Annotated in this window: 58 protein-coding genes (1 of these 58 cut by a window edge); 16 read left to right on the top strand and 42 right to left on the bottom strand. The window is 60.1% G+C overall.

Annotation, left to right across the window (positions count from 1 at the left end; genetic code table 11):
- Positions 1-1,441, top strand: the 3' portion of a protein-coding gene (locus SA339_11435; GenBank protein MDW5563830.1) for a cation:proton antiporter. The gene continues 359 nt to the left of window position 1, outside the view; the window shows 1,441 of its 1,800 coding nt (coding positions 360-1,800); its start codon lies beyond the left edge, outside the window; the stop codon is at positions 1,439-1,441.
- Between the two features lie 2 nt (positions 1,442-1,443).
- Here SA339_11435 and SA339_11430 read toward each other — a convergent pair whose 3' ends face one another.
- The 3 genes from SA339_11430 to smc are packed head-to-tail and all read right to left on the bottom strand — an operon-like array spanning position 1,444 to position 6,456.
- A complete protein-coding gene (locus SA339_11430; protein MDW5563829.1) occupies positions 1,444-1,950 on the bottom strand; it encodes an SMC-Scp complex subunit ScpB in 507 nt (168 codons plus the stop codon).
- Position 1,951: 1 nt separating this feature from the next.
- Entirely contained in the window at positions 1,952-2,857 is a 906-nt protein-coding gene (locus tag SA339_11425; protein MDW5563828.1) for a chromosome segregation protein ScpA, read from the bottom strand.
- Positions 2,854-6,456, bottom strand: a complete 3,603-nt coding sequence (gene smc, locus SA339_11420; protein MDW5563827.1) for a chromosome segregation protein SMC — start codon at positions 6,454-6,456, stop codon at positions 2,854-2,856. Before smc ends, SA339_11425 begins: the two co-directional genes overlap by 4 nt.
- Before the next feature lie 320 nt (positions 6,457-6,776).
- Between smc and SA339_11415 the strand changes: the two genes are divergently transcribed.
- Entirely contained in the window at positions 6,777-7,409 is a 633-nt protein-coding gene (locus SA339_11415) for a PIG-L family deacetylase (GenBank protein MDW5563826.1), read from the top strand.
- Between the two features lie 3 nt (positions 7,410-7,412).
- On the opposite strand, the gene SA339_11410 is transcribed toward SA339_11415, so the two are convergent.
- The 12 genes from SA339_11410 to SA339_11355 all read right to left on the bottom strand — a co-directional run bounded on the left by SA339_11410 (position 7,413) and on the right by SA339_11355 (position 18,762).
- A complete protein-coding gene (locus SA339_11410) occupies positions 7,413-8,153 on the bottom strand; it encodes a 3-oxoacyl-ACP reductase family protein (GenBank protein MDW5563825.1) in 741 nt (246 codons plus the stop codon).
- Positions 8,140-9,444: an acyl-CoA reductase gene (locus SA339_11405; GenBank protein MDW5563824.1), complete on the bottom strand. Its 1,305-nt coding sequence runs from the start codon at positions 9,442-9,444 to the stop codon at positions 8,140-8,142. The genes SA339_11410 and SA339_11405 overlap by 14 nt, the downstream gene beginning before the upstream one ends.
- Positions 9,445-9,448: 4 nt before the next feature.
- Entirely contained in the window at positions 9,449-10,543 is a 1,095-nt protein-coding gene (locus SA339_11400; protein MDW5563823.1) for a hypothetical protein, read from the bottom strand.
- Positions 10,533-12,014 carry an AMP-binding protein gene (locus tag SA339_11395; GenBank protein MDW5563822.1) on the bottom strand — a complete coding sequence of 494 codons (1,482 nt, stop codon included), beginning with the start codon at positions 12,012-12,014 and terminating at the stop codon, positions 10,533-10,535. The genes SA339_11400 and SA339_11395 overlap by 11 nt, the downstream gene beginning before the upstream one ends.
- A gap of 13 nt (positions 12,015-12,027) precedes the next feature.
- The gene (locus SA339_11390) at positions 12,028-12,273 is read right to left on the bottom strand and encodes an acyl carrier protein (protein ID MDW5563821.1); all 246 of its coding nucleotides are present in this window, start codon (positions 12,271-12,273) and stop codon (positions 12,028-12,030) included.
- The gene (locus SA339_11385; GenBank protein MDW5563820.1) at positions 12,266-12,670 is read right to left on the bottom strand and encodes a holo-ACP synthase; all 405 of its coding nucleotides are present in this window, start codon (positions 12,668-12,670) and stop codon (positions 12,266-12,268) included. The genes SA339_11390 and SA339_11385 overlap by 8 nt, the downstream gene beginning before the upstream one ends.
- A 2-nt stretch (positions 12,671-12,672) precedes the next feature.
- Complete coding sequence (locus tag SA339_11380) at positions 12,673-13,584, bottom strand: UDP-3-O-(3-hydroxymyristoyl)glucosamine N-acyltransferase (protein MDW5563819.1); 912 nt, start codon at positions 13,582-13,584, stop codon at positions 12,673-12,675.
- Positions 13,585-13,676: 92 nt separating this feature from the next.
- Entirely contained in the window at positions 13,677-14,792 is a 1,116-nt protein-coding gene (locus SA339_11375; protein ID MDW5563818.1) for a glycosyltransferase family 4 protein, read from the bottom strand.
- A 5-nt stretch (positions 14,793-14,797) separates the two neighbouring features.
- A complete protein-coding gene (locus tag SA339_11370; protein ID MDW5563817.1) occupies positions 14,798-15,751 on the bottom strand; it encodes a Gfo/Idh/MocA family oxidoreductase in 954 nt (317 codons plus the stop codon).
- The gene (locus SA339_11365; GenBank protein MDW5563816.1) at positions 15,748-16,842 is read right to left on the bottom strand and encodes a DegT/DnrJ/EryC1/StrS family aminotransferase; all 1,095 of its coding nucleotides are present in this window, start codon (positions 16,840-16,842) and stop codon (positions 15,748-15,750) included. The genes SA339_11370 and SA339_11365 overlap by 4 nt, the downstream gene beginning before the upstream one ends.
- Complete coding sequence (locus SA339_11360) at positions 16,839-17,300, bottom strand: acyltransferase (protein MDW5563815.1); 462 nt, start codon at positions 17,298-17,300, stop codon at positions 16,839-16,841. Before SA339_11360 ends, SA339_11365 begins: the two co-directional genes overlap by 4 nt.
- Before the next feature lie 160 nt (positions 17,301-17,460).
- On the bottom strand, positions 17,461-18,762 hold the full coding sequence (locus tag SA339_11355) for a nucleotide sugar dehydrogenase (GenBank protein MDW5563814.1): 1,302 nt from the start codon (positions 18,760-18,762) through the stop codon (positions 17,461-17,463).
- A 101-nt stretch (positions 18,763-18,863) separates the two neighbouring features.
- On the opposite strand from SA339_11355, the gene SA339_11350 reads away from it, so the two are divergent.
- Positions 18,864-19,838 (top strand): Gfo/Idh/MocA family oxidoreductase, encoded by a 975-nt coding sequence (locus tag SA339_11350; protein ID MDW5563813.1) that lies wholly within the window; start codon positions 18,864-18,866, stop codon positions 19,836-19,838.
- Here the strand turns inward: SA339_11350 and SA339_11345 are convergent, their stop codons facing one another.
- Positions 19,839-20,318, bottom strand: coding sequence for a pyrimidine dimer DNA glycosylase/endonuclease V (locus tag SA339_11345; protein ID MDW5563812.1), 480 nt, complete (start codon positions 20,316-20,318; stop codon positions 19,839-19,841).
- A gap of 77 nt (positions 20,319-20,395) precedes the next feature.
- Between SA339_11345 and SA339_11340 the strand changes: the two genes are divergently transcribed.
- Together SA339_11340 and SA339_11335 are read left to right on the top strand one after the other, a co-directional pair.
- Positions 20,396-21,208: a glycosyltransferase gene (locus SA339_11340; GenBank protein MDW5563811.1), complete on the top strand. Its 813-nt coding sequence runs from the start codon at positions 20,396-20,398 to the stop codon at positions 21,206-21,208.
- Between the two features lie 59 nt (positions 21,209-21,267).
- Positions 21,268-21,966 carry a glycosyltransferase family 2 protein gene (locus SA339_11335; protein MDW5563810.1) on the top strand — a complete coding sequence of 233 codons (699 nt, stop codon included), beginning with the start codon at positions 21,268-21,270 and terminating at the stop codon, positions 21,964-21,966.
- Here the strand turns inward: SA339_11335 and SA339_11330 are convergent.
- Genes SA339_11330 through SA339_11320 form a run of 3 tightly spaced genes read right to left on the bottom strand, consistent with a single transcriptional unit; the run spans position 21,932 to position 23,560 of the window.
- Complete coding sequence (locus SA339_11330; protein ID MDW5563809.1) at positions 21,932-22,468, bottom strand: uracil-DNA glycosylase; 537 nt, start codon at positions 22,466-22,468, stop codon at positions 21,932-21,934. The genes SA339_11335 and SA339_11330 overlap by 35 nt on opposite strands.
- Positions 22,465-22,995, bottom strand: a complete 531-nt coding sequence (pyrE, locus tag SA339_11325; protein ID MDW5563808.1) for an orotate phosphoribosyltransferase — start codon at positions 22,993-22,995, stop codon at positions 22,465-22,467. Before pyrE ends, SA339_11330 begins: the two co-directional genes overlap by 4 nt.
- 1 nt (position 22,996) lies before the next feature.
- The gene (locus SA339_11320) at positions 22,997-23,560 is read right to left on the bottom strand and encodes a CDP-2,3-bis-(O-geranylgeranyl)-sn-glycerol synthase (protein ID MDW5563807.1); all 564 of its coding nucleotides are present in this window, start codon (positions 23,558-23,560) and stop codon (positions 22,997-22,999) included.
- Between the two features lie 135 nt (positions 23,561-23,695).
- Between SA339_11320 and SA339_11315 the strand changes: the two genes are divergently transcribed.
- On the top strand, positions 23,696-24,034 hold the full coding sequence (locus SA339_11315) for a cupin domain-containing protein (protein ID MDW5563806.1): 339 nt from the start codon (positions 23,696-23,698) through the stop codon (positions 24,032-24,034).
- Here SA339_11315 and SA339_11310 read toward each other — a convergent pair.
- Entirely contained in the window at positions 24,029-24,808 is a 780-nt protein-coding gene (locus tag SA339_11310) for a helix-turn-helix domain-containing protein (GenBank protein MDW5563805.1), read from the bottom strand. The two genes, SA339_11315 and SA339_11310, sit on opposite strands and share 6 nt — an antisense overlap.
- Before the next feature lie 63 nt (positions 24,809-24,871).
- Here SA339_11310 and SA339_11305 point away from each other — a divergent pair, with 63 nt between their 5' ends.
- Positions 24,872-25,633 (top strand): 4Fe-4S binding protein, encoded by a 762-nt coding sequence (locus tag SA339_11305; protein ID MDW5563804.1) that lies wholly within the window; start codon positions 24,872-24,874, stop codon positions 25,631-25,633.
- 42 nt (positions 25,634-25,675) lie between these two features.
- Here SA339_11305 and SA339_11300 read toward each other — a convergent pair whose 3' ends face one another.
- From SA339_11300 to SA339_11290, 3 genes are all read right to left on the bottom strand, one after another.
- The gene (locus SA339_11300) at positions 25,676-26,305 is read right to left on the bottom strand and encodes an acetate uptake transporter (protein MDW5563803.1); all 630 of its coding nucleotides are present in this window, start codon (positions 26,303-26,305) and stop codon (positions 25,676-25,678) included.
- Positions 26,306-26,389: 84 nt separating this feature from the next.
- Positions 26,390-28,288 (bottom strand): ATP-dependent DNA helicase, encoded by a 1,899-nt coding sequence (locus SA339_11295; protein ID MDW5563802.1) that lies wholly within the window; start codon positions 28,286-28,288, stop codon positions 26,390-26,392.
- 71 nt (positions 28,289-28,359) lie between these two features.
- On the bottom strand, positions 28,360-28,767 hold the full coding sequence (locus tag SA339_11290) for a DUF6015 family protein (protein MDW5563801.1): 408 nt from the start codon (positions 28,765-28,767) through the stop codon (positions 28,360-28,362).
- 215 nt (positions 28,768-28,982) lie between these two features.
- Between SA339_11290 and SA339_11285 the strand changes: the two genes are divergently transcribed.
- The gene (locus SA339_11285) at positions 28,983-29,276 is read left to right on the top strand and encodes an MTH1187 family thiamine-binding protein (protein MDW5563800.1); all 294 of its coding nucleotides are present in this window, start codon (positions 28,983-28,985) and stop codon (positions 29,274-29,276) included.
- Between the two features lie 6 nt (positions 29,277-29,282).
- Here the strand turns inward: SA339_11285 and serA are convergent, their stop codons facing one another.
- From serA to SA339_11250, 7 genes are all read right to left on the bottom strand, one after another.
- Positions 29,283-30,893, bottom strand: coding sequence for a phosphoglycerate dehydrogenase (serA, locus tag SA339_11280; protein ID MDW5563799.1), 1,611 nt, complete (start codon positions 30,891-30,893; stop codon positions 29,283-29,285).
- On the bottom strand, positions 30,890-31,960 hold the full coding sequence (locus SA339_11275) for an alanine--glyoxylate aminotransferase family protein (GenBank protein ID MDW5563798.1): 1,071 nt from the start codon (positions 31,958-31,960) through the stop codon (positions 30,890-30,892). Before SA339_11275 ends, serA begins: the two co-directional genes overlap by 4 nt.
- Before the next feature lie 247 nt (positions 31,961-32,207).
- The gene (locus tag SA339_11270; GenBank protein MDW5563797.1) at positions 32,208-32,582 is read right to left on the bottom strand and encodes a hypothetical protein; all 375 of its coding nucleotides are present in this window, start codon (positions 32,580-32,582) and stop codon (positions 32,208-32,210) included.
- Between the two features lie 46 nt (positions 32,583-32,628).
- A complete protein-coding gene (locus SA339_11265; GenBank protein MDW5563796.1) occupies positions 32,629-32,970 on the bottom strand; it encodes a hypothetical protein in 342 nt (113 codons plus the stop codon).
- 457 nt (positions 32,971-33,427) lie between these two features.
- Positions 33,428-35,032 (bottom strand): sodium:solute symporter family protein, encoded by a 1,605-nt coding sequence (locus tag SA339_11260; GenBank protein ID MDW5563795.1) that lies wholly within the window; start codon positions 35,030-35,032, stop codon positions 33,428-33,430.
- A 262-nt stretch (positions 35,033-35,294) separates the two neighbouring features.
- The gene (locus SA339_11255; GenBank protein ID MDW5563794.1) at positions 35,295-35,726 is read right to left on the bottom strand and encodes an acetolactate synthase; all 432 of its coding nucleotides are present in this window, start codon (positions 35,724-35,726) and stop codon (positions 35,295-35,297) included.
- Complete coding sequence (locus SA339_11250; protein MDW5563793.1) at positions 35,726-36,997, bottom strand: phenylacetate--CoA ligase; 1,272 nt, start codon at positions 36,995-36,997, stop codon at positions 35,726-35,728. Before SA339_11250 ends, SA339_11255 begins: the two co-directional genes overlap by 1 nt.
- A 219-nt stretch (positions 36,998-37,216) precedes the next feature.
- On the opposite strand from SA339_11250, the gene SA339_11245 reads away from it, so the two are divergent.
- Positions 37,217-37,513 (top strand): hypothetical protein, encoded by a 297-nt coding sequence (locus SA339_11245; GenBank protein ID MDW5563792.1) that lies wholly within the window; start codon positions 37,217-37,219, stop codon positions 37,511-37,513.
- Positions 37,514-37,551: 38 nt separating this feature from the next.
- Here the strand turns inward: SA339_11245 and SA339_11240 are convergent, their stop codons facing one another.
- Positions 37,552-38,610, bottom strand: a complete 1,059-nt coding sequence (locus SA339_11240; protein ID MDW5563791.1) for a GntG family PLP-dependent aldolase — start codon at positions 38,608-38,610, stop codon at positions 37,552-37,554.
- A gap of 149 nt (positions 38,611-38,759) precedes the next feature.
- Here SA339_11240 and SA339_11235 point away from each other — a divergent pair, with 149 nt between their 5' ends.
- Positions 38,760-38,939, top strand: coding sequence for a methytransferase partner Trm112 (locus tag SA339_11235; GenBank protein MDW5563790.1), 180 nt, complete (start codon positions 38,760-38,762; stop codon positions 38,937-38,939).
- Positions 38,940-38,962: 23 nt separating this feature from the next.
- On the opposite strand, the gene SA339_11230 is transcribed toward SA339_11235, so the two are convergent.
- Positions 38,963-40,117 carry a pyridoxal phosphate-dependent aminotransferase gene (locus SA339_11230; protein ID MDW5563789.1) on the bottom strand — a complete coding sequence of 385 codons (1,155 nt, stop codon included), beginning with the start codon at positions 40,115-40,117 and terminating at the stop codon, positions 38,963-38,965.
- 433 nt (positions 40,118-40,550) lie between these two features.
- On the opposite strand from SA339_11230, the gene pdxS reads away from it, so the two are divergent.
- Positions 40,551-41,459: a pyridoxal 5'-phosphate synthase lyase subunit PdxS gene (gene pdxS, locus SA339_11225; GenBank protein MDW5563788.1), complete on the top strand. Its 909-nt coding sequence runs from the start codon at positions 40,551-40,553 to the stop codon at positions 41,457-41,459.
- A gap of 19 nt (positions 41,460-41,478) precedes the next feature.
- Here pdxS and SA339_11220 read toward each other — a convergent pair whose 3' ends face one another.
- From SA339_11220 to SA339_11205, 4 genes are all read right to left on the bottom strand, one after another.
- On the bottom strand, positions 41,479-42,096 hold the full coding sequence (locus SA339_11220; protein MDW5563787.1) for a hypothetical protein: 618 nt from the start codon (positions 42,094-42,096) through the stop codon (positions 41,479-41,481).
- Entirely contained in the window at positions 42,093-43,166 is a 1,074-nt protein-coding gene (locus SA339_11215; protein MDW5563786.1) for a formate--phosphoribosylaminoimidazolecarboxamide ligase, read from the bottom strand. The genes SA339_11220 and SA339_11215 overlap by 4 nt, the downstream gene beginning before the upstream one ends.
- A 104-nt stretch (positions 43,167-43,270) precedes the next feature.
- A complete protein-coding gene (locus SA339_11210; protein ID MDW5563785.1) occupies positions 43,271-43,780 on the bottom strand; it encodes a hypothetical protein in 510 nt (169 codons plus the stop codon).
- A gap of 79 nt (positions 43,781-43,859) precedes the next feature.
- Entirely contained in the window at positions 43,860-44,348 is a 489-nt protein-coding gene (locus tag SA339_11205) for a hypothetical protein (GenBank protein MDW5563784.1), read from the bottom strand.
- A gap of 164 nt (positions 44,349-44,512) precedes the next feature.
- On the opposite strand from SA339_11205, the gene SA339_11200 reads away from it, so the two are divergent.
- The 3 genes from SA339_11200 (at position 44,513) to SA339_11190 (ending at position 47,541) form a co-directional block, all read left to right on the top strand.
- On the top strand, positions 44,513-45,127 hold the full coding sequence (locus SA339_11200; GenBank protein MDW5563783.1) for a hypothetical protein: 615 nt from the start codon (positions 44,513-44,515) through the stop codon (positions 45,125-45,127).
- Positions 45,128-45,310: 183 nt separating this feature from the next.
- Positions 45,311-46,654 (top strand): hypothetical protein, encoded by a 1,344-nt coding sequence (locus SA339_11195; protein ID MDW5563782.1) that lies wholly within the window; start codon positions 45,311-45,313, stop codon positions 46,652-46,654.
- Positions 46,654-47,541 (top strand): glycerol dehydrogenase, encoded by an 888-nt coding sequence (locus SA339_11190; protein MDW5563781.1) that lies wholly within the window; start codon positions 46,654-46,656, stop codon positions 47,539-47,541. Before SA339_11195 ends, SA339_11190 begins: the two co-directional genes overlap by 1 nt.
- 21 nt (positions 47,542-47,562) lie before the next feature.
- On the opposite strand, the gene SA339_11185 is transcribed toward SA339_11190, so the two are convergent.
- From SA339_11185 to SA339_11170, 4 genes are all read right to left on the bottom strand, one after another.
- Positions 47,563-48,447: a zinc ribbon domain-containing protein gene (locus tag SA339_11185; protein ID MDW5563780.1), complete on the bottom strand. Its 885-nt coding sequence runs from the start codon at positions 48,445-48,447 to the stop codon at positions 47,563-47,565.
- A 163-nt stretch (positions 48,448-48,610) separates the two neighbouring features.
- A complete protein-coding gene (locus SA339_11180) occupies positions 48,611-49,426 on the bottom strand; it encodes an MEMO1 family protein (protein ID MDW5563779.1) in 816 nt (271 codons plus the stop codon).
- A 122-nt stretch (positions 49,427-49,548) separates the two neighbouring features.
- Entirely contained in the window at positions 49,549-50,160 is a 612-nt protein-coding gene (gene rpsB, locus SA339_11175) for a 30S ribosomal protein S2 (protein MDW5563778.1), read from the bottom strand.
- Between the two features lie 9 nt (positions 50,161-50,169).
- Positions 50,170-50,343, bottom strand: a complete 174-nt coding sequence (locus tag SA339_11170; protein MDW5563777.1) for a DNA-directed RNA polymerase subunit K — start codon at positions 50,341-50,343, stop codon at positions 50,170-50,172.
- Positions 50,344-50,688: 345 nt separating this feature from the next.
- Here SA339_11170 and SA339_11165 point away from each other — a divergent pair, with 345 nt between their 5' ends.
- Complete coding sequence (locus SA339_11165; protein MDW5563776.1) at positions 50,689-51,918, top strand: multidrug effflux MFS transporter; 1,230 nt, start codon at positions 50,689-50,691, stop codon at positions 51,916-51,918.
- Positions 51,919-51,945: 27 nt separating this feature from the next.
- Here SA339_11165 and SA339_11160 read toward each other — a convergent pair whose 3' ends face one another.
- The gene (locus SA339_11160) at positions 51,946-52,449 is read right to left on the bottom strand and encodes a 3-isopropylmalate dehydratase small subunit (GenBank protein ID MDW5563775.1); all 504 of its coding nucleotides are present in this window, start codon (positions 52,447-52,449) and stop codon (positions 51,946-51,948) included.
- Between the two features lies 1 nt (position 52,450).
- On the bottom strand, positions 52,451-53,695 hold the full coding sequence (locus SA339_11155) for a 3-isopropylmalate dehydratase large subunit (protein ID MDW5563774.1): 1,245 nt from the start codon (positions 53,693-53,695) through the stop codon (positions 52,451-52,453).
- A gap of 296 nt (positions 53,696-53,991) precedes the next feature.
- Here SA339_11155 and SA339_11150 point away from each other — a divergent pair.
- On the top strand, positions 53,992-55,408 hold a 1,417-nt coding region (locus tag SA339_11150; GenBank protein MDW5563773.1), incomplete at its 3' end, for an AMP-binding protein.

Genomic DNA, 55,408 nt, shown 5'->3' with positions numbered 1-55,408 from the left:
CCTGGGGGCCATCATCTCGGGCGCCAGCACTGCCGCCGTGCTCCTGGTGGCCAAGGAGAACGGCCACATCGACCGCGACCTGTCCCGCGCCCTGATGTCCATCATGGTGTTCGAGGACATAGGGCAGATCGTCATCCTAACCCTCGCCTCCCCCCTCGCCACCGGCACCGTGGCCGCCCCGGGCACGGAGTATTGGATCATCCTGGAAATCATCGCCTTCATGGGACTCAGCATCCTGGTGGGACTCATGGTCCTCCCCCGGGGCCTCGATTGGCTGCGAAGGAACTACTCCAAGGAGACAGTCCTCATCGTCTCCCTGGCCCTGTGCTTCGTCATGGCCTTCATCTCCGGCTACATCGGATTGTCGGTGGCGATAGGGGCCTTCCTCGCTGGGCTCATCGTCTCCGAGTCCACCTGCAACAACCTCATCCGTCGGAGGATCGAGCCGATGAAGGAGGTGTTCATCGCCATCTTCTTCATCGCCATCGGAATGCGCATCGACGTGGGCCTGGTGTTGGACAACATCCTGCTGTGCCTAGGTATCGCCACCGTATTCATCGTGGGGAAGTTCTCCACCATCCTGTTCGCCTCCTACCTGACGACCATGGACCTACGGTCCTCATTCTACCTCGCCACCAGCATGGTGGCGATGGGTGAGTTCGGGTTCATCATAGCCACCCTTGGACTCAGCGCCGGCATCCTGGATCTCGGCTTATACTCTACGGTCATCGGGGCAGCCCTCATCACCATGATCGTACTCCCCCTGCTCTCCCGGTCTGGGCCTCGGATTTACGACCGGACGTCCCGAGCCGCTCCCTCCTGGGCCCATGAGATCGTGCGCCGCATGGAACGGGTGCGGGCCGAGGTGCGCCGGAAGATGAGCATCTCCCCGGAGTTCCGTCTGGAGGTCCGCCAGCAGCTGCTGCTTGTCTTCGTGGACCTGATCTTCATCATCTCCATCCTCATCGGGCTCAACCTGATCTCTCCGGTGAACGACCTCATCGCCCCCCTGGCCGGGGAACTCCACCTGCTGCCCGCCCTCCTGCTGTTCATGATCACCGTGGTCCTCATCTCCCCGGTGGTGGTGAACATCGTGGCCCGCCTGCGGCTGATCGCCTTCATCATCATGATCAACGTCTCTGAGGGCGGGAGGCATTCCATCTCCGGCCGTATGCGCATCTACCGCATCTTCCGCAACGTCGGCCAACTGTTCATGATCGCGGTCCTGCTCCTCCTCTTGGTCCCCTTTCTCCCCCCGGTCGGGGCCCTGGACCTCTTCGCGGTCCTCGCCCTGTTAGGGGTGGTGGTGTCGCTATCGGCCCTGTCATGGGGAGTGCTTCGTCCGGCGTTCAACCGAGCGTCCTCGGCCTTCGTGGCTAAAATGGTCCTCCTCGATGATGATGAGGACTCGCCGGCGGAGAGCAAGTACTGCGAGGAATGAGACTACGGCCCGTGGGCCTTCTCCTCCATCCATCGTCTGACCGCGGTCTTGCTCGTGCCGTCGATTCCGAAGTACTCGCAGAACCGCTTAGTGGTCGTCAGGACGAGTGTCTGCCCCTTCTTCTTGGCGGTGACCAGTCCGAGCTGGTGCAGCGTCCGGACGTCGTCATAGACCCTTCCGCCGAGCGAACGGGCAAGATCGCTCTGCATGATCGGCTGATGATAGGCTATCATGGCCGCGGTGCGGAGGACCTCGTCCGGGACCTCCTTGGGAGAGAACTGCCTGCCGAACGGACGGTACTCCTCGCGGACGATGAACGAGTATCCCACTCCGGTCTTGGCCACCTGCATGGCCGACCCCCGGCTGTCGTACTCCTCCTCGAGCTTCTTCAGCGCCCGGCGAACGACCGCCCCGGTAAGCTGGGTCTGGACCTCGATCTCGGAGACCTTTACTGGTGTGGAGGAGGAGAAAAGGACCGCCTCCACGATGCGGACGGGATCGAGGTCCACCTCACATCACCGCTTCCTTGCTCCGAGGAAGCGCCTGGGGGGTGGGCACCGAAGGAGCGTCCTCCAGAGTGCCGATATCCCAGTCCAGCTTGACCTCCAGCTTAATCGTGCCGTAAGGGCTGTCGTCCTGCCACACCGAGATCCTCCCCGAGCGAGCCAGGAACAGCAGGGACATGAATACGGTCACCAGGTCCTCCCGGCCGCCGTTCCAGAGATCATCGATCTCCACCGGGCCAGAGCCGCATTTGGAGATGCGCTGCCACACATCCTCGACGTCCTTTTCCAGGTCATCGTTGTGGGCTTTGGTGTCGAAGAGGCCGTTGAGCTTGGCGCGATTAGCCTCCCTGATCCTTTCCCGGAGGGCGTTACGCTCCTCCTCTTCCTGGGCCTCCTGGAAGGCATTCAGGAGCTCAAGGAGAGTGACCGGGCGAGAGCCACGGTGGCGGACAACCTCGTCCAGCTCGATCTCGTCCGGCAGCACCAGCACCCGCCGGGGCTCCTCCGGGACGAAGAGGTCGAGGCATTCCATGTCGTCCATGAAGTCGTCTGCCCGAACCTCGGAGTTGGTGAGCACCCGTTCGCTCTGCATGCGCAGGATGGACCAAGCCATCAACATAAGCTTGCCGGCGAGGACGAAGTTAACCTCCTCCTCCTTGACCCGCTCGGCGTAGAGCGTGGTGAACTTCATGAGGTCGATGTCCCAGGGGTCCAGATCGTTGGAGAGCACCAGCTCGAAGACCGTCTCGATGGAACGGTCCAGGGGGTCCCGGGAGGTCGGCGCGGTGTTGGCGTCCCGGAGGATGGACAGATAGTGGTCGATCTTCTCCGAGCCCGAGTCATCGTCGATCATAGCCTTGTGGAACAGGAGGTGCCCGAGCACCCCTTCCGCGGCCTCGCAAGACATCATGATGTTCCCTCCATCCTCTCTTCTTGTATCTTAAGTTCTGCCGGCAGTTCGCTCACATCGGAGATGTTGGGTCGGATGATGACATGGGATATGCCGCCCTCCTGCTTGGTGACCCCGATAATGTGGTCGGCCTTGGTCAGAGTGATCTTACGCAGTGAGATCTGTACGAACTGGGCGGTCTTGGACGACTTCTGCACCCTCCGAGCGACCATGTCCGCGTTGATGCCATCGAGGAACATGTCCACCTCATCGAGCAGATAGAACGGCGAGGGTTGGTACTCCTGTATGGCGAAGATGAAGGCTAGGGCGGTGAGGGACTTCTCCCCTCCGCTGAGCGCCTCCAGTCTCAGGACCTTGCCCTGCTTCGGCTTGGCCTTGATGGCCAGCCCGCCCTGGAATGGCTCCTCCGGGTTCTCCAGAAGTAGTTCGGCCTCTCCTCCTTGAGACAGATCAGCGTAGGCCTGCCGGAAGTTCTGGTTGACCGCATCGTACACCTTCAGCAGGGCCACCTTCTTCTTCAGGTTGAGCTCTTCCTCCAGCCTGAGGAGGTCCTTGCGCTGGGCATCCAGACGACGGGTTTCGGCGCTGAGCTCGTCGTGCCTGGCTTTTTTCTCGGTATAATCGTCCACCGCCTTCAGGTTCACCGGGCCCATGGAGCTTATGGCGCTCTCACACTGGCGGATTATGTCCCTCAGCGCATCCATGGACGGTGCGGGCAGGACGACCGGGGTGTTCAGCTGCCGGAGCTCCTCCTCCAACTCGCCGATGCGGATCTGACCCTGGGCGATTCGGGTATTCAGGCCGATGATAATCTCGCCCTTGGTCTCCACCGTGCCGGTGATGCGATCCCTTTCCCCTTCCAGAGAGGTCTTCTCCCTGAACAGCTGCTCCTTGCGCTGGCGCAGGCCGTTCATCTCCTGGCCCATGGAATCCTCAATCTTGCGCAGGGCGGCCAGATCGGTCCGGGCGCGCACCGCCTGGGCGGTCGCCTCCTCGCCCTCCCTCTTCAACCGGACGAGCTTCTCGGCGAGCTGCCGCTGGGCCTCCACAAGTTCGTCCCTGCGCTTCTGGGTGAGCTTGATTCGGGCGTCCAGAGTGTCCCTGGCCGAGCGCAGCTCGGAGGTACGGATGGTCAAGTCGGCAACCTCGCCCTGGAAGGCCTTGAGCTTCTGGGCCATCTCCCGGGGAGCGAGCTTTTCCATCTTGGCCCGGGCCTCATCCCGGCCCATCCGCTTCGAGCCCAGCTCCTTCTCGGCCTGAGCGAGTTTGCCGACCAGCTCGGTCAGCGCGGTGGCCACCTGGCCCAGTTCGGTCGCCTTCTTGGTCTTCTCCCCGGCAACCTGGGTCAATTTGGCGCGCAGGTCGTCCCTCTGCCGCTCCAGGGCCTTGAGGGTCACCGATGACGCCCCTCCGACCCCAGTCAGCTCTCGGATACGTGCCTCCAGGGCGAGCATGTCCGAGCGGGCCTGGGTCAGATCGGTCTGAAGCTTGATGGATGATTGGATCGCAGTGTCGAGCTTGGCGGAGACCTCCTCCAGGCGGCCCTTGGCCGCGGCCCCGAACTTGAGCTGGGTCTGCTCGACGTTCCCTCCCACCATCGCCCCTGAGGCCTCCAGCAACTCTCCGCCTTGGGTGACCAGGCGAACACCCCCCATGAGCCTACGGGCCTTGTCCAGGGTGTCCACCACGACAGTGTCGCCGAGAACATACCAGAACGCGGCACGGTATTGCTCGTCGAACTTGACCAGGTCGATGGCGAAACCCACCGCGTCCTTGGCCGCCATGATGGCCTTTCCTCGCGGCCGGCCGTCCAACATCTTGGTCAGAGGCAGGAAGGTTGCTCTCCCCAGCCCATTACGCTTCAGGTGCTGGATGCATTGTGAGGCGACCTCATCGTCATCGACCACTATGGCTTGCATGCGGTTGCCGGAGGCGACGTTAAGCGCCGTCTGATAGTGCGGGTCTACCTCTGCCAGCTCGGCGATTGTGCCGTGGATGCCCCGTATCGTGCGCCCGTCCCTCGCCTCCATAATCCCCCGCACGGCGCGGTTGTACCCCCGGGCGATCTCCCCGGCGGCCTCCTCCTCAGCCTTCAAGCGGGACACCTCCCGCTGCAGGGACTTGATGGCCTGCTCCAGCTCGTTGCTCTCCTTGGTCAGGCGGGCCTCCGCCCCCTTCTTCTGGAGGAACTCCTCCTGGAGGACCTTCAGCTCCTTGCCCGAGCCCTTGTCATGGTCCTTGATCTCCTTGATCTTCCACTCCGCATCGGTGACCCCAAAATCGTGGGCCTTGATGTCCTCGTCAAAGGCGGCAGCCTCGGACTCCAGCCGCTCCTTGCGGCCCTCCAATCGGTCCCTGTCCATCGTCATGCGGTTAAGAGCTTCCTCGGCCTCCCGTACGCCCTTCTCCCGCCCCGCGATGTCCCTCTCCAGGTCCGCGAGCTCGGTGTCGCAGGCGCTGATCTTGCCCTGAACCTCGGCCAGTTTCTCCTTCCTATCGATGAGCTCGGCCATGCCCTTCTCCAGCAGCCGGGCCTTCTCATCATGCTCGGCGACCAGCGAGGTGACATCCGCGGCGGTTTCCTTTTCCTCCACCGCGCGCTCGCTCATCTCCGTCTGCACTTCGCCCGCCGCTTGGGAGGAGGTTGCGGCGCGGTCCTCTGACCGGGCCACCAGGATCTTCACCGCGTCGATCCTCTCCTTGAGCTCCCGGAACTCCTTCCCGCCCCTGGCCTCCAGCTCGCGATCTACCTGTACCATGCCCTCATCCAGCTTGGCGATCCACTGGGCGATGGCCGCCTTGCGCTCCCGTAGCGTGACGATCTCCGCCTGAATGTTGGCGATCTGCTTCTGGGTGCTGGCGATCTCGGCCTCGGCGTTCTCCTTCTGGCGATGGGCCAGCTGAGCCTTAGAGCGGGTGAGCGTCTCCTTGGTCCGGAGGTAGGTCATTGCCACCTCCTTCTCCTGCTCCAGCTGGTCGATCTGCCGCTGCAGCTCGTTAAGGATGATGGATATGCGGTCGATGTTGGCGTCGGCCTCGTTCCTCTCCTTCTGGGCCTTGAGGATCTCCTCGTCGAACTTGGAGATGCCCGAGATGTCGTCGAGGATCCTCCGACGCTCCAGGTTGGACATCGTGACCACCCTGGTGACGTCCCCCTGCTGCACGAAGTTGTAGCCCTCGGCGCTGATGCGGGCGTTGGAGAGGAGCATGTCGAACTCCGAGAGCGAGGACTTACGCTCGTTGACGTAGAAGTACGAGCTATACCCGTCGCCCTCCGAGGCCAGCTTCACCAGCCGGGTCAGACGGACAGTATCGTCATCGATGGGGATCAAACGGTCCTTGTTGTCGAAGACCAGAGAAACCTTGCAGTGGTCGGCTGGCTGCTTGCTGCTGCCACCATTGAATATCAGGTCGGTTAGCTTCCCGGCCCGGATGGCCCTGGAGCTCTTGGGACCGAGCACAAATAAGATGGCATCGGATATGTTGGACTTGCCGGACCCGTTGGGGCCGGTGACCGCGGTATAGCCCTCTAATAGTGGAACGGTCAGCTTCCTGCCGAAAGACTTGAAGTTCTCCAGCTCGATCTGTCTAAGGTACATTCGTCCTCCGCCATCGGAGGCGAAAGAGGGTTACCAAGTTCCTTGGTACCCTGTTCGCGCATCCCATCACTAGTCCGACGCGTGTCGGACGGTAGAAAGAAATGAAATCAGACTATATAACTCTTGTTGCCTGTTTGCCGGTTTATGTCCCGAAAAAGTGGTCAGAGCCAGTATACCAATGTAAAATTGTATTAAAATCATAGAAAATATTTTTTGAGGCGTGTTACAAGAGGACCGCTTCGGCGTCCGGGCCCGGGACGTTCCTGCGCCCGTCCCGCCAGGACGCCAACTATAATATCTGGCCGGCGGTTGCCTGGACGATGACGAAGATCCTGCTGCTGTCACCGCATACCGACGATGTCGAGCTGGGGTGCGGGGGCAGCGTGGCCAAGTTCATCGAGCAGGGGCATGAGATCCTATGGGTGGCATTCTCTGTGGCCGAGGATTCCCTGCCCGCGGGCATGCCCAAGGACACGCTGGCGAGGGAGTTCGAGAAGGTCATCCAGCGTTATGGCCTGGATGATGAGCACCGCGAGGTCCTGGACTTCCGGGTGCGCCACATGAGCGAGCATCGGCAGGACGTCCTGGAGCACCTTGTCCAGGTGCGGTCGAAGTTCGGACCGGACATAGTGATCGGCCCCTCCGTCCACGATTACCACCAGGACCACCAGGTAGTGGCCAACGAGATGGTCCGGGCATTCAAGTCCTCGGCCAGCATAATATGCTATGAGCTTCCGTGGAACAACGTACGGTTCGACAGCCAACTGTTCGTGGCCTTGGAGGAACGGCACATGGAGAGGAAGTGGGAGGCACTGCAGGAGTACCGCTCCCAGATGGTGAACCGTCGAAGCTACTTCGAGCGGGAGTTCATCTTCGGCATGGCCCGCATGCACGGAGTACAGTGCAACAACCGCTTCGCCGAGGCCTTCGAGGTCATCCGGTGGAGGATGTGAGGGTCACATCCTCTGACCGCCATCCACCCCGATGATCTGGCCATTGATGAAGGCGGCGCCCTCGGACATCAGGTACAGCGCTACCGAGGCGACGTCCTCCGGCTGCCCTGCCCGGCCCAGGGGAGTGTCGGCGATCAGCCTCTGACGCACCTCCTCCTTGAGCTGCCTGGTCATGTCGGTGTCGATGAAACCCGGGGCGAGGGCGTTGACGCATATGCCGCTCGGGCCCAGCTCCTTGGCCGCCGATAGGGTCATACCGATGACGTAGGCCTTGCTGGCCGCATAGGCGACCTGACCCCGGTTGCCGAGCCGGCCGACGATCGACGCCAGGTTGATGATCCGCCCCCCCTTCTGCCTCTGCATCATCTTGGCGGCAGCCCGGAGGCATAGGAACGATCCCCGGCAGTTGACCGCGATTATCCGGTCCAGCTCCTCGGTGGAGGTCATCAGAAGAAGGTTGTTGCCCACTATGCCAGCATTGTTGACCAGCACGTCGAGCCGACCGAAACGCTCTCTGACAAATTTGAACATCGACTGCACTTCAGCCTCGACGGAGACGTCTGCCTGGAAGGTCTCCGCATGGAGGCCTTTCGACCTCAGCTCCGCCTCCAGGTCCTTGGCCCCCGCCTCGCACTGGTTGTAGTTGATAATCACCGTTCCCCCGGCCTCGGCCGCGGCGCGGGCGATCGCCCGACCAATGCCCCTGCCGGCCCCGGTCACCAGGACCACATCACCCTCGGTCATTGTCGTTCCTCCTTATGGTCGTCCACCGCACCATCCTGCCCAGCGGCAGCATCCCGTCCCAGGGCAGGGCAAAGTCGTTCATGCTCCCCGGGAGCACGAAGCGGTCAACACCGATGTAGGACGCTTTATTGGCGAAAGCCATCCTCCTGTCGGGGTCCTCGATGCACAGCGCGACGGTCTGGACCCTCCGGGTCAGCCACTCCGCGGCCTCCAGCAGATCGCCTACCTCACGGACGAAGAGGCACTTGCCCTGGACCGGCTCCGGCAGACCGGCGTCCTGGTCGATGAGGATCGTCCACCCAAGGTCACCGGGCATGACGATGTCCTTATCCTCAGAAAGCAGGTAGGCTCCCCGGACGTTGATGATGTCCAGGCAGCGGGCCTCCGGCCTCCGGGTGCCGAGCATCCGGCGGGGCAGCGTTTCCAGGCAGCGGGCCATGTGCTCGGCGAACTCTCTAGCCGACATCGCTCCCCTTTCCACTATGGCCACCTGGGGGGAAGAACACGCGGTTTGGTCGAACAGCGCCACGTCCATCGCCAGCGGCTTAAGAGCGTTGTCGAGGTCTTCCCGGGCGAGGAAGGCTTGGTCGAACACCGCCAGGGAGTACTTGGGCCCGAACAGCAATATGTCGCAGGTGTCCTTCTGGGGAAGCGCGGCCACGCTCCTCACCGCCTCGCTGCCCCCCCACGCCAGCTTGATGTCGGCGGCTTGGGACATCATCTCGTTCGCTTCGAGATGGGAGGAATCGAAGGAGATCATGCATACCGTCTCCACGATGGTCGAACCGGAGATCATCCGGCCGTTCCTGTCCACCTCGATGCGGGCAAGGCGCTTGAGGACGGCGGTGAGCACTCCCCGGTTGACCTCGGAGACCTTGAGCACCGAGGCGTTCTTGGTCAGCACTGCGAGCATGAGTGAGAAGAAAGACAGCGTGGGCACGTTGTTGGGCAGCCAATGACAGGACACCCCCCGGGGCTGGGCCCGCATGAGCACTCCGGGCTGGACCTCGCAGAAGCGGTCCAGCGCCTCTCTGTTCACGAGATCGATCGACAGCAGGCGCTCGAGGTTGTCTCTCCTCAGCCACAGGCTCATGTAGCTCGCCCCTTCGATCGCGCTTACCACTGGATCTCGGACCATCTCCTTACCCAGCCTTGCCAGCAGTTCGATGATATCGTCGACCGAGAGCGCATGAAGAGCGGTACGGCGCTCCTCGAGCAGGGCGACGGCAGCCTCCAGGTCCGGGAGGTCCGTCTCCACGAACCTGCCATCCAACAGGTGACAGCGGACCATGGACTCACCGCTCCCGGAAGGTGTCGCCGCAGCCTCGGGCCTCGGCCTGCTCAGCTCTCCCTTCCACCACGAAGTACCGACCCTTGCGACCGCACGGACAGTCGTCGGTCCCCAGCATCCGACCGACATCCTCGGTCAGGACCGCCTGCCCATAGTAGCTGTGCCCCAGGACACTCATGACCTCGATGAGCCCACGCTTCCCCGGAGGGCACTCTTTGAGGGTCTGCACGTCGCGGATGATGACCTCCCCGAACACCGGCACATGCTTGTGCCCGAACTCACAGTCCACAAAGATGACCCCGGTCTGCTCGGCCATGCCGTAGAAGTCCCGCACCTCCCGGGGGTCGCAACCCAGCAGCCTCGACAGTCTGGAGGAAAAAACCTCCCGGTCGACCTTCTGGTCCTTGAGCTTCTTCCAACCTCCGCCATGGAAGACGACCGCCCGGGGAAGATCCATCCTCAACCCACGCTCCTCCATCTGGGCGCAGAAGACGGACCAAATGATATAGGTGAAACCGAAGACGTAGACCTCGTTGACGGAGGCCAGCTTTCGGGCGCGGTCCAGGGCCTCAAGGTCCAGCACCAGCCCCCCGTCCTCCTCCTTCAGCAGGTAGACGACTTCCCGGGCATAGATGGAAAGACCTCGGGCGCCCGCTCCCCGGGCGCTCAGCTCCCGGCCGGGAGCGTTGATCCCGGGGTGATCAACGACCAGCATGACCCTTCGCTTGTCCCCCAGGTACGCGCCCAGGATGCTCCTCAGTCCCTTGGTCTGATTGGTCGTGGTGATCTTATCCAGGGGGACGACACTGGGGCGGTGGGAGGTGGTGCCACTGGAACGCAACACACGAACTATGTCCTCGGGGTCACAGGTGGTGAGGTCGAAGTCCTTGAACATGCGCACCGGGACCGCCGGCACTGAGGCCAAATCCTCCATGCTTTCGGGCGAGACCCCGAGTTTGGAGTACATCGAACGGACATGCCGGTTGACCAGCGCCTTGCCTGCTCCCAGGCGGATGATGGGAAGCAGCCGAGCCTCCTTCTCCTTTTCGCTCAGCGAGTATGGAGGGATGCGAAGCAGTTCCTCCAGCTCACCGAACATGAAGCTCACCCCTTGCCAGCAGCTCACGGATGCGGATCTTGTCCACCTTGTTCGACGAGTTCAGGGGGATCTCTGTCAGGAACGCCAGGTGCTTGGGGACCTTGTACGACGGCAGACGCTCCCGGCAGATGTTCGTCACACGCGCTTGGACCTCGTCCTCGGTCGCCTCCCCGCCCCTCCTGACCACGGCCACTATGGCCTCACCCAGGATGTCGTCCGGCACACCGACCACAGCCACTCCGTCCACGCCCTCGGCGCTCTGCACGACCTGCTCCACCTCGTACGGCGAGACGCGGTAACCGGCGCATTTGATTATGTCCCTGGACCGACCTACGACGTAGATGTACCCGTCCTCGTCCACGGTGGCCAGGTCCCCGGTATGGTACCGGCCGTTCCGGAGCACACTCCTGGTGCCCTCCTCGTCCCCATAGTAGCCCCTCATGATATTGCGTCCGGAGGCCACGATTTCTCCAGTCTCTCCGGGCCGCACCGGCCGGCTATTATCATCCAGGACCTCCAGGACTACGCCAGGGATGCCCTTACCAATGGACGCGGTCTTCGACCGCAGTAGCGCCGGAGGCAGGTAGGACATGCGGGCGGTGGCCTCGGTGGCACCGTACATGACGAAGAAGCTGATATCGGGGAAGGCGTCGGCAATCATAGAGATGAACCGCGGCTCCAGGCGTCCCCCGGCCTGGGTCATGTACCGCAGGGTGGCAAAGCGATGCTTCAGAAAGGGAGTGCGATTGATGAGTATCTGGTAGGTGGAGGGCACCCCGGCCAGGCCGGTGCAGCCGAAACGGTCAATCTCATCCAGCGTCCCGCCCAGGAAGATGCTGTGGTTGATGACCACGCTGCCCCCCACTCTCAGGTGGGTGTGCAGCAGCGATGCTCCGTAGCAGTAGTAGAAAGGCAGGACGACCATCATGCGGTCCGACGCATCGAGCTCAAGATATTCCACGATGGACGAGGTGTTGGCGATCAGGTTGCCGTGGGTAATCATCACGCCCTTCTTCGCCCCGGTGCTGCCTGAGGTGAACACTACCGCCGCCAGGTCGTCCTCGGAGACCGTTGGGCGGAGGTCTTCCTTCACCTCAAGGCTCGGAAGGTCGTCCTCGGTGAGCAGCGGGACGCCGGGAACGGCCTTGGCCGCCAAGCGGGACTGCATGAACGCCAGCATCGGGCGGCAGGTCGACATCAGCGTGGAGAGGTCCTCCTTGCTGATCCTCGTCTCCACCAACAGGGCCACGTTACCGCTCCTCATCGTCGCCAGGTAGGTGAGGACGAAGAATACGCTGTTATCGGCGAGGATGAGGACCTCGTTCCCTGAGCCATGCTCTCTCGCCATCCACTTGGAGAGGGTGTCGACCCTTGAATGCAGGTCGCGGAAGGTAATGGTCTCCTTAACCCCGGCGATGAACTCACCGTCGCAGTCCCCGGACCGCTCGAACAGGAAGTCCACGAAGTTCATCATCCACCTGAATCTAGGACTGCCCTAAGTACCTGCTGACGATAGTCTTGGCCTTGGCGAAGTTCTCCATGGCTATGATGTCGTCCACTTCCATCTCGATGCCGAAGGCTTCCTCGATCCTCGACACGATCTTCAGGTGGGTCAGCGAATCCCACGCCTCCAGCGCGTTGTAGGCGGTCGAGTCCACGAGGTCCTTGTCCTCCAGGTTCAGCTCCTCGCAGAATATCGTCCTCAGGGTGGTTAGCTGGGCATCATCCATGTCGATCGTCCCTCTGGACCACCATCGCAAAGGCGATGGCAAGCTCCGCGGTGTGGGAGATACTTAGTAATATTTGGATATTGCCAGCATCGATCCCGGTGACACTGGCCTGCGGCGCGCCGGAGTCCAGATGGTCGATGACGATGTCGTGGTAGAACAAACGGCTTGCGGGGAAGGCGGTTCCCAGCGCCTTGATCACCGCCTCCTTGGCCGCGAACCGCCCGGCCAGGGTCGGGGCCGGCTCCTCTCGGGCGAAGACTTCCTCGATCTCCCGAGAGGTAAGAAAGTGCCCCACCGTACGGTGGTCCAGGCCGCGGAACCTCGGCACCTCGGCCAGGTCCACCCCGATGCCCAGCACGCCCTCCGCGCCACCATAGTCGGGCGACCCAATGTTCATGTTCACCTCTTGCGTATGGTCGGTCGCGCGGGATTCCCCGCCACATACTCGCCGGCCGCAACGTCCTTGATGACCGACGAACCCATCGCCACCATGACATCGTTCCCCAGGGCGATGCCGTTGAGGACAGATACCATTGGGGAGAGCCAGCACCGATCCCCGATCCTGGCGCTGCCCCCCAGCCAGACCATGGATGTGATAAGGCAGTCCTCTCCGATGCGGACGTTGTGGGCGACTTGCACGAGATTGTCGATCTTAGTCCCCCTTCCGATGACGGTGTCGCTCATGGTGCCCCTGGCGACGCACACATTGCTCCCGATCTCCACGTCGTCGCCAATGACTACACCGCCGATCTGGGGGAACTTCTCCAGCCGGCCCTCCGGGTCCCGGTTGAACCCGAAGCCGTCGGTGCCGATGACCGCCCCGGCGCGAATGATGACCCGGTCACCGATCCTTACACCCTCATGGACCGTCACCGATCCCTCCAGCCGGCTGTCGTCCCCGATGACGACGTCATCGCGCACATCGCAGAGCGGACCGATGTATACTCCCTTGCCCACAGTAGCCCGGGGGCTCACCTGGGCAGACCCGCTGACGCCCACCGGCCACCTGGTAGAGAAGTATGCCTCCACAACCCTGGCAAAGGCCAGGCGGGGGTCGTCTACGATGATGAATGTGCGGCTGGCAAGGTCCCTGCAGGTCCCGGCGTGCTCCCGCTCGGTGATGACTATGCCCGCGGCGGTCGCCATAAGCAGCTTCCTTCCGATCTCCCCGCCCTTATTGCAGAAGGTGATGCACCGCCCGTCGGCGGTGTCGATGGGCGACGGTCGGTCCGCCGTGACGTCTCGTTCCCCGATGACGGAGTGCTCGCACCGTATCGCATCCAGGACGTCTTTGAGAGCTATTGTCGACATGTGGTCGCACTTCCAGGGACCGGGAGAGGCCTAAGCGTCCGGATCCTCTTTGGCAATCCTCCTCGGCGTGATAAATACTTCGAGGCCGTTGGCTACCTGACGGAGAGCAGACGGGAGTACGACCTCAGCAGCCGGTCCTTCATCGTTCCCCAATTGTGTTCTCTCTCCGCGGCCGCGCGGCCCTTCCGGCCCATCTCCGCCCTCGCCACCGGATCCCGCAGACGGTCGATGGCTTCCCGGAAGTTCTCCTCGCTCCAGTCGAAGGTAAGGCCACAGCCTTCCCTTTCTACCACCTCGGCACTCAGGGTGCCCTTGGATGCCAGCAGAGGAAGGCCGAAAGCCATCCCCTCACCCATCTTGTTCGCTGTCCCGGTGCGGTAGTTCTCGTTGGCCGGATCGGCGAGGATTAGCACAACGTCGACCTTCTCGTACTCCTCCATGAGCTTGGTGAACGGCAGGTGCCCGAGGAACTCGATGTTTTCGTGCTCCTTAGCCGCCCTCTCCACCGCCTGGAGCAGGCGGCCCGAGCCAGCGAGGCGCAGGATGCATCGGTCGATGTGGGACATCGCCGCCATGCTCTCCTCGAGGTACCGCATCGGCTCGAAGGTCACTGGGTTGAAGAGCACCAGGGCATCATGCGGCCGGTGCTCCTTGATCTTGGACCGGGGAGGGAGCTCGATGACGTTCATGATCACCAGAACCTTATCCCGAGTGTGCTTCTCCAGTTCTCCGGCCATGGCCTCGTTGATCGTGATGACCAGGTCCGCACGGGGCAGAAGAAGCTGCTCGAACCTCTCCACCGCCCGCGAAACGGCCGCCGGTACATCCATGGCGATCATCTTGGCGTACCGCTCGTGAGCATCGTAGACCAGGGGGATCGACCTCAGGCGGGAGATAAGGAGGCCGATGGGCAGGGTGTCCAGGTCGTGAGCGTGGACGACCTCCGGATGCTCCTCCTTCGCCGCGATCAGAGAGCGCAGGAGGAAGAGTGGATAGTTGAGGACGAGGGCCATTTGCCCGTCGACCCTGCCAGTGCGGACTCTATGGAGCCTGACCCCCTCCACGGTCTCGCGGAGCGGCCTCGAACCCGGCCGGTCCCAGGCCGCGACCGTGACCTCGTGACCGCCCTCGATGAGAGCCTTCGCTTCCTTGTGCACCCGGGGGTCAGGGCGGTACTCGTTGGTCACGAGCATCAGGATCTTGGCCATGTCCCTCAGGCACCGGTGTCCACGGTCCGGCCTTCCCGCAACGATTCCATGCTCTTCTCAATCATCTCCACGGTCCTGACGCCCACGTTGCCGGAGTTACGCGTCTCGGTGGACGGGTCCCCGATGGACTGCAGGAAATTGGTCAGCTCGGTGCGTATGGTATTGTTCCTCTCGATCCCCAGCTTGTAGGTGTACCCGCTCTCGTAGATCGTCACGTCCTGGGCCACAGCATCGATCAGCGCCGAGCGGTTCTCCCCGATAATCTCGATCTGGCGGACCTTGCGGGGCGCCAGCCAGCTCAATGTGGCGTTGGCGAGCACGCCCGACGGCATCTCGCAGGTGATGTACGCCAGTTCCTCCATCTCCTTCCTCCGGTACGGCTTCCCGGTGCAGGTGATCTTGGCCGGCCAGGCATCGAAGATAAAGTTGACCATGTCAAAGAAGTGCGGGGCAAGGTCGACGATGACGTCACGGTCGGGGAAGGGTGGCTCGAGGTTCATCCACACGAAGTTCATGTTGTACGGCTTTCCGAAAAAGTTCTGGCCCATGAGGCGGCGCATCTCCAGGAGTGCGTTGTTGAACCTGTATATATGACCGACCGACAGGGCGAGATTTCGGGCGTTGGCCAGCTCCACCAGTTCAACGCCGTCCTTGGAGCTGAGGGTGATCGGCTTTTCCACCAGGACGTGCTTGCCTGCCTCCAGAGCATCCTTGCACGCCTGGTAGTGCAGGTTGTTGGGCAGACAGACGTTGACGGCGGTGATGTCCTCGTCCTCCAACACATCGCGATAGTCGTGGAAGAGGTTCTCGACCCCATAGCGGTCCCGGCAGAACTCCAAATTTTTATCCATCTGGTCCGAGATAGCCTTGACCTTCACCCCGGGGATGTTGCTGTACTCGTCGACTATCTTCTTGCCCCAGTAGCCGACACCCAGGACAGCGACCTCGATCCGCCTCATCTCTTTCCCCCATAGTGGTCGATTATGCCCTCGCACACCCGGTCGACCTCTCCATCGGTGAGGGTTGGGAAGATAGGGAGGGAGAGAACGCGGCTCGCCAGCCTCTCGCTCTCCGGGTAGCTGCCTTCGGAGAAGCCGAAGGCGTCCTTGTACACTGGCTGCAGGTGGATGGGGACCGGATAGTGGACGGCGGTGTCGATATCCCTCGCCTGCAGTGACCTCGCCAGTGAGTCCCGGTCATCGGCTTGGATGACGAACAGATGGAACACCGGGGTGACGTCCCTAGAGGGCATGGGCGGTAGGACTACTTGCTCGACGTCCTTGAGTCTCTCGGCGTAGCGGCGGGCGATCGCGCGCCGACGCTCATTCCATTCGTCGAGATGCTTCAGCTGCACGCGGCCGAAGGCGGCGTTGGCGGTGTTCAATCTCGCCGTGAAGCCGAACACGTCGTGGATGTATCTCGAGGTCCGACCGCAATCGCGAAGCTTACGAAGATCGTCTGCCAGACGCTTGTCGCTCGTCGTGATCATGCCGCCGTCCCCGCCTACGGTCATGTTCTTGGTGGCGTAGAATGAGAAGCAACCGGCGTCGCCTATGGCCCCTGCCTTCTTTCCACGGTATACTGCTCCATGGGCCTGGCAGGCGTCCTCGATGATCTTGACCTTGTCCCCCGCCGCCTCCCGGAGCTCGTCCATCCTCGATGGATGGCCGAACAGGTGGACGGGCATTACGGCGGCGGTGTTGCGCCCCGGGCGAACCTCCGCGGGATCGATGTTGTAATCCTTGGCCGAGGTGTCGGCGAAGATCGGTGTGGCCCCGGCGTGCACGACAGCGTTGGCGGTTGCGATGAACGACAGCGGGGTGGTGATGACCTCTCTGCTTCGCAGATTCAGAGCCATAAGGGTAAGGATCAGCGCGTCCGTCCCCGATGACACGGATATGGCGTGCTCGGTCCCGATGTACCTGGCGAACTCCTCCTCGAACTTGAACACGCTCTCCCCGAGGACCATCCGCTCGTTGCGCACCGCGTTGGCCATGGCCTCCACCATCTCCTCGGTGACGGTGGGCTTGGATACCTGGATCTTGTTCATCTTTCTCCCTTCCTGACGATCTGGTGAGCTGGATTGCCAACGACCAGCGCTCCGGAGGGCACGTCCTTGGTGACCACCGCGCCGGCGCCGACCATGGCGTTCTCGCCGATGGTCACCCCGCACACGATGACCGCGCCGGCGCCGATAGAGGCCCCCCTCTTTACTACGGTTGGGGTGATCTCCCAATCGCCTACTGCATGGGGGTGGAGGTCGTTGGTGAACGTGGCTCGCGGACCTACGAAGACCTCGTCTTCGATGGTGACCCCCGAGGGGATGAAGGCGAAGGCTTCGACCTTCACCCGGTCGCCGATAACCACGTCCCGCTGGATCTCAACGTACGCGGCGATCCTGCATTCTCGGCCGATCTTGCATCCATAGAGGTTGACGAAGTCGCGGACGATGGTGTCCTCCCCGATATCACAATCCTTTATCGAATAATAGTCGGCCAAGAGCTTCATCTGGCGCGCAAAGTATCTTCCGGGCCATAAACATTTGGTGATGGCTCACAGAGATGCCAGTTCAGCGATCAGCCGGTGATCCGTTGAGCGCATGGCATGATCGACCCGGCCACATGACGAGCTTGTGCTCGCTGTCATGGTGACCGCTCAGGTTTGGTCCCTAGGTCCCCTTCCCGATGCCACGGTACACGAATCCCGCGCGGCGGCAGGCATCGGCCGAGAACAGGTTCCTCCCGTCCACGATGGTCGGCGTGCGCATCGCCCGTGCGACCTTTCCGAGGTCAAGGTCTCGATAGCAAGAGTGATCGGTGACGAGGACAAGACAGTCCGCGTCCCTGACCGCCTCGCCGAGGTCCCGCACCAGGGGTACGCGGTACTCCTTCGCTACATACGGGTCGTGCACCACGAGCTCGGTGCGGTCGAGCAGGCGATCGATGATCGTCAATGACGGCGAGTGCCTGGTGTCGTCCGAGTCACGGAGGAACGCCAACCCGAGGACGGCGACCCTGGAGCCCGATAGCTCCCGCCCGGCCCGTGACAGGACGTCCTCCACCAGCTCGACCATGTGCTCCGGCATATGCTCATTGACCTTACGGGCAGAAGTGATGATGGTCGGCTTGAACTCCTTCAGGGAGGAGGCGAACAACCACGAGTCCTTGGGAAGGCAGTGACCGCCGACCCCCGCCCCCGGGATGTGCATGTCGCGGAACGGGCAGGTGTTGACCAGCCGTCTCACTTCGAAAGCGTCGGCGCCCAGCTCCTCGCAGGCGAGGGCGACCTCGTTGGCGAAGGCGATCTGCACATCACGATAGGCGTTCTCCAAGGTCTTGGAGATCTCTGCGTGCAATAGGTCGGCGGTGTGTAGCTTTCCGCCCATGATGATCGTGTACAGCTCCCTGCCCGCTTCGACCGACGGAATATCGTATCCGCCCAGCACCCGGTCGTATTCGCTCAGGTTCTTCAGAAGCCGGCCGGGCATGACCCGTTCGGGGCAGTGAACCAGCAGGAAGTCCTTTCCCGCCCCCATCCCGCTAGCCTCCTCGAGGATGGGCATTACCACATCCTGCATGGTCCTTGGAGGCAAAGTCGATTCGATGGAGACCAGTGCGCCCCGTTTCATATGCTCCCCCACCGAGCGGGCCGCGGACCTCAGGATCCTCAGCACCGGCTTCCTCGTCGCCTCGTCGATGGGCGTGTCCACGCATACGATGATGGCGTCCGCGGTGGAGATCCGGCCATAGTCGGTGGTCGCCGTGAGCATGCCGGTCTTCACCGCGTCGGATATGAGTTCGGCCAGGCCGGGCTCCTCGCCCTCAATTGGCGATATGCCGCGGTTGATCTTCTCCACTCGTGCGGAGTCAATGTCCACCGCCAGCGTGGGAATACCTTTGCTGGCGAACATGCACGCCACCGGGAGACCGACATAGCCTGCCCCGACGACGGCGACCGACCGGATGCTCATGGCGCCGTCAACGGGGACGCTGGACTTAAGGGTTTTGCGCTCTTTCGCCTGCTGACACTAGCTGGAAAAGGTTTAGAAGCGATGACGATGCTTATCGCGGCATGCTCAGGGTGGGAGTGATCGGCACCGGCTCCATGGGGCAGAACCATGCCCGCATATATTCAGAGATGGGGTGCCTCGCCGGAGTATTCGACGTCGACTCCGAGGCATGCGGTAGGGTGGCCAAGAGGTTCAGCGTCAAGCCGTACTCGAATATGGATGCGCTAATACGAGAGGTGGACGCGGTGAGCATCTGCACGCCCACCAAGTACCATTTCGACGCCGCGGTCAGCGCGGTCAACCAGGGCCGCTCGGTGCTGGTGGAGAAGCCATTTACCGGGGACGTCGTGAGAGCGAGGGAGCTTTGCGAGCTGGCGGAGAACAAGGGAGTCACCATCGCCTCCGGCTTCGTGGAGAGGTTCAACCCGGTCGTCGCCGCAACCAAGGACGCCCTCACCTCTGGGCGATTCGGGAAGGTCGTATCCATCGCTTCCCGGCGGGTGTCGTCCTACCCTTTTCGCATCCGGGACGTGGGAGTCGTCATGGACCTGGCGATACACGATGTCGACGTCATCCGATACCTCACCAAGGAGAAGGTCGAATCGGTGTATGCCCTAGGTGGGCGGATGGCCAATGATCGTTTCGAAGACCACGCCACCCTCCTGCTGCAGACCGCGGGCGGCTCGACGGGCATGGTGGAGGTGAACTGGCTGACGCCGATGAAGGTGCGAAAGGTGTCCATCACCTGCTCCGACGGCTACGCGGTCATGGATTACATGGACCAGAGCCTGCAGTTCTCCACCTCCCACATGGAGCATGTGGACACCTCGAACATGGCCTCGATGCCCATAGAGCTGGATACTCATCAAGTGTACGTACGCAAGGAGGAACCCCTGAAGCGCGAGCTGAAGAGCTTCGTCGACGCCGCCGAGCGCGGCGACCGGTCGGAGTGCGATGGTTGGAACGCCCTGGAGAATGTCTCCATCTGCGCCGCGGCGCTGACCTCGATGCGCGAGGGATGCCGCGTGCCGCTTTGATCAAATACTCCTGTCATCGAGGTATCCGACGAGTCGCCGAAGGACCTCCTTTCGTGGCCGTTCCCACCAGGCGATGCCCCCCTCCACCATCCTGATGCTGGGATGAGGCAACGCATCGCCCGGCCTCGGCAGCCCGGCCAAATAGCGGGGGCTCCTCGCTTCCAGCTTGAGGCGTAGCAGTGCGGCCTCATACTCGAACTGCCCTCGCGGGACCTCCATGGGATGATCGCCCGCGTGGGGAAGAATGCGGGATCTCTGGTACGCGTACCCGCGGCGATGGGCCTCGTCCCACACCCCGATCAGGTAGTCGTGGATCGCCCCCCAGGGATCTGGCTGCTCCAGCAACCTTCTGGTCTGGGGATGGTTGCGGTAGGCGAGGGTCCTCCCGGCCACGACGCCCTGGGCTAACAGGGCCTCACGCCACAATCCTCCCAGCCCTGGAGGGTCCAGGTAACGGGGGTGGATGCTCCACAGGCGCATACACCTACAAGTGTGCGCCAGGCCATCTATCCATCGCCAATCGTTTTATGGGAGTTAGGAGATAACATGGTTCTCTTATGTTGGTGAGCGTGGTCCTGAACATCATGAACGAGGAGCGGTACATCGCCGACCTCCTGGACAGTCTGGTCATACAAGAAGGTCCGCTGGAGATCGTGGTGGTGGACGCCGCCTCCAAAGACCGCACCCAGGACATCGTACGGAAGTACGAGGCCAGGTACCCGTTCATTAGGATGTATATCCACCCCGGTCGGCGGGGGGAGAGCACGAACTATGGGATCTCCCAAGCCCACGGAGAGGTCGTGGCCTTCACCGGTGGGGACGACCTTGCCAACCCCAACTGGATCCGCGAGCTTCGCAGAAGCTTCGAGCAGGGAGCGGACATCGTGGCGGGGCGCTCGATCATGATCGGCCTCAAGGCCTGGGAGGACCTTGATCGCGTCGAACTGTATCACAAGGGCTATGATGTCTCGTATCCCTCGGCCAACATGGCCTTCCGCCGTGAGGTTCTGGAGAAGGTGGGCGGTTTCGACACCTGGTTCATCACCGCCGAGGACATCGACCTCAACTACCGGGCCGTGGACGCCGGCTACACGATCGCCTGGAACCCGGACGCCATCATCTACCGGCGCACCAAGTCCACGGTCTACGGATTCTTCCGCCAGGCGTTCTGGAACGGCGCGGGAAGGAAGCAGCTTACGCTCAAGCATGGCAATCTGTGGGGACGTTACGATCCCTTGCGCATGTTCAAGCAGAAGATGACCTTCTGGGCGCTCACGCGCCTCGTCATCGCTCTCATGGGCTACATCGGATTCAAGCTGTTCGACGACAAGGGGCCGTATGGGAAGAGGGAGAGAAAGGAAGCCAGCTGACCGCACACTGACCGGGAGAGGTTATTATATGCTCTTCTCCTTCACGTCTAGCGTTCTTCTTGAAGCTCAGTGTCATCATCCCCACGCTCAATGAGGCAAAGTGCATCGGTGAGGTCATCGACGAGCTAAGGTCCGCCCTGGATGGGAAATCTTTCGATTATGAGATAATGATCGTAGACGGCCGCTCGACCGACGGGACAGGGGACATCGCCAGGGGAAGGGGCGCGGTGGTGATCGAGGAGCCGCGCAAGGGGTACGGCAGAGCGTACAAGACCGGCTTCGAACGGGCCCATGGAGAGGTCGTCGCCACCATGGACGGCGACTGCACCTATCCCGCGGAGGAGATCATCCAGCTGATGGAGATCTTGGACAAGGACGATCTCGAATTCATCACCACCGACCGGTTCGGCCATATGGAACCGGGAGCCATGAGTGATATGCACAAGATTGGCAACCTGGCGCTATCGTTCACCACCCGACTGCTGTTCGGCCGCAAGATACGCGACTCGCAGAGCGGGATGTGGGTCTTCCGCCGAGCTGCCCTGCTGAAGATCAACGTCACCAGCGATGGCATGCCCTTCTCCGAGGAAATCAAGATCGAGGCCTTCCGCAAGCTACGCTCCCGAGAGGTCATGATCCGCTACCGGCGGCGGGTGGGAGAGGTCAAACTGTCCTCATGGAAGGACGGCTGGTATAACTTCTCGTTCCTGTGGGTCAAGAGATTCAAGGGCCCTCGAGATAAGTCCTTGCGATCCTGATGCTCTCCCTGATGCTGTCCTTAACCGTACGGTTGTAGAAGCTGGCGGCCGGATGGTACGCCGGTATGAGCACCATCTCCTTCCCCCGAACCTGGATATTGCGGGGTCGGTTCACCTCGTCCTTCATCGACACCGGCCGCTTCAGCACATCCCGGGCCGCCGAACGGCCGAGGGTGACCACCACCCTGCGGCTCTCCAGCTCCGCCTCCAGGCATGGATAGCAGGCGTCCATCTCTTCCTGCGTGGGCTCACGGTTCCCGGGGGGCCGACACTTCACGGTGTTGGTGATGAATACCCTCTCACGAGGCAGACCCTCCTCCTCCAGAAGCTTGGTGAGGACTTTGCCTGACGAGCCGACGAACGGCCGTCCGGCCTCATCCTCTTTGGCCCCGGGGGCCTCGCCGACGAACGCGATGGGTGACGAGGGGTCGCCGTCGGGCATGACGACGTTGGTGCGCCCCTGGCACAGGGCGCAGCGCTGACAGTCCTTGAGAACGGTCATCTCTTCACGATGTCCTCGGCGGTAACCAGGGCCGAGAGCCTGACCTCGATGTCCGCGAGCCTCTGCTCCCCACCCTCTTGGCGGTTCACCACGCACAGCACGTCGCTGACGAGGGCACCGGCGGAGCGCACGGTACCTATGGCCTCCACCACCGAGCCGGCGGAGGTCACGACATCCTCGACCATGAGGACCCTTTCTCCCTCGCTCAACGCACCTTCGATCATCTTCTGGGTGCCGTGATCCTTCTTTTCCCTGCGCACCATGATGTATGGTATCTTGGTCCGCAGCGAGAGGGCGACGGCCAAGGGTATGGATCCGAGCACGACACCGGCGATCTTGTCCACCGTGAGGCCGCGCAGCTGGATCTCCCGCGCCATCTCGTCGGCGATGACCTCCAGGACGTACGGGTCGGTGCTCGCCTTCTTGATGTCGATATAGTACTCGCTCTTCTTCCCGGATGCCAGCGTGAAGTCCCCGTACATCAGGGCATTGCAGCGCAGCAGCGCCTCCTTGGTCCTCTTGTTCATCCTACCACGGCTCCTTCTTCTTCCCCATCTTGAACCCGATTATGTTGACGCTGCGGTGGAGGACCGGCACGAAGATCAAGAGGACGATCAGCGCTATGATGCTCTCCCCTTCGATATACCGCGAGGCGACCCACGCAGGATACAGCAACGCGGCGATCCCCAACCCTCCAGCCACGAAATCGTACTGGTCGAGAACCGGGGCCTTGTGCCCTCGCTCCATGCCCAGCCGGCGCTTGATGAATGCCCCGGTCATGTCTCCCAGCAACGAACCCAGAGCCAGGGCGAACACCACTCCCAGTGCATCCATCCCGGTGCCCCATGTCCACTGCTCCGGGAAATCGAGGACCCTGGAGACGATCGTCAGCAGAATTCCCAGTGACGTGCCGGCAGCCACGCCGCCGACGAGGCCGGTCCAGGTCTTGCCGTCCCCCAGGATGCGCTTCCCTCTCCACATGCGGCCAAAATCGACCGGCGTTCCGCCTCCGAAGAGCACCGCCGCCGAATTGGGAACCAGCGCCGGAAGGAATAGGAATATGCCGCTGAGTGCGACCAGGATCAGGTCCATCGGAGGCAGGAAGGCGCATCCGATAGATTACCTTTATCCGCCATCTACGGTCATGGGCCTGAAGCCTGACAGTCCCCCCGCACCCCGGCCTGGTGACAAAAATGTTATAGCTGCTCTGAAGGCCTCGCGAGGCTCATGAAGATGATCTCCCTGGCCGAGGCGTTGTCCAAGGCGAACCCCCATGGCGTCGAGGCCAAGACCATTTATGATCACGACCACGCGCTGATATCTCACCTGAAGCTGCTGCCGGGAGAGGCCCTCAAGAGACACATAACGCCGGTGGACGTGGCTTTCTACGTGCTCGAAGGCCAGGGAGAGGTGGAAATCGGTGAGGAAAAGGAGACGGTAAGGCAGGACACGATGGTGGAGAGCCCCAAGGGAGTTCCGCACCTGTGGCGCAACATCGGAACCTCTCCGCTGCGCATCTTGGTGATGAAACTTCCCCGGCCGAACGAGAAGACCAAGTTGCTATAGCTCGGACACGGCCCCGTCCCACATCATGTAGAAATTATCCTTCATCTGAGCGGCGACCTCAGACCGAGGCATCCAGATGGCCAAGGAACTAGCCACATCAGGGACCTCTCCGACCACTGGCGAGAACATGATCATGATGTCCCTTCCATCTGCCACTATGAACTTGATCATGGGCGTACGTATGATCCGCACTTCCTCGGTGAGCGGCCTCAGCTCCTTGACCAGATCGAGACCCCCATCGGCGGTGGCGATGGTTGACCGGGTCATGACCCTGACCCTTACCCCCTTCCGGCGGAGCTCTGGAGCTACCTGGACCATGACCTCCAGCTCCTCTCGCATGTAGAGCGCGCCGAGCAACAGGACCTCCTCACGTGCTCGTCCCAGTATTTCTCTGACCCGGGCGGCTATGTTCTGCGATCCTCGAACCATCCATGCGTTGGGGGGCTCCTTCTCCACCACACCATCGTACCTGGTGCGCAGCTCCGCGGCGGTCGAGTCAAGCTCATCGATCATCCTCTCCCTGCGGGAACCCATGACCTTCCGGGGGTCGCAAGCCGCATATCTCATGGGGCGGGTGCCCGTGGTGGTGACCCATTCCTCTCTCACCAGGCGACGGAGCACATCATAGACCTTGGAGCGAGGTACCGTGGACGCTTCGGCTACGGCGGACGCGCCCAGTGGACCATAGGTGATTAGGGCGAGATAGGCACGGGCCCCATAGTCAGTCAGCCCTAGCATCCTTAGGTTGGAGATCAGCTTGTCATCGTACCTCATATTCCCGTAGCACCCTCACAGGGTGACAGCAATAATAAGTATCCTCCGGGTGGACGGGGGCTCATGACCTCGCTCCATATGCTGATCGGTCTGGTTCTCTCGCTGGCGATCATCATTTTTCTGGCCATACTTTTGTCTCGACAGATGCTGACCCGCCGGGTGGCCATCTCGATGCAGGTCGCGGTCCTGCTCGTCATGGGCCTTGCGTTAGGGGGCGTCCCTAACCCGGTGGCACAGCTAGATGCTTTGGTTCGATCGCTGAGGTGGGGTCAAATCTCCTTGCTGCCCCTCCTTGGGCTGGGCGTCCTGCTCACTACGGCGCTCATCATGGGAAGGGCGTTCTGCGGTTACGCCTGTCCCCTGGGAACCGTCCAAGAGCTGATCTCCGTACCGGTCAGGAGAAGGATGATCATCGGAAGCACGTGGGCTGGCCGAATTCGATGGGGCTTCTTCATACTCTTCCTGGCCTTGGCCGCCCTGACCACATTCTATCCGAAGTGGGACCCGTTCTCGATCTTCGACCTGAGGTGGGCCCTCTTGCCAGCGATCGCCATAGGCGTAATCGTGGTGGCCTCGTTGTTTATTTACCGCCCTTGGTGCGAACTGCTATGCCCGTTCGGGGCCCTGGCTTCCCTCATAACCCGTAAAAGCGTGTTCCGGCTCCACCGGACCGATGAATGCACCGATTGCGGCCGCTGCGTACGCGCTTGCCCCACAGAGGGACCAAAAGAAGGGGGCACCCCGGAACGATGCTACTATTGTGGTCGATGCATCGCCGTGTGCCCCCACGGGGCCCTGAGGTTTGGCCGTAGGCCCCGAGGATAAGACTGGCGTCAATCGCTCTCGCCAGACACTTCGGCCTGGTGATCACTCCGCGGAACTACCCTCGGCCGTGTTCTTCGTGGCCCGCGCAACCTTGAGCACGGGCACGACCTCGCGGCCCAGCGCCTCGTTCAGGACCTGGGCCATCGCCGAGTAGACCGCCAAGGCACCAGCTAGCACGCCCACGCACCCGGCCGCCACCTTCACATCACCGGAGGCTAGGGCCTCCGAAGCGGAGAGCAGGAGGAGCACAATGGTGAGAGCGACGAAGACCGCCTGGGTCACCCGGTTGGTGCCGACCGTTCCGACCGTGAGGTAGGCCGAATAAAGACCCCATAGGAAGAACAGGGCGGCCATGGCTTCAGGGGCCTCGGTGCCGGCGATGCCTAGCTTCGGGGCCAGGATGATCATGACGATGATCAACCAGAAGAACCCAAAGGAGGCGAACACGGTCATTCCGAAGGTGTTCCCCTTCTTCCATTCCATCAATCCGGCGATAAGCTGGGCGAGGCCTCCGAATAGTATCCCCATGGCGAGGATGGCGGCCCCCAGGGGGATCAATCCGGCATTATGCAGGCTAAGCATTATCGTGGTCATTCCGAACCCCATCAGCCCCAGGGGGGCGGGGTTGGCAGAGCTGTCCTTTATGATCGTACCCATAGCTGAGGCGGTCATATGTTCCAGCCCTCTACCCGGGCTTGGATATTTAATCATGACAGGTCTCCATGACCGAAAAAGCAACCCACGCTGCGAATGACCTCAGCGGCCGTGACGGACGAAGAAGTTCAGGACATCGTTCACCACGAACTCTGTGCTCGTGACGTCCAGTCGGTCGGAGAACTGGTTCGCCCGACGGTCCAGGATTACAGCAACCCCCACATCCGACTCCGTCCTTATCAGCCGACCTATCGCCTGGAGCAGCTTCCTGGTCACCGGCGCTTTCACCGTGTACTCCCAGCCTCGCCCGAACTTGACCTCATAGTAGTGCAGCAAGGCGCGCTGCTTGGCCGTCGGTTTGGGGTACGGTATCCCGGCCACGATGGCCGCCTCTAGCTCCCTGTCCGGAAAGTCGATTCCCTCGCTGATCCGCCCGCCCATCACCGCGAAGAGCACAGCTCCTTCCTCCGCAGAGCCTTTGAACCTGCCCACCTCATCCATCAGCTCGTTCTGGGCCATGCCTCGCTTCTCGATATGCACCTTCCGGCGGATGCGGCTCAATATGCCGTCGCCGATGAACCGGTCCATGAGCGCATATGAAGGGAAGAACACCACGGTGTTGCGGTCCAGGACGTTGCACAGCGATACGGCATAATCCTCCATGCGGGTCACGATGTCCTCGTCCTTGACGATGTCCTCATACCTGGTGGTCACGTCCTCCAGAAAGAGGACCGCACGGTTCTCCGGCGGGAACGGCGAGGGAAAGGTGAGCATGGCCGAGGCGCGGGGCAGTCCTATGGAATCGCGGTACTCATTGAGCGGTTGGAGCGTTCCTGACATGTGCACCGAGGCACTGCACTCCAGCACCGCTTTGCACGCCAGGGAGGGGTCCATGCAATACGCCTCGAACGAGGGGTTATCGCCACCTGTCACCAGCTTGACGTAGCACTCATCGTCCAGATCGAGGAAGAACTGCAGGAAACCGCCGAGGGAGTGAATGTACGAACGGGGGAGACGTCCTCTTTTTCTCTTCTCCTCCCTGATGGTGTCACCGTACACCATCATGGTCTTGGCCATCGTCGATATCCCGGCGGAGGTGGTCCTGAAAGCGCTCATGAGGCCCTCCTCCAGGAAGGGTGGGGGAATCAGGCCGTCATCCTCGATGAGGAACTCATCCAGTGCCTCCTTGAGCCGCTTCTCGCACTGCTGCACCACGTCCAGCACGCTGATACCTTCCGCTACCTCGGGGTCCCCGAACTCGTCCACCTCCTTCCTTACCAGACTGAGGAGGTGCGATGAAAGCGTCACCGAGCGTATCTCCCGTGCGTAATCCGGCAGGTTGTGAGCCTCGTCCACAATGACTACCGCTTCGGAGATGGGGATGTTCATCCAGTCCAGCAGGTTGTGGCGGATGAAGGGCATGAAGAAGTAGGCGTAGGGGGCGGTAACCACCGAAGCATGGGGCAACAGGTCCTTGGCCAGCTCGTGGGGGCATAGCCCTCGTTGATCGCAGTAGGCAGTGAACTCCTCCACCGTCGGGAGATTCTCCTGGCAGTGGTGAAGGATTTCATTGAAGTCAGTGGACAGCACGTTGGCGTAGAAACGGCAGCCGCCCTCCTTGCCTTCCCGAGCGCGCGCTTTGCGCTCAGCGCACAGCTTGGATAGCTCCTCAGGAGAGCCTGACCGTAGCTCTGGATCCCGCTGGATCAGGGGACAGGTGCTCTGGCGTCCCTGCAGGCCGATTCCGAACACCGGACGAAGGTTGTTGATCTTCCTCAGCTCAAGCATTACCTGCCGCTGTTGAGAATTCGTTCTGGTGAGATAGATCACCTTCTTGCCCTTTTCCAGGGCTGACTGCAGCGTCCCGCTCAACGCGCATATGGTCTTCCCCGTTCCGGTGCCGGACTCCACTGCCAAGTGAGCTCCCGACCTCACATTGGCGGAGATCGCCTTGACCAGCTCTGCCTGGTGCGACCTGGGAGTATAGGGGAAGAGGTCCATCCGGGGAACTCAAACTTTGGTGCTAGATGTGCTTTTCGGTGGGCGCACCGCATTTGAGACCGAGGGCGGGACTAATGGCTTCTCTGCCAGGCCTCATCGGTCAGCTCATCGTATATGGACATCGACCCGGCGGTGTCCCCTTCCAATGAGCCTTTTCCATCGATCAGCTCGTGAATGCGCTCCTTACGGAACAACCAGTAGTGGATTCTCCATTCACGTCCATCGTACAAAGTGGTCTCCTCGCGCTCAGTCGTGAGTATGCCAGTGTCCTCGAGCATGTAGAAAGCGTCCCTGTCTTCGGGCTCAAGGATATTGTCGATGATCCTCTCGCTGTAACCAAAGAAGTTGAGGATATGCTGGGCCATCTCCTTTGCCTGCTCGTCGGGCATTCCCTCCTTGTCGATGCCATTTCTTATGGCGAGCGTCAGTTCATCCAAAGTCAAAGTGCTGTCATTTACGTTCTTCTCATTTTTCATCATTTCCCAACCTACCCCCTCTGACATTCCGTTTTCTTCAGGCCATCTTTGAAGAGCTAAAGCTTTTTTGGAAGTCATCATATAAGCACTTTGAGAGTTGGCTATCAATCGGTAGAACAATTGGAATAATGTCGCTCCTCATCGTGCTCAACCTGAATTGTTTTTTGAGCGAGCCCTATATAAATCCGATGGTCCTCAATATCAGTAGTGGAAAATACATGATCGCAGAGTTCAGTATCGTGCCTATCGGGGCCGGGGAGTCGGTGAGCATGTATGTGGCGGAGTGCCTGAAAATCGTCCGAGCGAGCGGCCTGAAATATGAGTTTACCGCTCTGGCCACCATCCTGGAGGGAGAATACGACGAGGTCATGGAGGTCATCGGGAGATGTCACAAGAAGGTCCGGTCCATGACCGGCCGGGTCATGACCACAGTGCGGATCGATGACCGACAGGGAGCGGTGAACGAGATCGAAAGAAAGGTCCGGAGCGTGGAAGAAAAAGTAATAGAGTGAAAGGGTTTAGATCTGGAGATATTCCCGGTTACCGATCCGGCTGAGCTCAACAGCGCGTACCTCCGCAAAGCCCTTGACCTCGGCCATCTCCTTGACCACGGCCTCGCTGACTGGATTATCGACGGATACCAGCATAAGGGCCCGACCGCCTTTCTGGTCCCTTCCCAGACCCATGCGGGCGATGTTGATGCCTTTGCTGCCCAGCATGGTCCCGATCCGTCCGATGATCCCCGGGACGTCGGCGTGGACGGACAACAAGAAGTCACCCTCCAGGGGCATATCGAGGTCATAATCATCGATGCCCAGGAGCCTGGGCTCGGAGCCGGGGAACGCTGTGCCCCGAACTTCCCTCTTGACCCCGTTGGACTGCAGGGCGACAGAGATCATGTTGACGTAACGCTCCGATTCCTCGACCTTCGATTCCACTATTTGGATCCCTTTCTCCTTGGCGATGATCTCAGCGTTGATGATGTTCGGCTGCTCGCCGGAGAGATTGGATAAGACTCCCATGAGCGCGGAGACCGTCAGCATCTTTGTGTCGACCGTGGCCAGATCGCCGTGTACTGTGACCGTCACTTTGGCCACGGGGGCGTCGGTGAGCTGGACGGCGAAGGCGCCCAGGCGCTCGGCGACGGAGATGAAGGGGATAACCTTGGGGTCCATTCCCCGCACGGGGGCGTTGACGGCGTTGGAGATGCGCTTGTCGATAAGGAACATCTTGACATGCTCGGCCATCTCCACTGACACTTTCTCCTGCGCCTCTTTGGTCGAGGCGCCGAGATGTGGAGTCACCACGATGTTGTCCAGGGTCAGCAACTTCGAGCCAGTTGGAGGTTCCTTGGTGAAGACATCCAGTGCGGCACCGGCAATCTTCTTGTCCTTGAGCGCCTCGTACAGGGCCTCCTCGTCGATCAGCTCACCCCTGGCTACGTTCAGGATGACCGTGTTGGGCTTCATCTTGGCGATCAGTTCCTTGGAGATCAAGTGGTGGGTGCTGGGGGTCAACGCCGCGTGGATGGTGATGACATCGGCCTCCTCGATCACCTGCTCCAGCGGCATCAGGCGGACGCCGAGCTTCACCGCCACCTCGGGTGGAATGTAGGGATCGTAACCGACGAGCTTCATCTGGAAGGACTTGGCCCTCTTGGCTACCTCGCCCCCGACCCGGCCGATGCCTACTATGCCCAACGTCTTGCCGTTCAGTTCGAAGCCGGTGAACTTGGAGCGTTTCCATTCGCCCTTCTTCAGGGACGCGTCGGCCCATACTATGTTGCGGGCCAGGGCCATCATCATAGCCATGGTGTGCTCGGCCGCGGACATAATGTTCGCGGACGGCGTGTTCATGACCAGGATCCCCTTGCGGGTGGCGGCCTTGACATCGACGTTGTCCACTCCCACCCCAGCGCGGCCCACGACCTTCAGGTTCTTACCCGCCTCGATCACATCGGCGGTCACTTTGGTCCCGGACCGGATGATGAGCGCGTCATAGTCGCCGATGATTTTAATCAGTTCCTCATGAGGCAGGTTGGGACGCACGTCCACCTGGACCTTTCCGCCCTTCCTCAGCATCTCCAGGCCCTCGGCCGAGAGTTCGTCAGTTACCAGCAGTTTGATCATCTTATCGCCTCCAGGACCTCGTCCATGTTCTTCAGCAGGCCGCACACCTCCCCCGGGGTCAGGTCGCCCATGTGGCCGATCCTGAAAGTCGTCTCCTTGATGTCCCCGTAGCCGTTGGAGATTTCGTACCCGCGCTCCTTGAGACCCTTATTGAGCTTGCTAAAGTCAATATCGCCGCGGTTTATGACGGTGATGGTGTCCGATAGATGGTCGGGCTCGGCGAACAGCCCATGGTGGGCCCGCGCCCACGCCCTGACCAGCTCGGCCATCTCCTGATGGCGTTGGTACCGTGAAGCCATGCCTTCCTTCAGCATGCGTTCGAGCTGGAAATCGAGGGCATACATCAGCGACACCGGGGGAGTGGTGAGGGAGTAGTTCTTGTCGGCCATCTTCTTCATCTGGATCAGATCAAAATAATAGCCCCGGTTGGGGACCGTCTTGGCCTTCTCCAGCAACCGATCGGAACAGCACATGATGGCCAGCCCGGGCGGAAGAGCCAGGGCCTTCTGTGTGCCGAACACCAGCGCGTCCAGGTCCAGCTCCTTGACGTGCAGGTCGGTCCCGAACACCGCGGTGACACCGTCGACGAAGACCAGCGGGTCATGCTTCTCGCGGGCACCCCTGACGATATCGGCCACGGGGTTGAGCACGCCGGTGCTGCTCTCGTTAGATACCAGGGTCACCGCTTCAGTGGCATCATCGATAGCCCCATCCAGGTCGGATGGCCTGACCGCTTTGCCCCAGGCCGCGTTGACTTTGCGGACCTCTTTGCCGTTCTCCGTGCCAATGCCCTGCCAGCGGTCGCCAAAGGAACCGTTGGATATCCCCACCATCTTGCTTTTGACACCGCTCCTGACGCAGCCCTCCAAGAGCCCAGAGGCTGAGGACGGAGACATCAGGATATTCATGTCCGTATCGAGGGCTTTGTGGAGCTTCTCCACGATGCCCTCCTGGAGCTGTTCATAAGCCTTGCTACGATGGGTTATCATCGGCTTGGTCATGGCCTCGAGGACCTCCTTGCGGACCTCGACGGGACCTACGGTGAAGAGAGTATGATTCACAGACATCCCCCAAAAGCCTCCGAGCGGTTCAGGCGCTGCAGAAGAGAGATGGGGACGTCTGAAGCCGTCCTCCGCATCCACTTCCCGACCCATATCCGCCGGCGGCGGTCATCATGGCCAGCATGCGCCCTGCCCCTGGCTTTACCAGATACGGAAAATCCATCCTTCTGGGCATGACGTCCCGTGGCATGATGTCGACCGGTATCACGGAGAGTCGAATATATATCTTACTATCCTCCCACCACTGGAAAGTTTACTTGGACCTCTTGGATCGGGACTTGCTCGTGTTGCCTGCCTGCTTGCTCCTGGCTGGCGCAGGCTTGAGGAGCTTTACATCCCTCTCCAGCGCCTCTTTAAGGGGCTCGAGCTGTACCATCTCCACATCGAAGATGTCGGCGAAGGGCAGAGTCGCTATGGTATCATCAAGGGTCTCCTCATCCTCCACACTCATGATGAAGGCCGCTGACCGCTGACCGCCGAAGAAGCCGCCGCTGAGCATTCCGTCCCCCTCCATATCGATCAGCATCTTGATGCTGGGGATGATCTTGCTCTCGACTATCTCCTTGTTCTCCTTCTCGGTCTCGCCCACGCCGTCGTCACGTAGCTTCATCAGAACCAGGTATTCCATCGTTCCACCGCCCCTTCCATGCATTGCGATGTGATATGCCTTATCATCATAGACCTGCCGCGACCCTTGTCTCCCGGACGATACGGCGGTCTCGGTCAAGGGCGGATCCGATCCTTTGCACCGGGGCGATGTCCACATCGTACACGCCCATCATGGGCAGGGAGGCGAGCATTCGATCCAGCTCCATGTTGTCCTCCGCTTCGAGAACAAGGGTGCCCGAGCGCTGGCCTTCGAAGAATCCTCCCATTACCTTGTGATCCCTCTCCCATTCCTCCAGCATCTCCAGGGATGGGATTATCTGGTCGCTCAGCATATACATGGCTTCCTCCGCCGAGCCCCCGTAGGATTCTTCCCTGAGCTTGAACGCGATGACGTATTGCTCGCTCACGGCCATATCTTGGAGCGGGCTTTATTTATCCTTTCTTCGCCCCCGCATTGATGTCATTCTCATCAAGAACATGCGACTGCGGTCGAAATGCAGTGAGATGTTGCGCCGACAGCAGGACGATGGGCTCGATGGACCCGATCGATCACTTTCCTCGCCGTCCTCGGTCCCCTGATGTTCAGGCCGCTCATCTCTCAAGGCGTTAAAAAGGCCCGAAAGGGGTATGGAGTCAATCTGGAGGATTGAAGTGCGAGCATGTCACCAACCCCCTTGCCGGGTTGAGGATTGAACATCAGTTCAATGATAATAATACTTGTGAGGTGGAATATCACGCCTGATTGCACTAAGCCGCCGTCAGGTCATAAATAAAAAGGTCGTCGACCTGGCATAGATTAAGGCGCCGGATCGGTGCCCGGCGCCTCGGAAGGGTTTGAAAAGGAGGGACCTGAGGCCTTACCCCTCAGTCCGCTCCTGCGCGGCCGTTGGTCTTCACCTCGTCCTTGGAGGACATCCTATCGTACAATATCCCCGCCACCAGGGCGATGATGGAGACTGGGAGGGCGATGACCAGAGGGTCGACGACCTGCCAGGGCATCCCCAGAATGGCGTTCTGGCCGAAGAGGAAGTTACAGATGCCGAGGATCGAGGACTCCTTGATATGGACGAAGAAAGTCCAGAAGAACCAGGTAATCCCCCCCAGACCTAGGGACAGCTTGGCCGCCAGCGCGGAAGGGCTCTTGCTGAACAGCCCATGCACGAAGGCCGGCAGGAAGGCGCAGGCGCACAGACCCATGAACATGGCAGTGGCCCGGGCAATTATGCTGGTCGGCATGTAGAAGGCCAGAACGACGCTGACCACGATCATGACGAAGGTACCGGCCTTGTTGGCGTTCAGAGAAGGCTTGGCATGACCATCGATCTTCCTCGCGCGCTTGACGTGCGACCATAGATCGAATCCCGCGGTGGTGCCCATGGTGTGGAAGATGGCGCTGAGGGTCGACATCGCCGCCGCTAGCAGTACCAGCATGAAGATGACTACGAACAGATCAGGCATTGCCGAGCTGATGAACAGCGGCATGATGTTGTCGACGTTCCCCCCGGCTGCGTCGATGGCTATCTTGCCCACGGTCTGGTTGAAGTAGACGTTGGTGAGCGGCCCCACTGTATACGCAACTCCGGTTGTCAGGAGGATGAACAGCGCACCTATCGGGATTGCCTGGTTGAGGGCCTTGCTGTCCTTGGCGGTCATGAACCTGACCACCAGCTGCGGCTGGGCCAGAACGCCGATACCAACCCCCATGATGATAGTGGTGACCATCATCAGCCATATCTCCGAGCCGAAGGTCGGGAAAGCCGTCCAACTGGTCAGTCCCTTGCTGGTGAGGGAGGGTGGGATCGCGGTCGAAAGGTTGCTAAGGTTGGTGAAGGAAGTCGTCACCCCGCCGAGCAGGCTGAAGGTGAGGAGCAGAAGCACAGTCATGCCCACGATCATAATGATGCCTTGCATGGCGTCAGTGTACATGACTGCCTTCAGGCCGCCCAAGGTGACGTAGATGGCAGTGATAGCGGCAAAGGCAATGAGCGCAAGGTTGAAGTTCACCCCCAGGGTCGTCTCCACGAACCTGGACCCGCCAATCAAGACCGCCGCTGCGTACAGCGGCATGGCGATGAGGATGAGGACCGCAGAGGCATACTGCATGAATGGCGAGTTGAAACGCTTCCCCAGCAGGTCTGGGAAGGTTACCGCCTTGAGCTTGATCCCCAGCTTGCGGGTCCGCTTGCCGAACACCACAAATGCCAGCAGCACGCCCACGGAGATATTGAGCATGGCCAGCCATATGAGGCCCATGCCATAGAGGGCAGCTGTCCCGCCGAACCCGACGATGGCGGACGTGGAGATGAAGGTGGCACCGTAGGATAAGCCGATGATCCAGGGATGGATGTGCCGGCCGGCGAGCATAAAGTCCTCGGAGGCTTTGGTCCTCCGGTAACCGAGGTACCCGAGGAACAGGGTCATCGCCACATAGAGTATGGTAAAGGCCCAGAAAGTGGTGGTGTCCACCATTTCAATCCTCCCCCTCTTCCTTCTCGTTTCGTTTCCACCATCCGTACGCTACGCAGACCACCGTAAAGCCTATGGCCAAACCGTAGCCCAGCAATATCCAGGGATCATCTATTCCGAACATGAGCTATTCCCTCCTCTCCCAACGACTGAGATATTGACCGTGTTAGCGGTCGCACTCCGAAAGCCGCGAAGAATTGGCTTTCTAGTATTTCAAGTGTGCCGTGCTAGACAGGTTCACGCTAGCATTTATCAAGCAAAGCGGTCAGGTGAACTGGGATACCTCGAGAAGCCTTGCCCCCACGCTCAGCAATTGCTTGATGGCCGAGTCGATATCCTCCACTCTCAGAATGAGGACGGCACACTTACGGCCGGAGTAGGCGTACGAATACTCGATGTTGATCCCTGCCCTCCCTAGAACCTCTATGACGTCGTATAGGCCTCCAGGTCGGTCCTCCATCTCCACGGCGAGCACATCGGTGAAGCGGACGGTGAAGCCGATCGAGGATAGCTTATCCAGCGCCTTCTCGGGCTTGTCCACCAGGGCCCTGATGACCCCATAGCCCGCGCCCTCCGCGATGGAGAAGGCAAAGATGTTGACGTCCTCTTCCTTCATGGCCTTGGCCACTGCGGCCAACCGCCCCGGGCGGTTCTCCGAGAAGATGGAGAGCTGCTTGACGTGATAGATGGGGTACATCAGATTTCCCTCTTATCCACTACAAACTTGGATTTGCCTTCGTAACGGGGCAGGGTCCCCGGTTCCACCAGCTCGACCGTCGCACCGACGTTGAGAGAGTTCTTCAGCCGGTTGGATATCTTCTCTCGCAGGGCCATCAGCTGGACGATGTTATCGGTGAAGGCCTCCCGCTTCAGCTCGACCCTCACCAGCATAGTGTCCAGCGCCCCTTTGCGTTCGACCACGATCTGGAAGTGATCTCCCAGTTCGGGAATGGACATCAGGGTGTGTTGGACCTGGGACGGGAAGACATTGATGCCCCTGACGATGAGCATGTCGTCGACCCGGCCGAAGATGCGCTTGATCCTTGGGTGGGTCCTTCCACAGGGGCAGGGCTCGGGATCGATCGAGGTCACATCCCCGATGCGGAATCGGACTATGGGGAGGGCTTCCTTCTGCAGCATGGTGAGGACCATCTCCCCCTTCTCTCCCGGGGCCACCGGTTCATGGGTCTCGGGGTCCAGTATCTCGAGGTAGGCGTAGTCGCCCCACAGATGGATTCCATCCCGCTCCGAGCACTCGCTGAACATCGGACCGGAGAGCTCCGAGGTCCCATAGCAGTTGTAGCCCTTGACTCCTAGCCAATCCTCTATCCGGTCCCTCATCTTCACCGACCAGGGCTCTGCGCCCAGGAGTCCGACCCGTAGCTTGGTGTCGTTCTTTATCGATACTCCCATCCTCTCCGCGACCTCGCCGAGGTGCAGTAGGTACGAGGGAGTGGCGGCCATGGCCGTTACGCCAAGGTCTTGGATGAGTTCGATCTGCCGCTCGGTGTTGCCGGTAGAGGCGGGCACGACCGCTGCGCCTATCATCTCCGCCGCATAGTGGAAGCCAATGCCCCCGGTAAAGAGCCCGTAGGTATTGCTTACCTGAATCACATCGTCGCTACCCAGCCCGATAGAGGTCAGCGACCTGGCCAGGGAGGTGGTCCAGTTGTCGATGTCATGCTGGGTATAACCCACGATGGTCGGCTTGCCGGTGGTCCCGGACGACGCGTGGTATCTGACGATCTCCTTCTTGGGCACGGCGAAGCACTTATCAGGGTACCCGTCACGAAGGTCCCTCTTGGACATGAACGGCAGTTTGCGGATATCATCCAGACTGCTAATGTCGTCCGGATGGACATGGGCCTCCCTCATCCTAGCGTGATAGAAGGTGGAGAACGAGTATAATCTGTAGATCAATGTCTTCAAGTACCGGTACTGGAGCGCCTTAAGCTCGTCCGGCTTCATGTTCTCAATTCGGGGTTCCCAGCAAGCCATTGGATCTCACCTTGGGGCGGCGAAAGGCAGGGTCGAGGTCTCACCGCCCTAAAGATTCGACCATGATTACCACCGGGCTTCGCCCGGCAGGGAGTGAGGGGTGATAGCAAGTAGCATTAATAGCGTTTTCTGCCGGACCGTAAAGGTCTTACGGAACATTCATTGCCATGACCTCATTATCTCATATCTATGGTAGACAAGCTCGATTACCTTTACGCCATGCTGGATGACCTCGATGACGACCTGGGTGCGATGCAGGAGGACCTGGAAACCGTCCTGGAGCTTCTCGACGAGGGCGACATCAAGAAGGCCCAGATCATCCTCGCGGAGATGAACCGGTTCCTCATCGACTTCCTGGAGCCGGAGGAGTGCGACGATGAGGAGTGCGAGTGCATGGTCATCGAGGAACCGGAGGAGCGGGAGGAACCGGAGGAACAGCCTGCCCCCAAGAAGAAGAGTGCAAACGGAAAGAAACAGAAGAAGTGAGGCGGGGGTGACCCGCCCTCAATTCTTTCCCATATCGTTTATATCTTACATACTCCGCCCGAGCAGCGAAGGACCTTGTCCTCGATGATGGAGACCGCGTTATCGACGTCCGAGGTGGCGATACCCCGGTGAGTCACCAAGCGAACGAGGTTCGGGCCGAAGTCCGACAGCAGCAGGCCGTTCCTGGCGGCCTCGGCAATGAACTCCGCATCGTTCTTACCCGTTCCGGAGACGTCCATCAACACTATGTTGGTCTGGACGGTGGACATATCGATCCTCAGTCCGTCGATAGCGCTCAGCGCCTGCGCCAGCCGCTTGGCGTTATCGTGATCCTCCTTCAACCGGGAAACCATGGTATCAAGGGCCACCATGCCCGGGGCGGCGATTATGCCCGCCTGCCGCATCCCACCGCCGATCATCTTGCGCTTCTTCCGGCAGGTCTCGATGAAGCCTGAGTCACCGACCACCACAGAACCCACCGGACAGCTCAGGCCCTTGGACAGGCAGAATTGGATGGAATCGACGTGCCTGGCATAGGCCTTGACGTCGACATCGAGAGCAATGCAGGCATTGAATATCCGGGCGCCGTCAATGTGCACCTTCATGCCCAGATCATGGGCGGTCCTGGCCACATCGGACACTTGGGCCGGTGTCCAGCATGTGCCCCCAGCCCGGTTGTGAGTATTCTCGATCTCCACCAGGCGGGAGTCCGGGAAGTGGATGTCACTGCCCCTGGCCGCCTCCTGCAACTGCTTCCCGGTGAACGTACCGTGGTGTCCCCTAATGAACCGAGGGATCGCCCCGGCGATGGCAGAGATGTTGCCAGCCTCATAGAAATACATATGGGCCTCCGACTCGAGGAGGATTTCATCCCCCGGCTGACAGTAGGCCATCACCGCAACCAGATTCCCCTGCGTTCCGCTGCTGACAAGCAGCGACGATTCCTTGCCAAAAAGCCTAGCTGCTTTCTCCTGGAGAGCATTGACGGTCGGGTCGTTACCCGTTACGTCGTCCCCCAGCTCGGCCCGCGCGATCGCGTCCATCATCTCCTTGGTGGGGAGGGTGACGGTATCGCTCCTCAGATCGATGACCTTCAAGTGATGACCCCTTGGCGCCAGGTGGCGCCGGGACGCGAGAGCTTCGGCCCGCTAATAAGAGTTTTGATGTAAGTTGATGATTTGCCTCGAAGGATCATACAGCCTGGTCAATTGACAAATAGTGGACATGGCTTTGACCGTACGATCTGATGAAGAGACAGCTCATGGACATCCTGGCTTGTCCGGTCTGCAAGCACCACCCGCTTGGACTGGAGGTCGTGAGCGAGAATGACGAGGGCATCGTCGAGGGCAAGCTGTGCTGCCCCCGATGCGGGACCTGCTTCCCGATAGACGAGGGCATACCGGACCTCATACCGCCCGGGAAGTGAGCGGCACTCCGGCTTTTTAGGCCTCAGAGCTTGGCCAGGGCTTCCTTAATCCGACCCATGCCTTCCACGATGTCCTTCCTGGAGCAAGCGTAGGAGATGCGGAAGTGCCCCTCCCCCGACGGGCCGAACGCTGAGCCGGGGGTGACGGCCACATGCGCTTCCTCCAACAGGTAGGCGGCCATGTCTTCGGAGCTTATGTTCTGCTCGTAGACAGGGAACAGGTAGAACGCCCCGGCGGGCTCGGGGCAGTGCAGAGAGGGTATCTCCCTGATGAGCGACATGATGAGATCCTTGCGGGCGCGGAACTCTGCCACCATGTCCCGGACCGAATCCTGAGGGCCGTTGAGGGCCTCCACCCCGGCCTTCTGCACGAATGAGGTGACGTTGGTCAGAGAGTGCGTCTGCAGGACGTTGAGAGCCTTGATGTAAGGGGTGGGAGCGACGGCCCAGCCCAGCCTCCAGCCGGTCATGGCATAGGTCTTGGACACCCCGTTGACGGTGATCGTGCGATCGAACATACCGTCCAGAGAGGCGATGGAGTGGTGCTCACCCTCGAAGATGACCTTCTCATAGACCTCATCGCTCAGCACCAGCAGGTCATGGTCCCTGGCCAGGTCGGCGATCCCGGCGACGTCGCCCTTGGTGAGGACCGAACCGGTCGGGTTGGCCGGAGAGTTGAGAAGGATCATCTTGGCCTTGGGTCCGATCTGCTCGGCCACTTTCTCAGGAGTCATACGATAAGCGTTGTCAGCGTCGAGCTTGGCGTAGCGAGGTATGCCGCCGACCAGACGAATGCATGCCTCATATGTCCCCCAGGAGATGTCGGGAAGGATGACCTCATCTCCCTCATCGATCATCGCCAGCATCGTCAGGAAGATGGCTTGCTTCGTGGGTGTGATAAGTACGTTGGCGTCGGTGCACGGTATCCCGTTATCCCGGCGGGTCCGTTCAGCTACGGCCTTCCTCAGCTCTGGGATCCCCGCCGAGGGCGTATAATGAGTAAAATGGGCTTCGATGGAGTGGATGCATGCCTGGTTGATGTTGTCGGGGGTTGGAAAGTCCGGCTCGCCCATGGAGAAGGACACCACGTCCACGCCCTCCTGCTTGAGCTTGCTAACTATGTTGGCGATCTTTACCGTTCCCGATTCAGGTACATTGCTAAGCCGCCTCGCAGGCATCGAAGCAGGGATAAGAAGACTTTGATTTAACTTTATGCGAGCAGTAAGGCCCTTGTGCTTACCGAAGTTTGGAAGCATAGATCGAAGGAGGATTTTCGCTCAACCCTTTCAAGACATTTATATGCTCAAGACCCCAAGCTAGCTAGGGGATAGGTGCTCGCTTCAGGAATTGCGGAAATCGCGGTCGGAACGACCGGCATTGATACTTGTGGACGGCGCGACTCAACTGGCCTCCGCACAGGTACAGAACGTCGGGTTCGAAGAAGGGATCCCGCCCGTAAGGATTAGTTGGTGCACAAGTGATGCAATTGGCTGACTAAGGCCCTACAAGTATTCGTATCTCGAATTCTGATCGTTGGACCGTGTCAATACTTAACAATTGTTTAGTAATTTTGATATATGATGCAGGGATAACCAGCGCGTGGTGAGAAAAATGCCTTTCGAGTTGGACATGTCCAAGCTCCGGTATGGTACCGACCTCGTCAAGAGAGGGTTCGCTAGAATGCAGCAGGGAGGGGTCGTAATGGACGTCACCAATGCCGAGCAGGCCAAGATAGCCGAGGAGGCTGGGGCGGTCGCGGTCATGGCCTTGGAGAGAGTACCCGCGGATATACGAGCCCAGGGCGGAGTTGCGAGAATGTCCGACCCGGCCATGATCGAGAAGATCATTGATTCCGTCACCATCCCGGTGATGGCGAAGTGCCGGATCGGCCACTTCGTGGAGGCTCAGGTCCTGGAGTCCTTGGGCGTGGATATGATCGACGAATCAGAGGTCCTTACACCGGCCGACCCATTCTACCATGTGGACAAGAGCAAGTTCACCGTCCCCTTCGTCTGCGGGGCCCGGGACCTCGGCGAGGCTCTCAGGCGCATCGACGAGGGTGCGGCGATGATCAGGACCAAGGGCGAGGCCGGCACCGGCAACGTAATCGAGGCGGTCCGCCACCAGCGGGTCATCATGGGTAAGGTCCGTGAGCTCAAGGGCAAGGATGAGGAGGAGCTTAGGACGGTAGCGAGGGAGATCCAAGCCCCGTTCCCTCTGGTCAGGGAGGTCGCCCAGCTACAGCGCCTTCCGGTGATCAACTTCGCCGCGGGAGGCATCGCCACCCCTGCCGATGCTGCTCTGATGATGCAGCTCGGTTCGGACGGGGTTTTTGTCGGCTCCGGCATCTTCAAATCCAATGACCCCGCCAAGCGGGCCAAGGCGATCGTGGAGGCGGTCACCCACTATGACGATCCCGCCGTCATCGCCAGCATATCCAAGAACCTCGGTGAGGCCATGAGGGGAGTGGAGATCTCCACCATCCCGGCCGACCAAAGGTTGCAGGAGCGGGGCTGGTAAAGCACCAAACCTTTTCGATTCACCCTTTTCCATTCTCTAGCACCGCGTGCAATACCTTGGATGTGACCTCGGGCACCCGCATCAGTCTTGGACCGAGCGATACTATGACATCAGCAATATCATAAACCGGGCTGGCGAAGTCGCCCTCGGGGAAGGCCCCGATCAATACCAGCACCGTACCGTCGCCCGCCATTCCAAAGGTATCCTTGAGCGACACCTCCTCGCCGCTCGGCGAGAGGGCGACCACGAGGTCCGTCTCGATCGCGTGGACCACGGTCCGAAGGTCCTTGCCCGACAGCCGGTACCCAGGTACCTTTTCTCCCTTGAAGAGTTCACCCATGTCCTGAAGGAACCGTATGTAGTTGGGATGAACATCAGCATCCTCGTCGACCTCGATTACCTTATCGTCCCGGGTATGAACGATCACCTTCAACCGCCCCGCCCGATTTAAGGCCGAGCCCTGGCAAAGGAGTAAGGTATTGTGCACGATATCCCCTCGTCCGCGCCGCGACGCCCCTGGCAGGGAAGCCATGATCTCGCGGTGGTAGAAGGCGTCGAGGAGCGGGACCCGGTCATCGGCCGCGGACCGTGGAGCGGACTCCAGCTCAGCGTCGACAAGAAGGACGATTAACCTCACGACACTACAAGGTCGAGCTTATTCATGTCCCTTGCGTCCTTGATCTCCCTGGCGATCCGCTGTCCAGTGCTCATTCCCGGTTCAATGAGGTCCGAGTACGGGGACCCGGTGATGAAGGGATTGGTACCGGCCACGATGCGACAGGAAATCTCGAAAACCTTGAACTCCAGCTTGTCGGTGACGATCGATTCCAGGCAGAACGGGCCGATCAATCCCCCGAACAGCTCGATGCTCCTCTTGATGACGTTCTCGCCCATCTCGAACACCTTGGACAGGAGGCTCTCCCGAATGACGATGGGGATGTTGCCAGTGACCACCAGCGAGGGGAACATCCCGTGCTTCTTCAGCTCCTCGGTGGAGCCGAGCTTGTATAGTTCGTCTATATTGCTCTCGTCCCGGCGGTCCATGGACATCAGCTCCAGGGAGCCGTCACCCACCCGGTAGCCCCGCTGGTGGACGGGGGAGTAAAAGTAGTGCAGGTAATATCTGGTGCCCAGCACATATTCCTGGATGGTGTACGATTCCTGACTCAGGTCGATACCCATCTTGAACTCCATGTAGTCCTTGGCGATGAAGAAGCCCCGACCGCCCTTGGCCCCATTATACTTTACGAGAACGGGCTCCTTGATGTCCTTGGCATCGGCGATCCGCCTCGGCATCTGTATGCCAGCGGACTCCAGCCAGGAGCGTTGGGTCTCCCTGTCCTCCTCCCACTTGAGGACCGACCGGTTGCCGAAGGTCGGCACCTCCATGGCCTCGAACCGCTCGGTGCCCATGTACTCAACAAACGAACCATGGGGAATGATGATGACGTTGCGCTCCCTCAACTCCTCAGCGCGGTCCACGAAGTCGTCGTAGCTGTCGAAGCGAAGGAACTCGTCCGGTTTAGCCAAGGGGAAGGCGTCATAGAACTTGGTCTTCTGGTTGACCGCCAGGCCCAACGTCTTGAACCCTTCCTTCTTGGCCCCGTTGAATAGCTGAAGAGAAGTGTGGGAACATAGAGTGGCAATGGTGATATCCTTGGGATCATAATCCTTGAGGATCTCGAAAATCCTTTTCCTCGGGACCATAACGACAGATTTTGAATCGTTGTAATAAACTTTTGCTATGATGCATCCAGTGTGCTCATGGGGGCCTGATCGATAGCGACCCGGGACGGTGGCGTCCCATCAGCTCACACGATCTTCAGACCCAACCACCAGAAGATCAGGTACACGATGGTAGCACGGGTCACCCCGGCGAAGAAGTTGGTGAGGGCGAAGTAGCGGATGTTCATCAGGCCTTTCTGGTTGAACAACGAGAAGAGGTAGATGGGTACGGTATCGACCATCAGGGGAATACTAAGAATTATGTAAAGGCCAAAATACCGGGTCTTGGCCACGAACCACCGCATGCCATTCATGAACGCCCGGAGGACCCTCCACTTGGAGAACAGCCTGAAAGTGCCGCCGCTGATCTTATCACCCAGGGTGAACACGATTATCGAACCTACGGCCTTGCCGGCCCCCAACACCAGGGCCTTAACCACGACCGGGGTCTCGGGGCTGAAGAAGAGGCCTACCTCCACCGGAATGGGGAGGAAGACCGTGGCGGCGACCGCATAAAGGAAGAAGACGATGCTGTAGATAAATGGGTCTTGGGACAGCCCCTCGAGGAAGAATACCAGGTCTTCGATAACGCCCACAATCGACGATATGGGGACCGGGAACTTAACTCTGCGCCATTGAGACTCGATGGAAGAAGTAACCGCCAGGGCGGGGATCCTATACCAGCCGTATGCCCATCGCCTCGAAAGCGATGAACACGATCAGCCCCCTGCTAATCCCGGCAAGCAGGCTGGTGAGCGCGAACCACCTGAGTCCTAGCACTTGCTGCTCATTGAACACCGAGAAGATGTACAGTGGGACAGTATCGGTCATCAGGGGAATGCTGAGGATCAGATACAAGCCGAGATAATGGAACTTCCTCACCATCCATTCACAGCCCCGGACCAATGACGTGAACCAATTCCATTTGGAGGACCAGGCCCTCACGCCGTCCCCCACCTTCAATCCAATTGAAAAGACCAGTATCGAGCCGAACATCTTGCCCAAGCCCATCAGCACGATCTTTATCCAGACTGGGGTAGCTGGACTAAAGAACAGCCCTACCTCCACCGGAATGGGCAGGAAAACGGCTGCTAAGATGGTGTAGACAAAGAAGATGACACTGAAAGAGAGGGGATCGTTGGAACTGACCTCAAGCAGGTGCATCAGATCATCAAGGAAAGATGACAGGGCCGCTAAAACGTCCATCCGGCAGAGGAGAAGTGAGCTACTTAAAATCACTTTGCCTCTGATTTCGGTAGTATCCAGACTTTTTTCTCAGTGAGCAATATATTTAAATCAGTTTGTAGATTACACTCGGAAGGGATAAAATGGCGCCGAAGGCAAGCAGTGACAAAGACGACTGGATAAAGCAGTTGGATGCCGAGCTGGAAAAGCAAACCCAAGACATCAAGAAGGATGCTTCGGAGCTGCAAACCCAGATGGGCGCTTTGAACAAGACGCTAATCTCCGATTTCGACCAGATCAAGGAACGGTTTGACAAACAGAAGATCTTCCTATCGATGGAACCCCAGAGAAGTGTGTACGCTCAGCAGGACGACACCCTTGAGAACTGGGACTTCAAGAATGATTTTCACCCCGAGGACATACGCAACATTCAGCTCATCGACCGCACCCAGGAGCAGGGGCGCATGGGCGATTCTCTCAAGGTATGGTACTACAATGATAATGGTGTCGTCCGCTTGCGCATGATCTTTGAGTACTGCGAGGGCGAGCATTACTACAAGTACGCGGGATGGAAGAGAGTATTCGGGCAGTTCGTTCTGTACGACGCGGCCCTCTCCGACGTATCCCTCGTAGAGATACACGACAAGATGGCCATCGTGGTCAAGGCCTGGTTCGAGAGCCACCTCCGCCACAACCGCGAGGTCCTCATCAACGCGCTGAAGGACAATTTCGAGAAGGGAGAGACCTTCACCGAGTGAGCGCCATTTTCCCACAAACCCCTTACTTTCCGTTTTATATTGCCACTTTCGCCCCCCTAGCAACGCCCCTGACCCTACTGGGTATAGCATGTAAGGGCACCACTTTCACTCACCCGCTAACAATGCATTTAATAGGTAGGGACATAGGTTAGCCCTGACTTCATCAAGTGAGGAATGGAAATGATGAACAAGGAAGAGATCGCACCCCATGTCAAAGAGATCGCCAGGGTGCTGGAAGGAAAGGTCAAGGAGCAGGATATCGAGAAAGACCTTGACAACTACCTGAATGTCTACAGGATGTCCCTGGAGGCATCCAAGCGCCACATCGTTCGCAAGTACGGCGGCGACCCCAATGCCCTGACCAAGGGCGAAAGGAAGCTACTCTCCCAGCTCGGTCTGAGCGAGCAAAGCGTGGACCTCCTCGTAAGGGTCATGTCCTCCAACACCCGTGAGGTGTCGGTAGGGGGTACCCCCAAGACTATCCAGTCCGGGATACTGGCGGACGAGAACGGCGGCACCGTCAAATTCACGGTGTGGGACGTGTCCAAGGCGGACCTGAAAGCCGGGGAGAACTATCTCATCCGGTACGCCTATACCAAGGAGTGGAGCGGACAGCCTGAGGTCCACCTAGGCAACCGAGTGGTGGTCGAGCTACGTCCACAGGACGAGGTGAAGGTGCCTGATAACGTGGTGGTCCCCCAGGTCGGAGGCGGATACTCCGCCCCCATCGTAGCCAAGGTGTCCGATCTGAGAGAAAATATGAACAACATTACCATCACTGGACGTGTCCTCACACTCAGGGCCAAAGAGGTGGAGACCCCCTCAGGCAAGAAGGCCATGTTCACCGGAGTCATCGCCGATGAAACCGGCAAGGTTGAGTTCACGGCCTGGCATGACTTCGGTCTGAAGGAGAACGAAGTCATCACCGTGACCAATGCCTACGTTAAGGGTTGGAAGGGGATTCCACGCCTAAGCTTCGGGGAGAGAGGACAGGTCACCAGGCCCAAGGTCAAGCTGCCCACCGTGGACGAGCTGTCACAGGCAGTGAGGAAGAGCATCGACGACCTCGAGAAGACCGGTGGGGCCTCCGACGTCATCGTCACTGGGACCATCGTGGACATCAAGAAGGGCACCGGGCTGATCTTCCGATGCCCGGAGTGCAACCGAGTGGTGCAGAAGGGCGTGTGCCAGGTCCATGGCAAGGTGCAGCAGGTCCCTGACCTCCGCATCAAGGTGGTGGTGGACGACGGTTCCGCGGCCATCACCGCGGTCATGAAGAAGGAGGTCACCGAAACCCTGACCGGCATCACCCTCAAGGACGCGCTGAACGAAGCAAGGGAAACCATGGATCCCGATGCGGTGGGCCACCGCTTCGAGGAACAGTTGCTGGCCAAGCCTATCGAGGTCCGGGGCAACGTCATATCTGACGACTACGGGCTGTCGATGAACGTCACCGAGGCCAAGTTCGTGGTGCTGGATGTGAGGACCGAGGCGGAAGCGCTCCTTAGGAAGATCGAGGTGATCTGATGAAGACCAGGGAGGTCGCTTGGAGGGTCTTCGCTTCGGAATACAACGCCTCGACGCTGGAGATCAAGGGCGAGGGGGAGAAAGCCCCCTCGTACGTCGTGACTCCTCTGGGGGCGATGGTGAATCGCGTGTTTATCGTTGGGCTGCTCACCGACCTGCAAAACCTCGGCACCGAGGGCGAACCGTACTGGCGGGCCTTGCTCTCCGACGGCATGAACAAGTACTACCTCTTCGCCGGGAAGTATAATCCGGAAGCTACCCTCATGCTGTCCAAGCTTCAGCCCCCTGCCTATGTGGCGGTGGTCGGAAAGACCAGGACCTACTCTCCCGAAGAGGGTAAGATCTTTGTCTCCATCCGCCCGGAGAAGATCATCCAGGTTGATGATGACATCAAGGACAACTGGGTGCTAGAGGCGGCTAGGTCCACCCTCAAGCGGATCGACTGCATGGAAGAGGCAATGCAGATGGAGTCCCCTACCGCGGATGAACTCGTCAAGCTAGGGTACAGCCCGGCGTTGGCCGAGGGCGTGGTCCGCGCTCTACCTCATTACAAGGATGTTGAGCTAAACCGCTACCGGGGAATGGTCCTGGAGGCTCTGGAGCAGCTCCTTCCGGAGCGCTCCGGCCAGCTGCCCATACCAGCGGACATGCCCTCTGCCGGCCCCGAGGAGATCGAGGACGAGGGCGATGATGGGGACAAGGAAGAGCTGGTCCTCAAGTTGATCGATCGCCTGGACACCAACAAGAAGGGCGCGCCGCTGGCCGATCTCATCCGAGAGGCGGCCAAGTCTGGCATAGGCGAGGCCGAGCTGGAAGAGATCAACAACTCCCTGCTGGACAAAGGCCTGATCTATGAACCGACCATCGGGAAGATGAAGCGCATCTGAGCGCCATCCCCTTTTCCTTTTTTATTCCACCTTCTTGAGCTCGGCCATCAGCATGTCCTCGAACTGCCATTCATTATCGAAGTGGTCGTTGAGGTCCTTAATCAGCACATAGAACCACCAGATAGCGAACACTGGAAGGAGGACAGAGACTATCAGGTAGAGGACATAGCTGCGCTCGCTGATGCTCTTCCATGCGCTGGGCATCAGCGGACCCATGCCGATCTGGGACGCGGCAAAGTTGACGTTCTGTACGAAGCCGTAGAAGCGGCGGTCATGTCCTGGGGCGAAATCGGTGAGCCAGAACAAAGTCAGCACGATGGCCACGATGTTGATGCCGGGGATGAGGCAGAGGATTGTCCACAGCAGCGCGCTCTGCGGCTCCTCGTGCATTAGGGAGCCATGGTCGAAGGCCTGCATCGCCTGGACGTACGGGTCGGTGAGGTGGCCGATCCCTTTTTCCTCCCCCCGGAAGCGGAAGAAATCCATGATCTCTCGACGCAGCGCGGATTCCCTGGCCATGTGCTCGTTGCGTCTCTTGAGCAGTCGAAAGATGAGGAATGCGATGAGGATGACGGCGACGATCGTGCCTACGATGGTGACGGTCAGGCCTGCCCACATATCATAGTATATGAAGCTTATGAGCCCCAGCACGTAGCTGGCCACCACCGCCACCACCGGGAGGAGGATCCAGTACTCGGAGATCTTGATATCGGTCTGCTGCCTGCGCCCCATGGTCATCAGGAGCGCTTCCCTGGCCTTGGCCGAGGAGCCCCAGCCAGCGAAGGGCGATGAGGGGGGCGGGGTCGGAGGCCCTCCTGACAGGCTCTTGCCGCAAGCGGTACAGTATCCGGAACCAGGCTTGACCGTCGACCCGCACTGTGGGCAAAGGACCGATTCATCGCTCAAGTGTTCGCCTCACGCTTCTTTCTATCATGGAGTAGAGATGATTCCCGGTATAAAGCAATGCGAGAGCGTTCCCACGCGCGATTTCCTCCCTGCCTTTCCCGACCACCGGGGTGGGGGGTTGGAACGGGCCATCTGCCCGGGATCTCCTGGACGAGGGTGGCGATCAGCGGGACACCTTGATGGACGCATAGCCGACCACGTCCTCCATCGGCGATACATCGCCGGAGTTACCGTACTTCAGCAGCTCGGCGCGTCTACCTCCCGACGCCAGGAGCATGGCCATTACCGGCCCGTACCCGCACATGGAGACGCTCTTGCGGACGACGGTGTCGTACACTCCCTCGGCATCGAGGGCAAGGATCCGGTCAATTACTGCACGGTCCTGCCTCGCGGCCACCGCAGCCGGGACGTAGTGGGAGAAGTCGGTGGAGGCAACGATCACGACATCGCGTCCCTGACAGGCCTTCTTGATCTCGTGGCCCACCTCCGCCGCGGTCTCATAGTCCTGGGCGGCCATGGCGATGGGGACGAAGGTGATGTCCTCGCGAAGGTACTGGATGAACGGCAGCTGGACCTCAATGGAATGCTCGTAGCGATGGGCTGTGGGATCGTCGGCGATGAGCCTTCCCATCCGACCGACGATCTCCTGGTCGATGCGGACCCGACCGAGGGGGGTATCGAAGTCCTCAGTGGTCATCGCCACCGGAGAGCCGAGGCCGCTGTGGTTAGGACCGATAACGATGAATGTTTCGGGAAACCCATCCTCGGCCAGGGCAGCGTAGGCGTGGGCGGCCACCGGGCCGGAATAGATGTAGCCGGCATGGGGCACCACCAGGCCCACGATGTCCCGCGGCCCGCTGCTGTTGAGCGATGGCCTCTTCCCGATATAAGCATCGTAGAGGTGGTCAATCTCCTCCCTTACCTGCTTCTCGGTGCGGGGATAGAACTTACCTGCGACAGCGGGCTGCCTCATGGCCATCATGCCTTAAAGGGCACCAGTGGTTATATCTAATTACCGCGGAAATGGGAAAATGAAAAGCCGCCGGGGAGCGGCAGGCCAAAGGGTTGGTAACGGCCATCCGTAAAGAACGGTTAAGGGGTTTAGAGGGAAGCCTCAAAGTCGTCCATGGTGAGCTTGAACTCATCGTAGGACTTGATGAGGCCCTTCTCCTTGAGAATCTCTCTCGTCAGCAGCCAATAGACGCAAGCGAGAGCCCGCCGCCCCTTGTTGTTGGTGGGGATAACCAGGTCGACGTTCCTGGTCTCATTGTTGGCATCGCAAAGGGCGACGATGGGAATCCCGATGTTCATGGCTTCGGCGACGGCCTGCTGGTCAGCAGCAGGGTCGGTAACGAGGAGCACCTCGGGTTCAATGTACTCGGGAAGCATGGGGTTGGTCATGGTGCCGGGGACGAACCGTCCGGCGAAGACCTTGGCCCCGATGGTCTTGGCGAAGACCTTGGCCGGCTTCTGGCCGTATTGCCTAGCCGAGGAAATGAGAATCCGGTCCGGCTGAATCCGGGCCAGGAATTTGGCCACCGCCCGGATGCGGGCGTCGGTCTGCTTTACATCCATTACGTATAATCCGTCCGACCTGACCTTGAAGATGAACTTCTTCATGTCGGCGCTTTTCTGCTGGGTACCTATGTGGACGCCCGAGGTTAGGTAAACATCTTCGGGCACCAGAAGCTCGGTCTTGACCTCTTCGCTCATCTAAAAACCTCACATGTCTCTTTTTACCGTGATAGGGAGCACGCCCCTATCGTACTCGAGCCTGGCAATCTCCACCGGGTCGATCATTCCCTCGGGTATATCGATAAGAACCGGCGCACCCAATGATACCTGTAACGACCGGGCACCGATGATACGCGCCTTCTCAAATCTAGTGTATTTCATAATAGCACCACGCGGGAGTGGCCTGATATTAACAGTCCACTTATAAATCTTTTGCAAAGCGTCCGATCGACGTCCAGATAGTTGATTGCCATGCTTCTCATTCCATTCTTTTTTACATCACCTATGCCCATTCTCAGGGTGTGACCAAATGTTTTGGTGGATAGCCGATTACACAAGGTCATCTTAAACGCTTGTATCACCAGGAGGGACGCCCGGCCCGGGGTGACGAGGATATTATTGGCACTGCGCCCACCCTTTGGCGGATAACGATTTGTACGAGCACGCTCTCCCGTCAGTGACGTCCGTCCTATCCTTTGGAGGTTAAGGCGGGCAGGAAACGATAAGATGCTATTCAACAGGGCCACGGCCTCGCCCACGGCCGGTCGGCAGAGGATCCTCGGCGAGAAAGGGCTTATCGCACTCCTCGGGCTGCTGAGCGCGTTCGTCCCCCTATCCACCGACCTTTACCTTCCGGCGCTGCCGAGCATGATGGTCCAGTACCAGGTCACAGAGGGGGAGATGAACCTCACGCTGATCGCGTTCTTCATCACCTATGGCTTGGCGACCCTGGTGTGGGGTCCACTGAGCGACAAGTACGGGCGCAGGCCGGTGCTCATGGCCGGTCTGACCGTCTACATCCTGGCAAGTTTGATGTGTGCGCTCTCGGGCAGCATCCTTGCGCTTATCGTTTTCCGGACCTTTCAGGCCATCGGGGGCGGGGGCGTCACTGCGGTGGCCACCGCCACCATCAAGGACGTCTTCGACGGCCGAAAGCGCCTCGTGGTGCTGGCGATCGTCCAGTCCATGGTGCTCATCGCGCCGGCAGTAGCCCCGGTGATCGGCGCCCTCCTCCTACAGTTCACCACCTGGCAGGGTATCTTCCTGGTGCTGGCGGGGATTGGGACGACCGCATTGCTCGGCACCCTAGCCCTGGTGGAAACACTGGATGAGCGTTACACAGGCTCGATCTTCGGCGCCCTAGGACGCCTCGGCGTGGTGCTAAGGAACCGCCGCTTCACCTACCTGCTGATCATGTTCTCCCTGGTCAGTATGGCTTCCCTGTCCTTCGTGGCCGCGTCATCCTACATCTACGTCAACGGTTTCGGTCTGACCGAGCAGGAGTACAGCTACCACTTCGCCCTCAACGCCATGGGCTTGGTGACCGCTCCCGTTGCTTACATTTTCCTATCCCGGCGGTTCGATATGGGGCCAGTCATCGGCCTGTGCTTCCTGACCATCACCGCATCGGGGACGCTGGTGTGCATCCTGGGCGGCATATCCCCACTAACCTTCGCCCTGTCCCTGCTCCCCGCCACCTTCTGCGGCAGCCTCACCCGAGCTCCGGGCACCAACCTGATCCTGGAGCAGCAGAGGGGGGATGCGGGGTCTGCTTCCTCGCTCATCGCCTGCACCGGCGTCCTCATGGGCAGTCTGGGGATGTCCATCGTATCGCTTGACTGGCCCGATCTGGTTTTCGTGCTGGGCGCAGTCAACGCGATGGTAGGGGCAGCATGCCTCACCATGTGGCTCATCCTGAGCGGGACAGAGCAGAGGGTGCCCGCGGGGGCGAGGTAGCGGCGTTCCCTGCAGGCTTTGCCGCCCTCACTGCCGGGGGCCGGCTTCCATTCTGTTCCTGAGGTGGGGGACCAGCCCACCATCCTCGAGGATACGGAGAAGGAACGCCGGGGGCGGACTGAACCTCGCGCCCTCACCCGTCCGAGTATTGCGCAGCGTGCCCCCTGCCAGATCGATCTCCGCGGTGTCCCCCGGCTCGAACATGCGCCCCGCTTCCGGGCAGATGACGATCGGGAGGCCGACGTTGATGGCGTTGCGATAGAATATCCGCGCCGCGCTGCCCACCACGACCGCGGCCACTCCTGCCGCTTTCAGTGCCAGGGGGGCCTGCTCACGCGATGACCCGCAACCGAAGTTGCGGCCGGCGATAATTATGTCCCCGGGGTGCACTTCACTGGCGAAGTGGACGTCCACATCCTCCATGGCGTGGGAGGCGAGATGCTTGAGGTCGTAGTTGTCGAGGTACCTCCCGGGAATGATGAGGTCGGTATTGATGTGGTCCCCATACTTCCATACCCTGCCGCGGATCATATCAAGGCCTCCTGGGGTCGGCGATGGCACCCTTGAGCGCGCTTACGGCCACCGTTTCCGGTGACGCTAGGTAGACCTCTGCGTCGGGCGAGCCCATGCGCCCCCGGAAGTTGCGGTTGGTGGTGGAGATGCATCTCTCTCCAGCGGCAAGGAGCCCTTGGTGCCCGCCCAGACAGGGACCGCAACCGGGGTTGAGGATCACCGCCCCGGACCTTGCCAGAGAGGTAAGGATGCCTTTCTCCGCCGCTTCGATGTACACCTCCCTGGAAGCGGGCACCACAATGAACCGCACATCCTTGGACACTTTGTTTCCACGGAGCACCCCCTCCGCCGCGGCCAGATCCTCCAGTCGACCGTTGGTGCAGGAGCCGAGCACTGCCTGATCGATCTTCAGTCCCTCCACCTTGGTCACCGGTACGACGTTGTCAACGGTATGGGGGCATGCCACCTGGGGTTCCAGTTCCTCCACGTCCATCTCCAGTTCTTCGTCCGCCGCTGCGGCCTGGTACGAGGGATCCAACACCCACCGGCGATCGGTCCGCGGGGCGAGCCAGTCCTGGGTCTTGCGGTCAGGGTAGCAGATCCCGACCTTAGCCCCCATCTCGATGCTCATGTTGCTCATGACCATGCGCGAGGCGATGCTCATCCTGGAGACCGCGTCACCGACGAACTCCACGCACTTGTAGTCCGCCCCGTCGGAGCCCAGGGAGCCGATGATATGCAGGATGACATCCTTGGACCACACATGGGGCGGCAACTTCCCCCGCAGGTGTATGCGCATGGTCTCTGGCACTCTCATCCAGATCTCCCCCGTCGCCCAGACCGCGGCCATCTCGGTGGCTCCGATGCCGGTAGCGAACGCCCCTAACGCCCCGTAGGTGGTGGTGTGCGAGTCAGTCCCCACAACGAGCATCTCCGGCACGACGTGGCCTTTCTCCGGCAGCACCTGATGACAGATGCCCTCGCCCAGATCGTAGAAGTTGGGGAGCTGTTCGGTCCGAGCGAAGGTCCGCACCTCCTTGTGGCCCTCGGCCGTCTTGATGGTATTGGCGGGTATGCGGTGATCGAAGAGGAGCACTACCTTGCGGGGATCCCAGATCCGCCGGGCCCCGATCTCGCGGAACGAGCGAAGGACCAGCGCGGAGTTCTCGTGGGACATGGCCAGGTCGACCTTGGCATTGACGATGTCCCCTGTGCATGCGTTCTCTCCGCTGGCGCGGGATAGGACCTTTTGCGCAAAGGTCATGGGAGGCATGTTCGAGCGCACATCGTGGCCGGATAAATCACTATCGCATTCCCTACCAGGAAGTGTGGACCACTTATTCTAGCCCGATAACGGTAGAGGTCCTTTCTCGCAGTATAGACGCCTCGTATATTTCACACCCGCGCTGATATGCTCCGAAAAAGTGGATTGGAATCCGCGTTTGTCGTTTTTTTCGGGCTAAATATCGTAAATCATCTGCGATTGTCGAAACTGACTTTCGGTAAAGATTTATATCGATTCATATTTCCTTATCCGTGATAGATTTGGGAGAATTTGGCATGGAGGAATTCATACCATCCAAGCACAAGGGAAATCTCCAGGACTATGAGACCGCCCTGAAGGAGTTCACCTGGTCCTCGGTCGACAAGGAATTCGACTGGCACAAAGGCGGGGTCTACAACGTGGCCCGGGAAGCAATCGACCGGCACGCCCAGAACTGGAGGAAGAACAAGATCGCACTGTACTCGATCACCGCCAACAACGAGGTCCGCAAGTATACCTTCGGCGAGATGGCAGAGATGACCAACCGGCTGGCGTCCGGACTGGAGAAGCTCGGGGCGGTCAAGGGCGACCGCATCTTCGTGTTCCTGGACCGGACCTCGGAGCTTTACATGGCCATGATCGCCATCCCCAAGATGGGGGGCATCGCCGGCCCCCTGTTCTCTGCGCTGGGACCAGACGCGGTGAAGGACCGGGCCCTCGACTGCAGTGCCAAGTTCATCGTTACCTCTCCCTATCTGTACAAGCGGCTGGAGCCGATCATGGACGACCTGGTCGACGTTCAGAAGTTCATCATCGTCGGTGACAATTCGGACCTCGGCGAGCGAACGGTGAGCTTCGACGAGGTCATGGCATCGGGTGATCCCAACTACCAGACGGTGAACATGGCGCCCACCGAACCCTATATCATCCACTACACCTCGGGCTCGACCGGGAAACCGAAGGGCGTGCTGCTGGGACATAAAGCGATGATACAGCAATGGTTCACCTCCAAGAATGTCCTCGACCTCAGGGAGGAGGATACCTATTGGTGCACCGCCGACCCCGGGTGGGTCACCGGAACCTCCTACGGCATCTTCGGCCCTTGGTACCTGGGGGCCACTCTGATCTCATATGAAGGCCGCTTCGACGCCCGGATCTGGTACTCCCTCCTTCAGAGGTACGGGATCACCGTCTGGTATACGGCTCCGACGGCCCTCAGGATGCTGATGAAGGCCGGGGACGATGCAGTGAAGGAGTTCGACTTTTCCAAGCTTCGCCACATCTGCTCGGTCGGAGAGCCCCTCAACGCCGAGGTCGTGCGGTGGGGAATGAGGGTCCTGGACCGCCGCATCCATGATACTTGGTGGCAGACCGAGACCGGTGCCCAGCTCATTTGCAATTATCCATGCATGACTATCAAACCCGGGTCCATGGGCAGGCCCATCCCAGGAGTCATCGCCTCGGTGGTGGACGAGAACGGAGTGGAGGTCCCGCCCAAGAAGGAGGGTTTCCTCGCTCTGCGGCCGGGCTGGCCGTCGATGATGCTGGGCATCTGGAGGAACACTCCCAAGTTCAAGGAGTACTTCCGCGTCCCCGGCTGGTACATCGCCGGGGACCAGGCGTACAAGGACGAGGACGGCTACTTCTGGTTCCTGGGCCGAGCTGACGACGTCATCAAGACCTCCGGCGAGCGGCTCGGACCGTTCGAGGTCG

This window comes from Methanomassiliicoccus sp. (assembly GCA_033485155.1).
In the GTDB taxonomy this organism is placed as follows: domain Archaea; phylum Thermoplasmatota; class Thermoplasmata; order Methanomassiliicoccales; family Methanomassiliicoccaceae; genus UBA6.
The sequence above is the reverse complement of the archived record's forward strand: the minus strand, read 5'-3'. Positions and strand labels throughout refer to the sequence as shown.

What these genes read in the sequence shown, in the direction of transcription:
- SA339_11425 (MDW5563828.1), bottom strand. Translation starts at nt 2,857, where the DNA reads ATGATGTCTTGCGAGGCCGCGGAAGGGGTGCTCGGGCACCTCCTGTTC.
- SA339_11285 (MDW5563800.1), top strand. Translation starts at nt 28,983, where the DNA reads ATGATCGCAGAGTTCAGTATCGTGCCTATCGGGGCCGGGGAGTCGGTG.
- SA339_11155 (MDW5563774.1), bottom strand. Translation starts at nt 53,695, where the DNA reads ATGACCTTTGCGCAAAAGGTCCTATCCCGCGCCAGCGGAGAGAACGCA.
- SA339_11165 (MDW5563776.1), top strand. Translation starts at nt 50,689, where the DNA reads ATGCTATTCAACAGGGCCACGGCCTCGCCCACGGCCGGTCGGCAGAGG.
- SA339_11340 (MDW5563811.1), top strand. Translation starts at nt 20,396, where the DNA reads ATGTTGGTGAGCGTGGTCCTGAACATCATGAACGAGGAGCGGTACATC.
- rpsB (MDW5563778.1), bottom strand. Translation starts at nt 50,160, where the DNA reads ATGAGCGAAGAGGTCAAGACCGAGCTTCTGGTGCCCGAAGATGTTTAC.
- SA339_11370 (MDW5563817.1), bottom strand. Translation starts at nt 15,751, where the DNA reads ATGAGGCGGATCGAGGTCGCTGTCCTGGGTGTCGGCTACTGGGGCAAG.
- SA339_11160 (MDW5563775.1), bottom strand. Translation starts at nt 52,449, where the DNA reads ATGATCCGCGGCAGGGTATGGAAGTATGGGGACCACATCAATACCGAC.
- SA339_11400 (MDW5563823.1), bottom strand. Translation starts at nt 10,543, where the DNA reads ATGTTCGGTGAGCTGGAGGAACTGCTTCGCATCCCTCCATACTCGCTG.
- SA339_11190 (MDW5563781.1), top strand. Translation starts at nt 46,654, where the DNA reads ATGAAGACCAGGGAGGTCGCTTGGAGGGTCTTCGCTTCGGAATACAAC.
- SA339_11245 (MDW5563792.1), top strand. Translation starts at nt 37,217, where the DNA reads ATGGTAGACAAGCTCGATTACCTTTACGCCATGCTGGATGACCTCGAT.
- SA339_11360 (MDW5563815.1), bottom strand. Translation starts at nt 17,300, where the DNA reads ATGAAGCTCTTGGCCGACTATTATTCGATAAAGGATTGTGATATCGGG.
- SA339_11350 (MDW5563813.1), top strand. Translation starts at nt 18,864, where the DNA reads ATGCTCAGGGTGGGAGTGATCGGCACCGGCTCCATGGGGCAGAACCAT.
- SA339_11395 (MDW5563822.1), bottom strand. Translation starts at nt 12,014, where the DNA reads ATGAACTTCGTGGACTTCCTGTTCGAGCGGTCCGGGGACTGCGACGGT.
- SA339_11170 (MDW5563777.1), bottom strand. Translation starts at nt 50,343, where the DNA reads ATGAAATACACTAGATTTGAGAAGGCGCGTATCATCGGTGCCCGGTCG.
- SA339_11345 (MDW5563812.1), bottom strand. Translation starts at nt 20,318, where the DNA reads ATGCGCCTGTGGAGCATCCACCCCCGTTACCTGGACCCTCCAGGGCTG.
- SA339_11195 (MDW5563782.1), top strand. Translation starts at nt 45,311, where the DNA reads ATGAACAAGGAAGAGATCGCACCCCATGTCAAAGAGATCGCCAGGGTG.
- SA339_11410 (MDW5563825.1), bottom strand. Translation starts at nt 8,153, where the DNA reads ATGACCGAGGGTGATGTGGTCCTGGTGACCGGGGCCGGCAGGGGCATT.
- SA339_11270 (MDW5563797.1), bottom strand. Translation starts at nt 32,582, where the DNA reads ATGGAATACCTGGTTCTGATGAAGCTACGTGACGACGGCGTGGGCGAG.
- pyrE (MDW5563808.1), bottom strand. Translation starts at nt 22,995, where the DNA reads ATGAACAAGAGGACCAAGGAGGCGCTGCTGCGCTGCAATGCCCTGATG.
- SA339_11290 (MDW5563801.1), bottom strand. Translation starts at nt 28,767, where the DNA reads ATGATGAAAAATGAGAAGAACGTAAATGACAGCACTTTGACTTTGGAT.
- SA339_11330 (MDW5563809.1), bottom strand. Translation starts at nt 22,468, where the DNA reads ATGACCGTTCTCAAGGACTGTCAGCGCTGCGCCCTGTGCCAGGGGCGC.
- SA339_11255 (MDW5563794.1), bottom strand. Translation starts at nt 35,726, where the DNA reads ATGTACCCCATCTATCACGTCAAGCAGCTCTCCATCTTCTCGGAGAAC.
- SA339_11305 (MDW5563804.1), top strand. Translation starts at nt 24,872, where the DNA reads ATGACCTCGCTCCATATGCTGATCGGTCTGGTTCTCTCGCTGGCGATC.
- SA339_11310 (MDW5563805.1), bottom strand. Translation starts at nt 24,808, where the DNA reads ATGAGGTACGATGACAAGCTGATCTCCAACCTAAGGATGCTAGGGCTG.
- SA339_11320 (MDW5563807.1), bottom strand. Translation starts at nt 23,560, where the DNA reads ATGGACCTGATCCTGGTCGCACTCAGCGGCATATTCCTATTCCTTCCG.
- SA339_11260 (MDW5563795.1), bottom strand. Translation starts at nt 35,032, where the DNA reads ATGGTGGACACCACCACTTTCTGGGCCTTTACCATACTCTATGTGGCG.
- SA339_11300 (MDW5563803.1), bottom strand. Translation starts at nt 26,305, where the DNA reads ATGACCGCCTCAGCTATGGGTACGATCATAAAGGACAGCTCTGCCAAC.
- SA339_11215 (MDW5563786.1), bottom strand. Translation starts at nt 43,166, where the DNA reads ATGGTCCCGAGGAAAAGGATTTTCGAGATCCTCAAGGATTATGATCCC.
- SA339_11180 (MDW5563779.1), bottom strand. Translation starts at nt 49,426, where the DNA reads ATGGCCATGAGGCAGCCCGCTGTCGCAGGTAAGTTCTATCCCCGCACC.
- SA339_11250 (MDW5563793.1), bottom strand. Translation starts at nt 36,997, where the DNA reads ATGAAGCCGGACGAGCTTAAGGCGCTCCAGTACCGGTACTTGAAGACA.
- SA339_11315 (MDW5563806.1), top strand. Translation starts at nt 23,696, where the DNA reads ATGAAGATGATCTCCCTGGCCGAGGCGTTGTCCAAGGCGAACCCCCAT.
- SA339_11375 (MDW5563818.1), bottom strand. Translation starts at nt 14,792, where the DNA reads ATGGCCAAGATCCTGATGCTCGTGACCAACGAGTACCGCCCTGACCCC.
- SA339_11390 (MDW5563821.1), bottom strand. Translation starts at nt 12,273, where the DNA reads ATGGATGATGCCCAGCTAACCACCCTGAGGACGATATTCTGCGAGGAG.
- SA339_11380 (MDW5563819.1), bottom strand. Translation starts at nt 13,584, where the DNA reads ATGTCGACAATAGCTCTCAAAGACGTCCTGGATGCGATACGGTGCGAG.
- serA (MDW5563799.1), bottom strand. Translation starts at nt 30,893, where the DNA reads ATGATCAAACTGCTGGTAACTGACGAACTCTCGGCCGAGGGCCTGGAG.
- SA339_11230 (MDW5563789.1), bottom strand. Translation starts at nt 40,117, where the DNA reads ATGCCTGCGAGGCGGCTTAGCAATGTACCTGAATCGGGAACGGTAAAG.
- SA339_11385 (MDW5563820.1), bottom strand. Translation starts at nt 12,670, where the DNA reads ATGAACATTGGGTCGCCCGACTATGGTGGCGCGGAGGGCGTGCTGGGC.
- SA339_11235 (MDW5563790.1), top strand. Translation starts at nt 38,760, where the DNA reads ATGAAGAGACAGCTCATGGACATCCTGGCTTGTCCGGTCTGCAAGCAC.
- SA339_11200 (MDW5563783.1), top strand. Translation starts at nt 44,513, where the DNA reads ATGGCGCCGAAGGCAAGCAGTGACAAAGACGACTGGATAAAGCAGTTG.
- SA339_11355 (MDW5563814.1), bottom strand. Translation starts at nt 18,762, where the DNA reads ATGAGCATCCGGTCGGTCGCCGTCGTCGGGGCAGGCTATGTCGGTCTC.
- smc (MDW5563827.1), bottom strand. Translation starts at nt 6,456, where the DNA reads ATGTACCTTAGACAGATCGAGCTGGAGAACTTCAAGTCTTTCGGCAGG.
- SA339_11365 (MDW5563816.1), bottom strand. Translation starts at nt 16,842, where the DNA reads ATGAACAAGATCCAGGTATCCAAGCCCACCGTCACCGAGGAGATGGTG.
- SA339_11415 (MDW5563826.1), top strand. Translation starts at nt 6,777, where the DNA reads ATGACGAAGATCCTGCTGCTGTCACCGCATACCGACGATGTCGAGCTG.
- SA339_11205 (MDW5563784.1), bottom strand. Translation starts at nt 44,348, where the DNA reads ATGCACCTGCTTGAGGTCAGTTCCAACGATCCCCTCTCTTTCAGTGTC.
- pdxS (MDW5563788.1), top strand. Translation starts at nt 40,551, where the DNA reads ATGCCTTTCGAGTTGGACATGTCCAAGCTCCGGTATGGTACCGACCTC.
- SA339_11295 (MDW5563802.1), bottom strand. Translation starts at nt 28,288, where the DNA reads ATGGACCTCTTCCCCTATACTCCCAGGTCGCACCAGGCAGAGCTGGTC.
- SA339_11405 (MDW5563824.1), bottom strand. Translation starts at nt 9,444, where the DNA reads ATGGTCCGCTGTCACCTGTTGGATGGCAGGTTCGTGGAGACGGACCTC.
- SA339_11275 (MDW5563798.1), bottom strand. Translation starts at nt 31,960, where the DNA reads ATGTCTGTGAATCATACTCTCTTCACCGTAGGTCCCGTCGAGGTCCGC.